Origin of the sequence: Streptomyces sp. NPDC092045 (assembly GCF_044756005.1) — a bacterium.
Taxonomy (GTDB): domain Bacteria; phylum Actinomycetota; class Actinomycetes; order Streptomycetales; family Streptomycetaceae; genus Streptomyces.
The window spans coordinates 1-56,609 of sequence record NZ_JBIVSC010000015.1; the positions used below are offsets into that span (position 1 = coordinate 1).

At 73.6% G+C, this 56,609-nt stretch carries 52 protein-coding genes; 33 read left to right on the top strand and 19 right to left on the bottom strand.

All coding sequences use genetic code 11. The features are described from left to right. On the bottom strand, positions 1–1,341 hold a 1,341-nt coding region (locus tag ACIQKA_RS26075), incomplete at its 3' end, for a KamA family radical SAM protein (protein ID WP_402542526.1). Positions 1,342–1,492: 151 nt separating this feature from the next. Continuing rightward, complete coding sequence (locus ACIQKA_RS26080; protein WP_402542528.1) at positions 1,493–2,797, bottom strand: MFS transporter; 1,305 nt, start codon at positions 2,795–2,797, stop codon at positions 1,493–1,495. 152 nt (positions 2,798–2,949) lie between these two features. On the opposite strand from ACIQKA_RS26080, the gene ACIQKA_RS26085 reads away from it, so the two are divergent. The 16 genes from ACIQKA_RS26085 to ACIQKA_RS26160 all read left to right on the top strand — a co-directional run bounded on the left by ACIQKA_RS26085 (position 2,950) and on the right by ACIQKA_RS26160 (position 20,487). Further along, positions 2,950–3,495: a CGNR zinc finger domain-containing protein gene (locus ACIQKA_RS26085; protein ID WP_383442003.1), complete on the top strand. Its 546-nt coding sequence runs from the start codon at positions 2,950–2,952 to the stop codon at positions 3,493–3,495. Between the two features lie 152 nt (positions 3,496–3,647). Continuing rightward, positions 3,648–4,382 carry an SDR family NAD(P)-dependent oxidoreductase gene (locus tag ACIQKA_RS26090; RefSeq protein ID WP_402542631.1) on the top strand — a complete coding sequence of 245 codons (735 nt, stop codon included), beginning with the start codon at positions 3,648–3,650 and terminating at the stop codon, positions 4,380–4,382. Beyond that, positions 4,379–5,683 (top strand): glutamate-5-semialdehyde dehydrogenase, encoded by a 1,305-nt coding sequence (locus ACIQKA_RS26095; RefSeq protein ID WP_391096370.1) that lies wholly within the window; start codon positions 4,379–4,381, stop codon positions 5,681–5,683. The genes ACIQKA_RS26090 and ACIQKA_RS26095 overlap by 4 nt, the downstream gene beginning before the upstream one ends. Positions 5,684–5,833: 150 nt before the next feature. Then, positions 5,834–6,118: an acyl carrier protein gene (locus tag ACIQKA_RS26100; RefSeq protein WP_383152865.1), complete on the top strand. Its 285-nt coding sequence runs from the start codon at positions 5,834–5,836 to the stop codon at positions 6,116–6,118. Further along, positions 6,115–7,497 carry a TrpB-like pyridoxal phosphate-dependent enzyme gene (locus ACIQKA_RS26105; RefSeq protein ID WP_383442007.1) on the top strand — a complete coding sequence of 461 codons (1,383 nt, stop codon included), beginning with the start codon at positions 6,115–6,117 and terminating at the stop codon, positions 7,495–7,497. The genes ACIQKA_RS26100 and ACIQKA_RS26105 overlap by 4 nt, the downstream gene beginning before the upstream one ends. Further along, positions 7,494–8,615: a phosphopantetheine-binding protein gene (locus ACIQKA_RS26110; RefSeq protein WP_402542531.1), complete on the top strand. Its 1,122-nt coding sequence runs from the start codon at positions 7,494–7,496 to the stop codon at positions 8,613–8,615. Before ACIQKA_RS26105 ends, ACIQKA_RS26110 begins: the two co-directional genes overlap by 4 nt. 61 nt (positions 8,616–8,676) lie before the next feature. Next, complete coding sequence (locus tag ACIQKA_RS26115; protein ID WP_366377409.1) at positions 8,677–8,934, top strand: phosphopantetheine-binding protein; 258 nt, start codon at positions 8,677–8,679, stop codon at positions 8,932–8,934. Further along, positions 8,931–10,178 (top strand): acyl-CoA dehydrogenase family protein, encoded by a 1,248-nt coding sequence (locus ACIQKA_RS26120; RefSeq protein WP_402542533.1) that lies wholly within the window; start codon positions 8,931–8,933, stop codon positions 10,176–10,178. The genes ACIQKA_RS26115 and ACIQKA_RS26120 overlap by 4 nt, the downstream gene beginning before the upstream one ends. Then, complete coding sequence (locus ACIQKA_RS26125; RefSeq protein ID WP_402542535.1) at positions 10,171–11,469, top strand: acyl-CoA dehydrogenase family protein; 1,299 nt, start codon at positions 10,171–10,173, stop codon at positions 11,467–11,469. Before ACIQKA_RS26120 ends, ACIQKA_RS26125 begins: the two co-directional genes overlap by 8 nt. Beyond that, positions 11,466–12,071, top strand: a complete 606-nt coding sequence (locus ACIQKA_RS26130) for a 4'-phosphopantetheinyl transferase family protein (protein WP_383152875.1) — start codon at positions 11,466–11,468, stop codon at positions 12,069–12,071. The genes ACIQKA_RS26125 and ACIQKA_RS26130 overlap by 4 nt, the downstream gene beginning before the upstream one ends. Continuing rightward, positions 12,068–13,225 carry a hypothetical protein gene (locus ACIQKA_RS26135; RefSeq protein ID WP_402542537.1) on the top strand — a complete coding sequence of 386 codons (1,158 nt, stop codon included), beginning with the start codon at positions 12,068–12,070 and terminating at the stop codon, positions 13,223–13,225. Before ACIQKA_RS26130 ends, ACIQKA_RS26135 begins: the two co-directional genes overlap by 4 nt. Then, positions 13,225–14,796, top strand: coding sequence for an amino acid adenylation domain-containing protein (locus tag ACIQKA_RS26140; RefSeq protein ID WP_383429654.1), 1,572 nt, complete (start codon positions 13,225–13,227; stop codon positions 14,794–14,796). Before ACIQKA_RS26135 ends, ACIQKA_RS26140 begins: the two co-directional genes overlap by 1 nt. 10 nt (positions 14,797–14,806) lie before the next feature. Then, a complete protein-coding gene (locus tag ACIQKA_RS26145) occupies positions 14,807–15,328 on the top strand; it encodes a flavin reductase family protein (RefSeq protein ID WP_390109055.1) in 522 nt (173 codons plus the stop codon). Between the two features lie 118 nt (positions 15,329–15,446). After that, on the top strand, positions 15,447–17,045 hold the full coding sequence (locus ACIQKA_RS26150; RefSeq protein WP_402542540.1) for an AMP-binding protein: 1,599 nt from the start codon (positions 15,447–15,449) through the stop codon (positions 17,043–17,045). Between the two features lie 22 nt (positions 17,046–17,067). Next, positions 17,068–17,481 carry a nuclear transport factor 2 family protein gene (locus tag ACIQKA_RS26155; RefSeq protein WP_391096377.1) on the top strand — a complete coding sequence of 138 codons (414 nt, stop codon included), beginning with the start codon at positions 17,068–17,070 and terminating at the stop codon, positions 17,479–17,481. Positions 17,482–17,544: 63 nt separating this feature from the next. Next, positions 17,545–20,487 carry an AfsR/SARP family transcriptional regulator gene (locus ACIQKA_RS26160; RefSeq protein ID WP_402542542.1) on the top strand — a complete coding sequence of 981 codons (2,943 nt, stop codon included), beginning with the start codon at positions 17,545–17,547 and terminating at the stop codon, positions 20,485–20,487. Here the strand turns inward: ACIQKA_RS26160 and ACIQKA_RS26165 are convergent. Next, on the bottom strand, positions 20,481–20,690 hold the full coding sequence (locus ACIQKA_RS26165) for a hypothetical protein (protein WP_383152888.1): 210 nt from the start codon (positions 20,688–20,690) through the stop codon (positions 20,481–20,483). The genes ACIQKA_RS26160 and ACIQKA_RS26165 overlap by 7 nt on opposite strands. A 213-nt stretch (positions 20,691–20,903) precedes the next feature. Between ACIQKA_RS26165 and ACIQKA_RS26170 the strand changes: the two genes are divergently transcribed. The 7 genes from ACIQKA_RS26170 to ACIQKA_RS26200 all read left to right on the top strand — a co-directional run bounded on the left by ACIQKA_RS26170 (position 20,904) and on the right by ACIQKA_RS26200 (position 29,274). Then, positions 20,904–21,824 (top strand): LysR family transcriptional regulator, encoded by a 921-nt coding sequence (locus tag ACIQKA_RS26170; protein WP_383152890.1) that lies wholly within the window; start codon positions 20,904–20,906, stop codon positions 21,822–21,824. A gap of 146 nt (positions 21,825–21,970) precedes the next feature. Then, positions 21,971–22,240, top strand: a complete 270-nt coding sequence (locus tag ACIQKA_RS26175; protein ID WP_383152892.1) for an acyl carrier protein — start codon at positions 21,971–21,973, stop codon at positions 22,238–22,240. Positions 22,241–22,252: 12 nt separating this feature from the next. Then, positions 22,253–25,414 (top strand): amino acid adenylation domain-containing protein, encoded by a 3,162-nt coding sequence (locus ACIQKA_RS26180; protein WP_383429651.1) that lies wholly within the window; start codon positions 22,253–22,255, stop codon positions 25,412–25,414. Then, complete coding sequence (locus ACIQKA_RS26185; protein WP_402542546.1) at positions 25,411–27,024, top strand: amino acid adenylation domain-containing protein; 1,614 nt, start codon at positions 25,411–25,413, stop codon at positions 27,022–27,024. Before ACIQKA_RS26180 ends, ACIQKA_RS26185 begins: the two co-directional genes overlap by 4 nt. A gap of 47 nt (positions 27,025–27,071) precedes the next feature. Beyond that, positions 27,072–27,677 carry a 4'-phosphopantetheinyl transferase family protein gene (locus ACIQKA_RS26190; protein WP_402542548.1) on the top strand — a complete coding sequence of 202 codons (606 nt, stop codon included), beginning with the start codon at positions 27,072–27,074 and terminating at the stop codon, positions 27,675–27,677. Continuing rightward, positions 27,674–28,447, top strand: coding sequence for a thioesterase II family protein (locus ACIQKA_RS26195; RefSeq protein ID WP_383152900.1), 774 nt, complete (start codon positions 27,674–27,676; stop codon positions 28,445–28,447). The genes ACIQKA_RS26190 and ACIQKA_RS26195 overlap by 4 nt, the downstream gene beginning before the upstream one ends. A gap of 2 nt (positions 28,448–28,449) precedes the next feature. After that, the gene (locus tag ACIQKA_RS26200) at positions 28,450–29,274 is read left to right on the top strand and encodes a thioesterase II family protein (protein ID WP_402542550.1); all 825 of its coding nucleotides are present in this window, start codon (positions 28,450–28,452) and stop codon (positions 29,272–29,274) included. Positions 29,275–29,330: 56 nt separating this feature from the next. On the opposite strand, the gene ACIQKA_RS26205 is transcribed toward ACIQKA_RS26200, so the two are convergent. Next, a complete protein-coding gene (locus ACIQKA_RS26205) occupies positions 29,331–29,927 on the bottom strand; it encodes a short chain dehydrogenase (RefSeq protein ID WP_383152904.1) in 597 nt (198 codons plus the stop codon). A gap of 69 nt (positions 29,928–29,996) precedes the next feature. Between ACIQKA_RS26205 and ACIQKA_RS26210 the strand changes: the two genes are divergently transcribed. Together ACIQKA_RS26210 and ACIQKA_RS26215 are read left to right on the top strand one after the other, a co-directional pair. Next, positions 29,997–30,863, top strand: a complete 867-nt coding sequence (locus tag ACIQKA_RS26210) for a LysR family transcriptional regulator (protein ID WP_383152906.1) — start codon at positions 29,997–29,999, stop codon at positions 30,861–30,863. Positions 30,864–30,903: 40 nt separating this feature from the next. Then, entirely contained in the window at positions 30,904–31,566 is a 663-nt protein-coding gene (locus ACIQKA_RS26215; RefSeq protein ID WP_383152908.1) for a DUF5701 family protein, read from the top strand. A gap of 37 nt (positions 31,567–31,603) precedes the next feature. Here the strand turns inward: ACIQKA_RS26215 and ACIQKA_RS26220 are convergent, their stop codons facing one another. The 8 genes from ACIQKA_RS26220 to ACIQKA_RS26255 form a co-directional block, all read right to left on the bottom strand. Next, complete coding sequence (locus tag ACIQKA_RS26220) at positions 31,604–32,179, bottom strand: cupin domain-containing protein (RefSeq protein WP_391096384.1); 576 nt, start codon at positions 32,177–32,179, stop codon at positions 31,604–31,606. A 112-nt stretch (positions 32,180–32,291) separates the two neighbouring features. Next, complete coding sequence (locus ACIQKA_RS26225; protein WP_383152912.1) at positions 32,292–33,167, bottom strand: YihY/virulence factor BrkB family protein; 876 nt, start codon at positions 33,165–33,167, stop codon at positions 32,292–32,294. Positions 33,168–33,380: 213 nt separating this feature from the next. Next, complete coding sequence (locus tag ACIQKA_RS26230) at positions 33,381–35,264, bottom strand: anthranilate synthase family protein (RefSeq protein WP_383152914.1); 1,884 nt, start codon at positions 35,262–35,264, stop codon at positions 33,381–33,383. 28 nt (positions 35,265–35,292) lie between these two features. Then, the gene (locus tag ACIQKA_RS26235; RefSeq protein WP_383429641.1) at positions 35,293–35,949 is read right to left on the bottom strand and encodes an isochorismatase family protein; all 657 of its coding nucleotides are present in this window, start codon (positions 35,947–35,949) and stop codon (positions 35,293–35,295) included. A 124-nt stretch (positions 35,950–36,073) separates the two neighbouring features. Further along, on the bottom strand, positions 36,074–37,246 hold the full coding sequence (locus ACIQKA_RS26240) for a 3-deoxy-7-phosphoheptulonate synthase (RefSeq protein ID WP_383152918.1): 1,173 nt from the start codon (positions 37,244–37,246) through the stop codon (positions 36,074–36,076). Positions 37,247–37,538: 292 nt separating this feature from the next. After that, complete coding sequence (locus ACIQKA_RS26245) at positions 37,539–38,240, bottom strand: 4'-phosphopantetheinyl transferase (protein WP_402542554.1); 702 nt, start codon at positions 38,238–38,240, stop codon at positions 37,539–37,541. A 107-nt stretch (positions 38,241–38,347) separates the two neighbouring features. Continuing rightward, complete coding sequence (gene car / locus ACIQKA_RS26250) at positions 38,348–41,749, bottom strand: carboxylic acid reductase (RefSeq protein WP_402542556.1); 3,402 nt, start codon at positions 41,747–41,749, stop codon at positions 38,348–38,350. Between the two features lie 375 nt (positions 41,750–42,124). Then, positions 42,125–42,991, bottom strand: coding sequence for a helix-turn-helix domain-containing protein (locus ACIQKA_RS26255; RefSeq protein ID WP_383429634.1), 867 nt, complete (start codon positions 42,989–42,991; stop codon positions 42,125–42,127). A 103-nt stretch (positions 42,992–43,094) separates the two neighbouring features. Here ACIQKA_RS26255 and ACIQKA_RS26260 point away from each other — a divergent pair, with 103 nt between their 5' ends. Both ACIQKA_RS26260 and ACIQKA_RS26265 read left to right on the top strand, forming a co-directional pair. Further along, entirely contained in the window at positions 43,095–44,621 is a 1,527-nt protein-coding gene (locus ACIQKA_RS26260; RefSeq protein ID WP_402542559.1) for an MFS transporter, read from the top strand. Positions 44,622–45,157: 536 nt separating this feature from the next. Next, the gene (locus ACIQKA_RS26265; protein WP_383429629.1) at positions 45,158–45,574 is read left to right on the top strand and encodes a hypothetical protein; all 417 of its coding nucleotides are present in this window, start codon (positions 45,158–45,160) and stop codon (positions 45,572–45,574) included. 557 nt (positions 45,575–46,131) lie between these two features. Here ACIQKA_RS26265 and ACIQKA_RS26270 read toward each other — a convergent pair. Then, the gene (locus ACIQKA_RS26270; protein ID WP_383152930.1) at positions 46,132–47,388 is read right to left on the bottom strand and encodes an MFS transporter; all 1,257 of its coding nucleotides are present in this window, start codon (positions 47,386–47,388) and stop codon (positions 46,132–46,134) included. Positions 47,389–47,525: 137 nt separating this feature from the next. Here ACIQKA_RS26270 and ACIQKA_RS26275 point away from each other — a divergent pair, with 137 nt between their 5' ends. Further along, on the top strand, positions 47,526–48,407 hold the full coding sequence (locus ACIQKA_RS26275; RefSeq protein WP_402542561.1) for a winged helix-turn-helix transcriptional regulator: 882 nt from the start codon (positions 47,526–47,528) through the stop codon (positions 48,405–48,407). 64 nt (positions 48,408–48,471) lie between these two features. Here the strand turns inward: ACIQKA_RS26275 and ACIQKA_RS26280 are convergent, their stop codons facing one another. Further along, positions 48,472–49,137 (bottom strand): MSMEG_1061 family FMN-dependent PPOX-type flavoprotein, encoded by a 666-nt coding sequence (locus ACIQKA_RS26280; RefSeq protein ID WP_383150359.1) that lies wholly within the window; start codon positions 49,135–49,137, stop codon positions 48,472–48,474. 249 nt (positions 49,138–49,386) lie between these two features. Next, on the bottom strand, positions 49,387–49,806 hold the full coding sequence (locus ACIQKA_RS26285; protein WP_383429623.1) for a winged helix-turn-helix transcriptional regulator: 420 nt from the start codon (positions 49,804–49,806) through the stop codon (positions 49,387–49,389). An 87-nt stretch (positions 49,807–49,893) separates the two neighbouring features. Between ACIQKA_RS26285 and ACIQKA_RS26290 the strand changes: the two genes are divergently transcribed. Beyond that, positions 49,894–50,739, top strand: coding sequence for an NAD(P)H-binding protein (locus tag ACIQKA_RS26290; protein WP_383150591.1), 846 nt, complete (start codon positions 49,894–49,896; stop codon positions 50,737–50,739). A 248-nt stretch (positions 50,740–50,987) separates the two neighbouring features. Next, complete coding sequence (locus ACIQKA_RS26295; protein ID WP_383150362.1) at positions 50,988–51,461, top strand: ATP-binding protein; 474 nt, start codon at positions 50,988–50,990, stop codon at positions 51,459–51,461. Positions 51,462–51,517: 56 nt separating this feature from the next. Here ACIQKA_RS26295 and ACIQKA_RS26300 read toward each other — a convergent pair whose 3' ends face one another. Next, positions 51,518–52,597, bottom strand: coding sequence for an alpha/beta hydrolase family protein (locus ACIQKA_RS26300; RefSeq protein WP_383150364.1), 1,080 nt, complete (start codon positions 52,595–52,597; stop codon positions 51,518–51,520). A 170-nt stretch (positions 52,598–52,767) separates the two neighbouring features. On the opposite strand from ACIQKA_RS26300, the gene ACIQKA_RS26305 reads away from it, so the two are divergent. After that, the gene (locus tag ACIQKA_RS26305; protein WP_402542565.1) at positions 52,768–53,373 is read left to right on the top strand and encodes a GNAT family N-acetyltransferase; all 606 of its coding nucleotides are present in this window, start codon (positions 52,768–52,770) and stop codon (positions 53,371–53,373) included. Further along, positions 53,370–54,263, top strand: coding sequence for a PaaX family transcriptional regulator C-terminal domain-containing protein (locus tag ACIQKA_RS26310; protein ID WP_391096392.1), 894 nt, complete (start codon positions 53,370–53,372; stop codon positions 54,261–54,263). Before ACIQKA_RS26305 ends, ACIQKA_RS26310 begins: the two co-directional genes overlap by 4 nt. Here the strand turns inward: ACIQKA_RS26310 and ACIQKA_RS26315 are convergent. After that, positions 54,227–54,781 carry a DUF6194 family protein gene (locus ACIQKA_RS26315; protein WP_402542567.1) on the bottom strand — a complete coding sequence of 185 codons (555 nt, stop codon included), beginning with the start codon at positions 54,779–54,781 and terminating at the stop codon, positions 54,227–54,229. The genes ACIQKA_RS26310 and ACIQKA_RS26315 overlap by 37 nt on opposite strands. 87 nt (positions 54,782–54,868) lie before the next feature. Here ACIQKA_RS26315 and ACIQKA_RS26320 point away from each other — a divergent pair, with 87 nt between their 5' ends. After that, a complete protein-coding gene (locus ACIQKA_RS26320; RefSeq protein ID WP_391096394.1) occupies positions 54,869–55,570 on the top strand; it encodes a MerR family transcriptional regulator in 702 nt (233 codons plus the stop codon). A 93-nt stretch (positions 55,571–55,663) separates the two neighbouring features. Here ACIQKA_RS26320 and ACIQKA_RS26325 read toward each other — a convergent pair whose 3' ends face one another. Both ACIQKA_RS26325 and ACIQKA_RS26330 read right to left on the bottom strand, forming a co-directional pair. After that, positions 55,664–55,813, bottom strand: a complete 150-nt coding sequence (locus ACIQKA_RS26325; RefSeq protein ID WP_383442056.1) for a hypothetical protein — start codon at positions 55,811–55,813, stop codon at positions 55,664–55,666. Positions 55,814–56,119: 306 nt separating this feature from the next. Then, positions 56,120–56,398, bottom strand: a complete 279-nt coding sequence (locus ACIQKA_RS26330; RefSeq protein WP_383150374.1) for a GlsB/YeaQ/YmgE family stress response membrane protein — start codon at positions 56,396–56,398, stop codon at positions 56,120–56,122. Positions 56,399–56,609: the final 211 nt, after the last annotated feature.

Genomic DNA, 56,609 nt, shown 5'->3' on the forward strand with positions numbered 1-56,609 from the left:
GCCGCGCCCCGCGGCCCGGGGCGGGGCGCCGCTGGGCGGGGCGGCGTTGGGGGGGGGGGTGGGGGCGGGGGGCCGCTGGGCGCCCCGCCCGGCGGGGGGCGCGGGGGGGGGCGCCCGCCCGGGGCCCCCGACCAGCCGAGGATCGCGGGCCTGGAGCATGCGGAGCTGGAAGAAGCGGCCCTCCGGGCCCTCGGTGACGCCGTCGACGACCACCTTGCCGGGCGTGGCCGACATGACCGGCCCCCGCACGGTCCGGGCCAGCCCCGGCAGGGTCCGGTAGGCGGACCGGAAGATCTCGTGGGCGCGGGCGAGCGGCACCTTGAAGTACTCGTACGGACCGGTGTCCCGCTCGACGAACATGTAGTACGGCACGGCTCCGGCCGCCAGTTCGGCGCGCCACAGCGCGCTCCAGGTCTCCGCGTCGTCGTTGACGTGCGCGACCAGGGGGGCCTGGCAGTAGGCGAGGGCGCCGGTGGAGCGGATGCGGGCGACGGCCCGGCGGGCCAGGTCGGACTCCAGCTCGCGGGGGTGCGTGAAGTGCATCATCACCGCGAGGTTGCGCCCGGAGGCCACGACCTCCTCGAAGAGCCGCAGCACGTCGTCGGCGTCGGGATCGGTGACGAACCGCTGCGGCCAGTAGGCGACCGACTTGGTGCCGATGCGGATCGTGCGGACCGTGGGCACGCCCATGATCGGTTCGAGGTGGCCGCGCAGCCGGTCGGTCGACATGATCATCGGGTCGCCGCCGGTGACGAGCACGTCGTCGACCTCGGGGTGGTGGCCCAGGTACTCCACCAGCCGGCTGGGCTCCGGCACGGCGAAGCGCAGGTCGGCGTCGCCCACGAACTGGGCCCAGCGGAAGCAGTAGGTGCAGTACGAGTGGCAGGTCTGGCCCTGGCCCGGGAAGTACAGCACGGTCTCGCGGTACTTGTGCTGGACGCCGGGCACCTCCTCGCCCTCCACGGTGGGGACGTTGAGCTGCTTCTGACCGGAGGGGTGGGGGTTGAGGCTGCCCCGGATCTGCTGGACGGCCAGGCGGAGCTCCTTCTTCGCCCCGGGGTCGTCCACGAGGGCGGCGAGCCGGCGCTCGTCCTCGGCCCGGAGCATCCCGGTCTGCGGGAAGACCATCTGGAAGACCGGATCGTTCGGGACGTCGTTCCAGTCGACGAGGTTCGCGAGGACGTATTCGTTCACGCGGAACGGGAGCACCGCGGCGAGGGATTTTATGGACCGCGTGAGGTGGTCCGGTATTCCGAACCTTTTACCCAGCTCGTCCACGTGACGGGCGCCGTAGGCCCGGAACCTTTCCGTTTCCAGGGCGGCAGGAGAAAGAGGGGGCATGCGTTTTCCTCCGGTTCAAGGAAGCTGACCCGAGCAATTTCCTTGATCGTAGGCCGACCGGCCCTGCCGGAACCAGAAAGTTCGGCGGCCGGTCGATAGTCCCTTCGTATGCCTGGATAAGCGGATTCGGTTCCCGGCGGAGGAAACCGGGTCAGTCGCGGGCGGGGCCCGCGTCGGCCTCGCCGAGCGCCTGCGGCGTCACGGTCCGCAGGAACGGGACGATGATCACGAGGGTGGCGACGGTGAACGCGGCGAAGGCGGCGCGGATGCCGAACCACTCGGCGAGGACGCCGACCAGACCGGCGCCGAGCGGCATCGCGCCCCAGCTGAAGAGCCGCGCCGCGGCGTTGTAGCGGCCGAACATGGCGTCGGGGACCAGCCGCTGGCTCAGGGTGCGGGAGTTGACCGTCCACAGGATGCCGCCCATGCCGCCGAGGAACGCGCCGGACGCCACGACCCAGAGGTTCGTGGAGAGGACCGGGGTGGCGACCATGGCGGCGGTGCCGACGAGGTCGGCGAACATGGCCCAGCGGCGCCCGAGGAGGCGGTTGACCGTGGTGACGCCGAGCGCGCCGACGAGCCCGCCGGCGCCGAGGGCGCTGAGCAGGATGCCGTACTCGCGGGCGTCGAGCCCCATCAGCGAGGTGGCGACCAGCGGCATCAGGGCCAGCCAGGCGCCCCAGCAGGCGGAGAGCACGGTCAGCGCGAGGGCCATGAGGCGCAGCAGCCGCTGCTGCCACAGGAAGCGGACCCCTTCGGCGATGCGCTGGTTGACGGTGCCGGTCGGACGGGTGTCGTCCGCCTTCGGCCGGAACCGGCCCACCAGCAGGACCAGGATCAGGGTGCCCACCAGGTAGCCCGCGCCGGTCCAGCCCAGCGCCACGCTCGCGCCGGCGGCCACCAGGAGCCCGCCGACGAACGGCCCGCAGAACTCGTTGCAGACCGTCTCGGCGCCGGCCACCCAGGCGTTCGCCCGTTCCTGGCCCGCGGGGGCCACCGCGGAGGGGACCAGGGTAGCGGCGGAGGTCAGCGCGACCACCTCGGCGACGCCCAGCACGAAGCCGCCGGCGTACAGGGCGGGCAGGGTCACCGCGTCGCGCACGGCGAGGAACAGCAGGGACGCCACGACGAGCATGCGCGCGACGTCGGCGATCCACAGCAGCACGCGCCGGTCGAAGCGGTCCACGAGGACGCCGACGTGGAGGGCGACGAGCAGCCAGGGGAGCGTGAGGGTGAGGCCCACGCCGGCCACCTGGGCCGGCGAGTCCGTCAGCCCCGTGGCCATCAGCGGCAGGACGACCTTGGTGACCCCGTCGGCCAGGTTCGTGATCGCGGTGAAGCTCACCAGGACCGCGGTGTTGCGGGTGCTGGGGTCGCCCGGACCCGTCCGCTTCTCCGCCGGGATCGGGGGTCCGGCCTCCGCCGTCGGGGTCCGCCGGTCCGTCGCGTTCTCCATGACTAACCTCCTAAAGCTCTTTGGTGGTCAGTATGGCAGCGGTATCGTGGGCGTGCAGCTGATCTCGGCCACCGGCCATCGGGCCGTGCCATGGCCCCATAGCGCGCTCACATGGGAGAGCCGCGCACCCGCACCGGAAAGGCGGCGCACCCGTGCTCGACCCGTCCCCGGCCGCCGAACTGATCGAGGCCTTCACCAACACCGTCGACCTGGAGAGCGGCGACGACGACGTCGCCACCCCCGCCGAACTGGCGAGCTGGCTCGCCGGGCGGGGCCTGGCGCCGTCCCCGCCGCGGCTGACCGAAGCCGAGCACGGGGCCTTCCTCGCCCTGCGGGCCGGCATCCGCGAGGCCCTCGACACCGACGACCCCGTGGCGCCCGCGCACCTCGCCCTCGCCGACGCGGTCCTGGCCGACGTGCCGCTCCTGGTCACCCTCGCCACCCCGGGCGCGCCGCTCGTCCCGGCCCCCGGCGGCCCGCCCGCCCGCACCGCCCTCGCCCGGATCGCGGCCGCCTGGGCGGAGATCGTGCTGAGCGGCCGCGTCCACCGGCTCAAGCGGTGCGCCGAGCACACCTGCGGCTGGGTGTTCTGGGACGCCTCCAAGAACCACAGCCGCCGCTGGTGCTCGATGCGGGTGTGCGGCAACCGCACCAAGTCGCGGCGGTACGCGACCCGGCGCCGCGACCTCGCGGGCTGAGCCCCGGCCCGGCCGGCGCGCACCTCGCCGGAGGCGTCCGGGCGCGGCGCGCGACCCGTGGCGCCCCGCACGCGGCGCGCGCACTGTAACGTCCCGGGGGCGCCCCGGTCCGGGAGTGCGGAAAACGGCCGCGCGAAAATTCGCATGAGGTCATTCGGCAACCCGATGGCCACGGCGGGACCAGGGGAATCGGACTGGCGCTCAGCCGCCGCCTGATCCGCATGGGCCACCACGTCGTCGCCTTCTACGGGTCCGACCGCGAGGCGGCGGCGAAGGCGGAGCAGGACAACGCCGGATCCCTCACCGCGATCCGGGCCGACCTCTCCGACGCCCGCCAGGTGGCCGACGCCGCCGCCACGGTCCTCCGCGAGCACGGCGCCCCCGCCGTCCTCGTGAACAACGCCGGCCTCAACCGCGACCGCCCGTTCCTCGAACTCACCGACGAGGACTGGCGCAAGGTCCTCGACACCAACCTGTCCGGGCCCTTCTGGCTCGTCCGGGCCCTGGCCCCCGCGATGATCGCCGCAGGCGGCGGCTCCATCGTCAACGTCGGCGCGACCACCGGCATCCGGCCCCGCGTCGACGGCGCCAACTACTGCGCCAGCAAGGCGGGCCTGCTCCAGCTCACCAAGTGCCTCGCCCTGGAACTGGCCCCGGCCGTCCGGGTCAACTGCCTCATCCCCGGCATGATCGACACCGAGGAACTGCGCACCCGCTGGCGCCTCGACGACCCGGAGCGGATGGCGCAGACCCTGGACGAGATCCCGGTCCGCCGCATCGGCACCACCGAGGACGTCGCCGACGCCCTGGAGTTCATGGTCGGCCCCGCCGCCACCTACCTCAACGGCCAGAAGGTCATCGTCGACGGAGGGCAGTTCATGTGGTGACCGCGACAGCGACCGCGAAGCCGACCGCGAACGAGACGGCCGACGCCCTCCTGCGCCGCGCCCGGGCCGCCTTCGACGCCGCCCCGCCCCTCGGAGACGCCGCCTACACCCGCTACTGCCGGGAACTGGCCGCCCTGCTCCAGGAGCGCCGGCCCGACATCCAGGCCGCCAACCGGACCGACGTCCGGCGCGCCGAGGCGCGGGGCCTGCCGCCCACGCTCGTCGACCGCCTCCGCCTCACCGACGAGCACTTCGACCGCATGGTCGAACTGACCGACGCCGTCGTACGGGAGCTGGACGCGGTCCTCGCCGACACCCGGGGCGTCCCGGCCGGCGACTGGGGCGTCCTGCGCGGCGTCCCCAAGCCGCTCGGCGTGGCCCTCATGATCTACGAGGCCCGCCCCACCGTGACCGTCGACGGCGCCCTGCTGCCCGTCGCCGTGGGCAACGCCGTCCTGCTGCGCGGCGGCAAGGAGAGCGCGGCCACCGACGCCGCGCTGGCCGCCACCGTCGAGGCCGCCCTCGTCTCCGCGGGCCTCCCCGCCGGCCTCGTCACCGTCCTGGAGGACCCCGACCGCTCGCTGATGAAGGCCGTCCTCGCCCGCCCCGACCAAGTGGACGTCCTGATCCCGCGCGGCAGCCCCTCCCTGATCGAGTACTGCCGCACGGCGAGCTCGATCCCGCTCATCGCCAGCGGCGGCGGGGTCAACCACCTGTACGTGCACCGGTCGGCCGACCTGGCGCTGGCCGCCCGCGTCACCCTGAACAGCAAGATCCCGGAGCCGGCCGGCTGCACCTCGGTCGAGATGGTCCTCGTCGACCGGGAGATCGCGCCCGACTACCTGGCCGCCGTCCTCGCCGAGTGCGAGCGGCAGGACGCCCGGCTGACCATCCGCCTGGACTCCTCCATGGCCGGACCGGCCGCCCGGGACGACATGCCCTGGCGCACCGAACCGCTGGAACCGCACGACCTGGGACGGGAGTTCCTCGACCCGGTCATCGGCCTCCGGCCGGTCTCCGGCCTCGAAGAGGCGGCCGAGCACATCCGGGCCTACGGATCCCGCCACACGGAGGGCGTCCTCGCCGAGGACCCCGGGACGGCGCGGAGGTTCACCCGGCTCGTGGACGCCGCGATGATCGTCGTCAACGGATCGCTGCGCCTCCACGACGGCCCCAAGCTCGGCCTGGGCTCGGAGATCTCCATCGCCACCGGACGGCTGCACGTCCGCGGCCCGGTGACCCTCGGCGCGCTGGTGACCACCACCTGGGTCGTCGAGGCCAACGGCGAACTGCGCGACTGACCGCCCGCGCCCCTCCTCCCAGGGGCGCCCGCCCCGCGCTCCGCCGCGCCACGGCCCGTCACCCCCACCCCGGACGCCGCCGCCCGCACCCCCACGTCCTCGGAGCCTCCCGAGCTCCCCGAGTCTTCTACGTCTTCGTGAGAGGCAGCAATGACCACCGTCCCGCACATCGACCGGACCGCCGTCGGCGACACCGTCAAGCGCGTCGTCGTCGCCGAGTCCCGGCTGTCCGTCGACCCCACCACGATCTCCGACGCCGAACCGCTCGTCGGCGAGCTGCTGCGCGTCAACTCGCTCGGCTTCGTCGGCATGCTGGTCCGCATCGAGGACGAACTCGGCACCACGCTCCCCGACGACCTGTTCGTCGGCCGCAGCTTCCAGACCGTCGGCGACCTCATCGACGTCGTCCTGTCCGGCACGGAGAACGCCCGATGACCGTCGCGCTCCCGACCCGCTGGCGCAGCGCCCTGCCCCACCTCTCCGCGCCGATGCCCCCGGACCTGACCCCCGAGACGGCGGCGTCCGGCACCGGGGTCGGCGTCAACCTGCCCATGGAACTGGTCCGCCAGAGCGTCCTGGAACGCGAGTACTGGCAGATACCCGACGAGGTCCTCGCCGCCTACCGCCAGTTCCGGCCCACCCCGCTGTGGCGGGCCACCGGCTTCGAGCGGGCCATCGGCTCCCGGGTGCCGATCTACCTGAAGTACGAGGGCGGCAACATCTCCGGCAGCCACAAGCTGAACACCGCCCTCGCCCAGGCCCACTACTACAAACAGGCCGGCGTGAAGGAACTGGTCACCGGCACCGGAGCGGGCCAGTGGGGCACCGCGATGGCCGCCGCCTGCGCGCTGTTCGGACTGCGCTGCCGGGTCTTCATGGTCGACTCCAGCCTGCGCCGCAAACCGTACCGCGGGGTGCTGATGCGCATGCTCGGCGCCGAGATCCACTCCAGCCCCAGCGGTCTGACCGGGGTCGCCGACCGGCGCGGCGAAGGCATCGGCAACAGCCTCGCGCTCGCGATCGGCGAGGCCGTCGAGTACGCCTCCACCCACGAGGGCGTCGCCTTCTGCATCGGCAGCGGCGAGACCTACAGCATCCTGCACCAGTCGGTCATCGGGATCGAGGCGCAGGACCAGCTCGCGGAGCTGGACGGAACGGTGGACATGGTCGTCGGCGCCGTCGGCGCGGGCTCCAACTTCGGCGGCATCGCCCTGCCCTTCCACGCCGAGGCGCGGACCACCGGCACGGAGGCGCCCACCCTGGTCGCGGCCGAGTCGTCGACGGCGCCCAAACTCACCCGCGGGGTCTACGCGTACGACAAGACCGACGCCACCGGCACCGGCCCGATGGAGGCGATGTACACCATCGGCAGCGACTACCCGATCCCGGACGCCCACTCCGCCGGCCTGCGCTTCCACGGCGCCGCGAAGATCATCTCCGCGATGCGGCACACCGGTGACATCGCCGCCACCGCCGTCACCCAGCAGGAGGCGCTCGACGCCGGCCGCCTGTTGACCCGCAACGAATGCGTGCTGCCCGCCCCCGAGTCGGGCCACGCGCTCGCCGCGGCCGCCAAGCTCGCCACCTCCGGCGCGGACGGCATGCGCGCCCGGAACGGCGTCCTCGTCTGCGTCAGCGGCCACGGCTACCTCGACCTCGCCGCGTACGAGCAGCTCCTCAACGACGAGCTCGGCGACGAGGCGCCCAGCGAGCAGGCCCTGCTGCGCGCCGTCTCCGGCCTCACCCCGGCCGCCCCGGACGGCGCCGCTCCCCGCCTCGCCGGGGGCCCGCTGCTCGCCGGAGGCCCGCGATGACGTCCACCACCGACACGGCGCCGGCGCCCGAGCGGACGCCGGCGGTCCCCTCCGTCCGCGCCGAACTGCTCGACTGCGTGCAGTCCAACCTGGCCGTGCTCGCCGACCGGTTCCACGGGCCGGACACCCACCTGGCCCTCGGCGCCGCCCTCCGGTTCGCCCCCCGGCCCGGCCCGCACGGACTGCCCACCCTGGAGCCGGAGGCGGCCCACCAACTGGCCGCCGTCGCGGACGTCGGCCTCGTCGAGCACACGCGCCGGTACGACGTCCCGGCCGGGGAGCTCGCCGCACTGGCCGCCGCGCACGGCCCGCTGTACGTCATGGCCGACAGCCACGACATGCCCTGGCTGCCCTACCACCGGCAGCGGCACATGCAGCACAGCTACCTGGTGGCCGCCGAGGGCGACCGCGCCCTGGTCGTCGACGCCTACCACAGCCACACCCCGTGGGGCCTCGCCGCACCGGGGGAGTGGACCCTGGACTGGTCCGAACTGCCCCCGTCCTCCCTGGTGGTGGTGTTCGGACCGGCCGCGGCCGGAGCCCCGGAGACCGCCCCGGGCGGCGAGTACGGCGACGTCGACGGCTACACCGCCGCGTACGCCGGCCACCCCGACCGGTTCGCCGCCCTCGACCGGCTGACCACCGAGACCTGGCTGCTCGCCCGCTCCCGGAGGCTGCACGCCGCCTTCCTGGAGCACACCGGCCGGCCCCCCGGACCCGGGACCGCCGAGCACCTGCGGCGCCTCGACCGGCTCGCCGAACAGGCGTTCCTCGCGATGCGCCGGGTGCAGCGCGGCCGACCCGAACCGGCCCGGCTGATGACCGACCTGGCCGACGCCCTGCACGCCGACCGGGCGCTCTTCGCGGCGCCCCCGGACCCGTCGCGCGACACGGTGACGGAGACCGTCGCCGAGGTGCTCGGCGTCGACACCGCCACGCTGCTCGCCGCGCCCGCCCTCACCGCCGTGCCCGGCTTCAACTCCTTCCAGGTCGTCGAGATCGTCGAGGCCCTGGAGGAGCGGCTCGGCATCGAGTTCGCCGCCGAGGACCTGCTGCCGGAGAACCTCCACCGTGTCGAGGACCTGCGACGGCTCGTGGCGGGCGCCCGCGCCCGCTGACGACCGGCGCCCGGCGCCCGGCCCTCCCCGCACCCCTTCCCACCACGACAGGAGCACCACGATGGACCCCCGCTTCACCGAACTGCTCGCCCCCTTCCTCAAGTACCTCGGCGACCAGGAGCTCGTCGAAAGCTCCGACCTGCGCAAACTCGGCCTGGACTCGATGCAGTCCATCGAACTGCTCTTCGCCATCGAGGACACCTTCGGGCTCTCGCTGCCCGACGAGGACCTCAACGACGCGACCTTCGCCACCGCCGGCGCGCTGTGGAAGGCGATCACGGCGGCCGAGGGCGCCCAGGGTCTGGCGGACGTGGCGTGAGCGCCGACACGGCCCTCGCGCCCGAGGCGCCCGAGACCCCTGAGACCCTTGGGACCCCGGAGGCTTCCGGGGCCCCGGCGGACGCGTTCACCGGACGCACCCCCGTGGAGCGCGCCCGCCACGTGGCGCGGATCGCCGCCGAACACGCCCGCCGCCACGACCGCGACGCCGACTTCCCCGTCGAGGCGCTGGCCGCGCTGCGGGAGTCCGGACTGCTCGGCCTGACCGTCCCGGCCGGCCACGGCGGACTCGGCGGCTCCCTGACCGACCTGCTCGACGTGTGCGTCGAACTCGGCCGCGCCGACATGTCCGTCGCGATGATCCTCGGCATGCACTGCCAGCAGGTCGCCGCCGTCACCGGACACGCGGCACCGCGGCTGCGCGACGCGCTGCTGCCCCGGATCGCCGCCGGCGAGCTCTACCTGGCCTCCGTCACCACCGAGGCGGGCAAGGGCGGACACCTGCTCACCGCCGAGTCCGAGGCCCGCGGCGACGCGTCCGGCCTGGCCATCGACCGGTTCGCGCCGATCGTGACCGGCGGCGCCCACGCCGACGGCTTCCTGATCACGGTGCGGGCCCCCGACGCGGCCTCCCCGACCGAGGTCTCCCTCGTCTACGCCGACCGCGACCAGCTCTCCGTCGAACCGAGCGGGGAGTGGAACCCGATGGGCATGCGGGCCAGCCACAGCGGCGCCCTCCGCCTCACCGGGCACGTCCCGGCCCACCAGGTGGTCGGCGCGCACGGCGCCTTCTCCGCCATCGCGAGCGGGGTGTTCGGACCGCTGGCCCACCTCGCCTGGTCCGCCGCCTGGCTCGGCACCGCCGCCGGCGCCCTCTCCCGGGTCGTCCACATGCTGCGGAGCCCGGCCGGACGCCGCCGCTTCGACCTCGGCTCCGAGCTGCTGCTCTCCCGGCTCTCCGCCGCCCGCCAGCGGATCGACACCGTGCACGCCCTGCTCCGCCACACCGCCGGGGTCGTCGACGACACCGCCGACCTGTCCCAGCCCAGGATCCAGCTCCTCCTCAACGCCCTGAAGATCACCGCCTCGGAGCAGTGCCACGCGGCGGTGGACGACCTGGTCCTCGCCGTGGGACTGCGGGACGGCTACCTCAAGGACTCGGACACCCGGCTCGAAGCGGCCCTGCGCGACCTGCGCTCGGCCCCGCTCAACTACAGCAACGACCGCCTGCACCAGGCGGACGGCCGGCTCACCCTGCTCGACCCGGAGGTACGCCTTGTCTGACCAGGCCGCTCTGCGGCTCGCGCCGAGGGGCGCGGCCGGATCGGCACCACCACCGCCCACCGGAACCGACCACCCGATCCCCGTGCCCGGCCGGCCCGTTCCCGCGGAGTCCGTTCCCGCCCAGCCCGTTCCCGCCGGGTCCGTGCCCGCACGGCCTGTTCCCGCCCAGCCCGTTCCCGCCGGGCCCGTCTCCTCCGGGCCCGTTCCCGCCCCCGGCGCCACCGCGCTCGACGCGCTGCCGCCGGAGGCGGACGGGCGCCGGATCTGGGCCGCGCTCGGCGACTCCGGCCGACTGGCCGCCGTCTACCGCGACGGCGACCCGGCCTCCGGCGTCGTCCCCGACGCGCTCGGCCGGCTCATGACCGACGTCGACGCCCGCTTCGGCATCGGCGCCACGCTCTCGGTGTGCATTCAGCTCGCCACCTCCGTCCCCCTGCTCGCCCTCGGCGGCGACCCGGCCGCGCGCGCCCTGCGGGACGCCCTCGCCGGCCGCGCCGTCGTCGCGCTCGCCGCCACCGACGAGGGCTCCGGCGCCGACCTCGCGGGCCTCGGCACCACCGTGGCCGTCGAGGACGACGGGGTGACGGTGACCGGCACCAAACGCTGGATCACCGGCGCCCTGTACGCCGACCACCTGCTCGTCCTGGCCCGCCACCGCGAGGGCCGCCACTTCACCAGCTTCACCTGGGTCCTGGTCCCGGCCGACGCGCCCGGGGTGAGCGTCGAACCGGCCGACACCGCGCTCTTCGACGGCTCCGGCACCGGACACGTCCGCCTGGACGGGGTCCGGCTGCCCCGGGACCACGTCGTCGGCCGGGTCGGACGCGGCATGACCTCCTTCGCGGCGCACATCGCGGTGGAACGCCTGACCGGCACCCTCTGGGGCGTGGCCCTGTGCGCGCGGACGCTGCGCGGGACGAAACGGCGCCTCCAGGAACGCGCCCACGGCGACGGCACCCTGTGGCAGCTGGAGAGCGTGCGGCAGCGCTTCGCCGCCTGTCTGCTCCGCACGCACGAGCTCGCCGCGCTCGCCCACCGGCTCGGCGACCGCGTCGCCGAGCGCCACGACACCGCAGCGGCGGCCCTGCTCAAGGCGAGCGCGGCGAAGACGGTCGACGCCGTCCTGGCCGAGTGCGCCCAGCTCCAGGGCGCCGAGGGCTTCGCGACCTCCGGCGCCCAGTGGACCCGGGCCCAGGCGGCCCTGTGGGGCATCGGCGGCGGCACCACGGAGATCGTGCTCGCGGCCGTGGCCGGAGCCGCCGACCCCCTCCTCGCGGAGCTGCCCTCATGAACGTCGTCGAGATCGTCCCCGACGTGTGGACCGCGTCGGGACGCGTCACCGCGCCGCCGCGCGGCCACCCGGACGACCTCGCGGCCGCCGCCGGCATGGTGGCCTGGCGGGCGGAGGAGTTCCTCTCCGGCCGGACCCTGCTGCGCGCGCTCCTCGCGGAGGTCGCGCCCGGGGCCGAACGCCTGCGGGTGGCCCCGGGCCCCCACGGGAAGCCCCATCTGCCCGACCGGCCCGACCTCGGCATCAGCGTCGCCCACGACGAGGGACACTTCGCGACCGCCGTCGCCGTGGGCCGCGCCGTCGGCGTCGACGTCCAGCAGCCCGCGCCGCACCTCGCCCCCGGCGTCGTGCGCCGCTGCGTCCGCGCCGGGCACGAGGCCGTCAACGCCCTGCCGCCCGCCGAGCGCTCCCTGGCGTTCGCCTGGATCTGGACCGCCCAGGAGGCCTGTGTGAAGGCCGAGGGCAGCGGCCTGGCCGGCGGCCCCTGGACCGTCGACGTGGGCCTCGGCCAGACGGAGGGCACCTGGAAGAACTTCACCTGGCGCAGTCTGCGCGACACATCGGAGACACCCCTGAGCTGCGCATGGGAGGCTGCCGGATGAACGGAGTGCCGAACGGCCTCGTGAACGACACGGAGAAGGACCTCCCGAACGATCCCGCGGGGGACCTCGCGAACGACCGCAGGAACGACCTCCCGGACAACCCCGGGAAGAACCTCGCGAACGGCCGCGCGCACCACTCCGCGCCCGGCCCCGCGAACGACCCCCCGGCCGTCACGGAGAACCCCCCGGCGCCCGTACCCGCGTCCGCGCCGGAGGCCGCCGCCCGGCCCGACCCGCCGGAGCTGAGCTGCTACACCGCCGCCCTGGTCGCCTACCTTGAGCCGGAACTGCCCGACGCCGCCGACCGGCTCGCCGGGGCCGTCCGGCTCGCGGTCCGCACCGACCACCCCAGCGGCCGCCTCGCGTTCTCCCACCACCACCGGATCGACCTCACGGCCGGCTCCGGCGGGCTGGTCCACCGGGGCGCCGCCCACTGGCCCGAGGCACTGGCCGCCCTGCGCGCGGAGGCCGGCCGGAACGGCCGCGTCCTCGCCGTCGCCAACACCCGCACCGTCCCCTGGTCCCCGGCCTGCGGGACGTCCACGGCGGCCCACTGGATCCTGCTGGAACCGGTGCCCGGCGGCCCCGGCGCCTGGCGGGTCACGGACCGGTTCGCCGCCCTCCTCCCGGAGGGCGAGCAGCACCCCCACACCGGTGTCGTCGACGACACCGCCCTGCGGTCCCTGCTCACCCCGCTGGGCGCCCTGGCACCGCAGTACGCCCTGCGCGACGTCCACGCCCTCGGCGAGGCCTCGGAGACGCCCGCCCCGGACCACTACGGCTGGCTGGCACGCCGCTCCGCCCCGGCCGCCACCGCCCCGCCCGAGGGCCGCTGGCTGCACGAGCCGTCGGAGACCCTCGGGTTCCTCGCCGACCGGCTGGGCGCGGACCCCGTCCTGCTGGCCGCCCACGCCGACGACCTGTGGGCCGCCGCCCGGCACCAGCGCCACCGCCTGGACCTGCTGGCGCGCACCGGAGCGGTCTCCCGGACGGCCGCGGAAACCGCCGCGGACGCCTGGGGCGAGCTGCCCCGCTCGCTCCGCTTCGCCGTCACCTCGGCCGAACGCGGCCGCCCCCGGCCCGGCGTGGTCGCACGGGCCTTCGCCGGCCTCGTCGCCGCCACCACCCGCGTACAGAAGGAGGAACAGCGCTGATGTCCGTACGTCCCGAGGCACCGCAACCCCGGCTCCACGACTGGTTCGCCCGGTCCGCGCACCGCCACGGGGACGGCCGCACCGCCCTGGAGGTCGACGGCCACCACCTGGGCTACGCGACCCTCTCCGCCCTCGCCGACACCGTCGCCGGGACGATCCTCGCCCGGCACACCGGCCGGCCGGCCCGGGTGGGGCTGCTGGCCTCGCGCTCGGTCCTCGCCTACGCCGGCTACCTGGGGATCCTCCGGCTCGGCGCCACGGTGGTGCCGCTGAACCCGGCCTTCCCCCTCGCCCGCAGCGGCGACGTCGCCAAGGAGGCCGGACTCGACCTGGTGCTCGCCGACGCGGCCCTGCCCGACCTGGACGCCCTGCCCGTCCCGGTGCTCCGGCTCACCGACCGGGACCTGCTCGACCGGCCCGCCGCGCCCGCCCCGCCGCCCGCGCCCGCCGTCTCCGGCGACGACCTCGCGTACGTCCTGTTCACCTCCGGGTCCACCGGCCGCCCCAAGGGCGTCCCCGTCACCCACGACAACGTCGCCGCCTACCTCGGCCACGTCGTACCCCGGTACGGGCTCGGCCCCGGCGCCCGGGTGTCGCAGACCTTCGACCTCACCTTCGACCCGTCGGTGTACGACATGTTCGCGGCCTGGGGGTCGGGCGCCACCCTGGTCGTGCCGACCCGCGACGACCTCCTCTCCCCGGTGCGCTACGTCAACGAGCGGCGGATCACCCACTGGAACTCGGTGCCCTCCGTCGCGGCCATCGCGATGCGGCTGCGCGCCCTGAAACCCGGCTCCATGCCCACCCTGCGGTGGAGCCTGTTCTGCGGCGAGGCCCTGAAGACGGCGCACGCCGCGGCCTGGGCCGCCGCCGCCCCGAACAGCACGCTGGAGAACATCTACGGGCCCACCGAGATGACCGTCACCTGGACCGAGTACCGGCTCCCGGCCGACCCCGCCGACTGGCCGGACACCGGCAACGGAACCGTGCCCATCGGCACCCCGTACCCCGGCCAGGAACACCTGGTCCTGGACGACGACGGCCGCCCCGCCGACGAGGGCGAGCTGTGCGTGCGCGGCAGCCAGCGCTTCCCCGGCTACCTCGACCCGGCGGACGACACCGGCCGCTTCCACGCCTTCGACGGCCGGCGCGCCACCGCGTACGACGGCTCCGCGCCCCTCACCCCGGAGCACTGGTACCGCACCGGCGACCGGGTGCGGCGGCAGCACGACGGCGTGCTGGTGCACCTGGGCCGGATCGACCACCAGCTCAAGATCCACGGCTACCGGGTGGAGCTGGGCGAGATCGAACTCCTGCTGACGCGGCGGCCCGGAGTGACCGACGCCGTGGTCGTGGCCGTGCCCGGCCGCAAGGGCGAGCCCGTGCTGCGCGCGGTCTGCACCGGCGGTCCGGCGGACCCGGCCGCGCTCCTCGACGCCCTGCGCGAGAAGCTGCCCGCCTACATGGTGCCGGCCACCGTCGAGTTCACCGAGGCCCTGCCGCTGAACACCAACGGAAAGGTCGACCGGGCCGCCCTGGTCGCCTCCCTGTCCCGACCGGAAGCGGCCTGAGAGGCGAACCATGACCATCGACACCACCCTTCCCGGTGCGCCCCCGCTCGACCGGGGCACCTTCCGCCGCACCATGGGGCGCTTCCCGAGCTTCGTCACGGTGATCACCACCGGGACGGGCGCGGGCCCCGCCGGGTGCACGGCCACCGCCGTGCTCTCGCTCTCGCTGTCGCCGGCGAGCGTCCTCGTGTCGCTGCGCAGCGAGAGCCGCACCCTCCGGGAGATCCGCGCCTCCGGCGCCTTCGCGGTCAACGCCCTGGCCTGGGAACAGCGGGCGCTCGCGCAGCGGTTCGCCACCGGAGACCCGGAACGCCGGTTCGACGGCGTCCCCCACTCCTGGACGGACGGCGTCCCCGTACTGGACGACTGCTCGGCCACCGTCGTCTGCCGGCTGCACGACGCCGTCGAGGCCCTGGACCACACCCTGCTCATCGGCACCGCCGAACGGGCCGAGCACGCCCCGGACGCCCCCATGGTGCTCCTCGACGGACGGGCGCACCGGCTCGCACCGGCGGACTTCCCCGCCCTCTGACCCCTCCGGCCCCTCGTACCGGCCGCTCGTACCGACGTCTGCCGTCCCCGCCTCCTCCCCTCCGCCTCCTCCCCTCCGACCCCTCCGACCTCTCAGACAGACCCAGGAGACCCCTCCCGTGACACCGTCCATCCAGACCGCCGCAGGTCCCCTCGACACCCGTCACGAACTGTTGCACTCCTTCCTGCTCTCCGCCGCGCCCACCGCCCCGGACAGCCCGGCCGTCGTCGAGTTCGTCGCGAACGGTTCCGTACGGACCACCCGCTACGGCGAACTGGCCGACCTCGTCCGGACGTACGCCGCCGACCTCGACGCCCTCGGCCTCGACATCGGGGACAGGGTGATCCTGGAGTCCGACACCTCGGCCCACGCGATCGCGCTGCTCCTCGCCTGCTCGGCGGCGGGCCTGCCGTTCGTCCCGGTCAGCCCGGAGACCCCCGACCGGCGGCTGCGGACGATCATGGAGACCACCGGTGCCGCCCTGCACCTCCAGACCGAGGAGGGGAAACGGGAGGACGTGCCGGTGACGGCGGGCACGGCCCGCTTCGGCTCCGGCCGGCTGCGCCCGGAGCGGCCCCCGCAGCCGCGGACCCGCCGCAGGTCCGAGCTGTGCCCGACCGACACCGCCTACATGATCTTCACCTCCGGCAGCACCGGACGCCCCAAGGGCGTCGTGATGAGCCACCGGGCGGTCACCTCCTTCTACCGCGGCATGCTGGACCAGGGCATCGTGGGCCCGGGGGACCGGGTCGCGACCACCTCGCCCCTCCAGTTCGACTTCTCGCTCCTCGACATCGGCCTCGCCCTCGGCAGCGGCGCCGCGGTGGTGCCGGTGCCGCGCGGCCTGCTGCGCTGGCCCAGTCGTTTCCTGCGGGTCCTCGCCGACACGGGCGCCACCCAGGTCAACGGCGTGCCGTCGATCTGGCGGCAGAGCCTGCGCCACCTGCCCGACCGGCTGGCCGAGCTCACCGGGGTGCGCGGCGTGCTCTTCTGCGGCGAGGACTTCCCGCTGCCCGAACTCCGTGCGCTCCAGGGGCTGCTGCCGCAGGCCCGGCTGATCAACTGCTACGGCGCGACCGAGTCGATGGCCTGCTCCTTCACCGACGTCCCCCGCCCGATCCCCGCCGACCTGGAGAAGCTGTCCATCGGGTACGCCCACCGGGGCGCCGAGATGCTCCTGGCCGACGAGACCGGCCGGCTGATCGAGGAGTCCGGCGTCCCGGGCGAGATCCACCTGCGCACCCCGGCCCTGTTCACCGGCTACTGGGACGATCCCGTGGCGTCGGCCGCCGCACGGGTGCCCGATCCGGCCGAGCCGCGCTCGGGCCAACTGGTGCTGCGGACGGGCGACCTGGCCTACCGGGGGCCGCACGGCGAGTTCTACTTCTGCGGACGTGCCGACTCCCAGGTGCAGATCCGGGGCAACCGCGTGGAGCTCGGCGAGATCGAGCGCCGGCTGCGCGAACACCCCGAGGTCGCCGAGGCCGTGGTCCTCCTGGTCGAGCGGGAGGGGGACGAGCCCCGGCTCGCGGCCTGCGTGGTGGCGCGGGACGGCGCGGACTCCCTCGACGACGGCCGGCTGACCGACTTCTGCGCCGCATCGCTCCAGCGGTACATGGTCCCCGACACGGTGCACGTCCTCGCCGCGATGCCGGTCTCGACGAACGGCAAGGCGGACCGCAGGGCGCTGGCGACGCTGCTCGCCGGGGCCCGCTGAGCCGGCGGGGGAGGGGGACACGGTGGACCGGACCGAACGGTGGCCGAAAACAGCGCCCGCGGACCACGTATACCTCAGTTACGCGTATCTCAACGCCCGCGACTACGACGCCCTCGCTTCGCTCCTCGACGCGGGTGTCGTCTTCCGGGGACCGGAAGGCGTGGTGGCGTCGGGACGTGAGGAGGTGATAGCGACGGAAAAGCGCAGACGGTTCGTCTATACGCTCGACGAGATCTGGAGCGCGTCGGGAAGAATGGTGGTCACGGGCATTCTTCGTCAACCGGAACCAGGATGTCCGGAAGTGGATTTCGCGGCCATCTTCGTCATGTCGGAATGTGGCCTGATCGTTTCCCGGCGGACGTATGTTTCGGGGATCATCCCTGATGAGGTCGGTACCGGGACGGGAAGTGGCCGAATCGTGCCCATGGAGGCATAGGCCCTCACCGGACTGCCGGAGGCATGTTAGTTTGGCAAGCCCGCGAAAGGGAGCCGCACCGATATGCCGACGACGTCCGACGAACCCATTTACCGCGTCCTCGGGCCGCTACAGGTAACGGGAGCGTCGGGCGAGGCCTGTCGCATTCCCCGGGGGCGCCAGCAAGTCGTGCTCGGCGCGCTTCTTCTGGAAGTTAACCGGGTGGTCAGTACGGAAAGTCTCATCGACGCCATCTGGGGCGAGGCGCCACCGGCCACCGCCCGCACCCAGGTGCAGATGTGCGTGTCCGCGCTGCGCGCCAACCTCTCGGTGATCGGCCAGGGTTCCCGGCTGCTCACCCGGGAGCCGGGATACGTCCTGGAGGCCGCCGGGGACCTGCTGGACGCGGCGCTCTTCTCCCGGTACCGCAGGGAGGCGCACGAAGCGGCGGAGGCCGGCCGGGCGGAGGAGGCCGCCGCGCTCACCCGGCGGGCGGCCGACCTGTGGCGCGGCCCCGCGCTCAGCGGGTGCCGCAGCGAACGGCTCCAGTCCATGGCGGCCCGGCTCGACGAGTACCGGCTCATCAATCTGGAGACCTACGCCGACCTGGAACTGCGGCTCGGCCGGCACGCCCGGCTCATCCCCGAACTCTCCGCCCTGGTGGCCGCGTACCCGCTGCGCGAACCGCTGCGCGGCCGGCTGATGCTGGCCCTGTACCGCTCGGGCCGGCAGGCCGAGGCCCTGGAGGCGTTCCGGGAGGGGCGGGCCATCCTCGTCGAGCAGCTGGGCATCGAACCGGGCGACGAGCTGCGGGAGCTGGAGTCCGCGATCCTGGCCGCCGACCCGGAACTGCGCCCGCCCCACCCCCGGCCGGCCGCCGACCGTCCCGCGCCGGCCTCGCCGCCCCGCGCCGGGACGCCCGCCCGGACCCCGGACCCTCCCGGCAGAATCGTTCCCTTCCAGTTGCCGGCCGACAACGCCGACTTCACCGGCCGCACCCAGATCGTGCAGGCCGCCGAGGAACTGCTCCTCGCGGGCGGCGACGGACGGCCGACCCCGATCGCGGTCCTCGCCGGACCGTCCGGCGTCGGCAAGAGCACCATCGCCGTCCACCTCGGACACCGCCTGGCTCGCGCCTTTCCCGACGGACAGCTCTACTGTGACCTCGCCGACGCCGACCCCTCGTCGGCCACCGCCCTCGACGCCCTGGGCCGGTTCCTGCGCGCGCTCGGCATACCCGGCGCGCAGATCCCCGGCCCGATCGAGGAACGCGCCGAGATGTACCGCGGCCTGCTGGCCGACAAGCGGATGCTGATCGTGCTCGACAACGCCTCCGGCCCCCAGCAGGTCCGGCCCCTGCTGCCCGGCAACGGCACCTCCTCCGTCATCGTCACCGGACAGGCCGGCATCACCGGACTGCCCGGCGCCCGGTTCCTGCACGTGGACGTGTGCAGCCCCGAGGAGTCGATCGACATGCTGGCCGCGGTCATCGGCGCGGAACGCGTCGCGGCGGAGCCCGAGGTGGCCGCGGACCTGGTACGGCTGGTGGGACGGCTGCCGCTGGCCCTGCGGATCATCGCCGCCCGCCTGGCCGCCCGCCCCAACTGGTCCCTCGCGTGGATGCGCGACCGGCTCTCCGACGAGAGGCACCGGCTGGACGAACTGTCCCACGGCGAACTGGCCATCCGCTCCAGCCTCGCCCTCACCTACGACGGGCTGACCGAGGAGGGCCGCCGGCTGCTGCGGCTGCTCGGCCTCCAGGACGGCGGCTCCGTACCCACCTGGGTCGCGGCCGCCCTCCTGGACGCCGACCCGTTCCGCGCCGGGGACCTGCTGGAATCGCTGGTGGACGCCCAGATGCTGGAGGTCGACGGCACCGCGTCCCCCACCGAGCCGCACTACCGGCTGCACGCCCTGGTCCGCCTGTTCGCCCGCGAGGAGCTGGAACGGCACGCCGACCGCGACCGGGCCGACCTCGCCCTCACCCGGCTCGTCGGCGGCTGGCTCGCCCTGGCCGACGAGGCCCACCGGCGCCTGTACGGAGGGGACTTCACCATCCTGCACGGGGACGCGCCGCGCTGGCACCTGCCCGGGGCGCGGACGGACCGGCTCCTGCGGGAGCCGCTGTCCTGGCTGGAGACCGAACGCGCCAACCTCTGCCACGTCGTGGACCTGGCCGCGGCGACCGGACAGGCGGAGGCGTGCTGGGACCTGGCCGTCACCCTGGTCACGATGTTCGAGTCCCGCTGCTACTTCGACGACTGGCAGCGCACGCACGAGAAGGCCCTCGAAGCGACCACGAGGGCGGGACTGACCCGGGGCCGGGCGGCCGTCATGTGCTCGCTGGGCTCGCTCCACCTCACCCGCTCCCGGCCGACCAAGGCGCGCGCGGCCCTCGAACCGGCCCGGGAGGCGTTCTCGGAGCTGGGCGACGTCCGGGGCCTCGCGCTGGTCCGGCGCAACCTGGCCATGCTGGCGCAGCGCCAGGGCGACCAGCGGGCGGCCCTGGCGCTGCACCGGCAGGCGGTGGCCGACTTCCAGGCGGTCGACGACCACGTCGGCCAGACCAACACCCTCGCCCACCTCGCCCGCCTCGCCCTCGACCAGGACCGCCTGGACGACGCCGAGCAACTGCTCGACGGGGCGCTGGACATCTGCCGGCGGGCCGGCAACGAGCGGATGGAGGCGCAGGTGCGGTTCGTGATGAGCGACCTCATGCAGCGCCGCGCGTGCTACCCGGAGGCCGAGCGGCTGCTGCGCAACGTCCTGGACCTGGTGCGTTCACGCGGGGACATCGCGGGCGAGTCCCGCATCCTGCACCGGCTGGGATCGGTCAACGCCCGGCTGGGACGGTTCACCACGGCGCAACGCCTGCTGCGCGAGGTGGCGTCCATCCGCGAGCGGACGATGGACCTGGTCGGCGCGGCCGAGGTCCGCCTCGAACTGGCCCAGCTGGAAGCCGACCAGAGCGGACCGCCGGCCCACGCCGGGCCCGGACGCGAGGACTCGGACGCCGTGCGTCACTGACCCCCGCCGCCGGGCCACGGGGTGTCGCCGGCCGGGGCGGGCGAGGGGGTCGGCTGGGGCCACGGGGTGTCACCGGCGACGGTCCGCACCTGCTCGGCCGTGGCGCTCCCGCCGGTGGACGGCGCGCCGAGGGCCGTGACCGCGGCGGTGACCGCGGCGGTGATCAGGAGGGCGGCGTTGAGGACCGCGAGGCGGATGCGCACTGGAATCTCCCCGTGTGTGGTGGTGGTCGGGCCGGGGTGCCGGCTGTTCAGAAAGGTACGGACCGCCGCCACTCATCGGCTATCGATCCGGCCCCGCGCCGCTCCTCGTCGCGACGGAACGACCAGTACCGGATCAGTAGGGCACCGATAGGGCGCCTGCGAAGCATGGGGATCCGCACAGCAGTCCTGTTCTGTACAGAGAGGATTCGGACTGTGGACACTCCTCAACTCCACGCCTTCGTGGCCGTGGTGGACATCGGAAGCTTCACCAGGGCGGCCGCCCGGCTGAACCTGTCGCAGCCGACGGTCACCACGCGTGTGAAGTCCCTGGAGCAGGGACTCGGGGTCACCCTCCTCGAGCGCCTGCCGAGCGGGGTGAGACCCACCGCCGCCGGCCGTCAGCTCCTGCCCTACGCACGGGAGATCATCTCGCTCACCGGCCGCGCCCGGCAGGCCATCGTCGCCGGGGGCCAGCCGCACGGACGGGTCGACGTCGGAACGGTGGAGAGCCTGACCAGCTACCGCCTGCTGCCGATGGTCGAGTACCTCTACCGCCGCTATCCCAACGTACAGGTCGCCCTGCACGCCGGCGCCGGCCCGGACGCCGTCGCGGCCGTCCGGGAGGGGCGCCTGGACTGCGCCTTCGTCGTCGGCTCCCCGGAGGAGCACGAGGGCCTGGAGACCCAGGTCCTGTGCCCCGAGCCCATGGTCCTCGTGAGCAGTCCCGGCCACCCGGTGACCGGCCGCGGCCCGGTCGGCGGGGACGTGCTGCGGACCACGCCGATCATCCGGGCCGACACCCGGGCCGGCTACCAGCTCCAGTTCGAGCAGGCGCTCGGGCTGCTCGACGGACCGGACCGCCCCCGCGTCTTCGACCTGGACTCGATCGACGCGGCCAAGCGCAGCGTCGCCCTGGGTATCGGCCTGGCGTTCATCCCCCTGGTCTCGGTCGAACGGGAGCTCGCCGACGGCACCCTGGCCGTCGTCGACTGGGTGCCGCCGTTCGACACGTGCACCCAGGTCGTACGGCGCCGGACCCGGACCCCCAACAGCGCGCTCGACGCCCTGGTGGCCACCGCCCTGGACGTCGCCGCGGAACACCTCGACGACGACCGCGTCCTCGCCGCGGGCTGACCGACCGGCCCCGCACCACGCCCCGGAAGAGGCACCCGGACCCAGGAAACAGCAGCAACCGGACCCCGCACCCCGGACTCCGGACCCAGGAACCGGAAGCGGAACCACCGCTCCCTCCTCCTCTCGTACCGAGAAAGGCCCGCCCCATGACCGTCTCCGCCACGGAGCAGTCCCTCCCCGACCCCGCCGGCCCCGCCTCCACCGCCGACCGGGTCCACGCCGCCGTCACCCGGCGCCTCGGCGAGCAGCCGCTGACCCCCGACACCGAACTCACCGCGCTCGGCGTCGACTCCCTCATGCTGCTGCGCGTCCTCGGCGACCTCGCCGCCGACCCCACGCAGGAGATCGACCCCTATCTGCTCGCCGACGTCGTCACGGTCGCGGACCTCGTGGCCTTCGTCGACTCCTGGAACTGAGGGGAGCGGGACATGAGCGGCATCCCCGTCACGGCCTCCCAGCGCAGCCTGCTGTTCATCCAGGAGGCCATGGAGCGCAAGGACCTCTACAACATCAGCTTCCGCATCGCCTTCGACGGCGAGGCGGACCCCGACGCCCTGCGCTCCGCCCTGCGCCGGCTCCTCGACCTCCAGCCGACCCTGCGCACCGAGTTCACCCTCGACGGCGGCGAGGCCGGGGCCCGCATCACCCCGACCGGCGCCGTCCCCCTCGACGTGGCCGGCAGCACGGCCGAGGGCGACGACTGGCAGCGGCACCTGGACGAGGAGAGCGCCGCCTTCGCCCGCCTCGCCGTGGACCTGCGGACGGCACCGCTGTGCCGCTTCAAGCTGCTCACCGCACCGGGCCGCAGCGCCCTGCTGTGCAACGTCCACCACTCCGTCAGCGACGGCGTCTCCATGACCGCCCTGCTCGACGAACTGACCGAGGGCTACCGGCTCGCCGTCGAGGCGCCCGGCCCGGCCGCCCCCGCCGCCCCGACCGCCGCGGAGCGCGAACGGCACCTCGCCGCCGAACTCGCCGCGCAGGTACGGGCGACCGAGGCCGCCGTCGAGGCAGGCGAGGTCAAGCGGCTCGCCGCCGAACTGGAGGGCGTCCCGCCGACCACCCTCTACGCGACGCCCACCCGCCCCGCGAACACCTCCTTCGCCGGAGCGGACCTGAACCTGCTGCTCGGCACCGACGAGCGCGAGCGCGTCGAGCGCACCGCCCGCGAGCTGTCCACCACCCCCTTCGCCGTGCTGCTCGCCTGCTACGCGGCCCTGCTCGGCGAGTACTCCGGCCAGGACCGGGTGGTCGTGGGCAGCCCGTTCTCCACCCGCCGCACCATCGCCTCGCACGACCTCGCCGGGTTCTTCGTCAACACCCTGCCGCTGGTCCTGCCGGCCGGCGACCTGCCGTTCGCCGCGCACGTCGCGGCCGTGACCGAGGTGGTGCGCGAGGCGAAGCGCTACCAGGCGGTGCCCTTCGACGCGCTGGTGGCCGAGGTCGCGCCCGAACGCACCACCAACCGCAACCCGCTGTTCCAGTCGATGTTCGCGATGCAGGACGAGCTGCGCACCCGGCTGGAGTTCGCCGGCGGACTGCGCGGCACGCTCCGCTTCGTCTCGCAGGAGGCGGCCCGCTTCGACCTCTGGCTGGGCGCCACCCCGGTCGAGGACGGGCTCCTGATCGAGGTCGAGTACGACAAGGACCTCTTCCCCGCCTCCTACGCCGAGCGGTTCCTCGACGAGTACCGGCAGGTGCTGCTCGGGGCCGCCGCGGACCCGAGCACCCCGCTGCACCGCCTGACGGCCGGCCTGGGGACCCGTGCCGTCCCCGGCTTCAGGCGCGCCGCCGAGGCCGTCACCGACAGCCCGGGCGGACTGGTCGGCCTGGTCCGGGAGGCCGCGCGCCGGCACCCCGAACGGCTCGCCGTCACCGACCCGCGCGGCCCCGGCCTCACCTACGCGGAGCTGCTGCGGCGCACGGCCCGCGCCGCCGCCGCCCTGCACGCCCGCGGGGTGCGGCGCGGGGACGTCGTCGCCGTCGTCCCGGAGAGCCTCGCGGACACCGTCGTGGCCATGCTGGCGGTCCTCTGGTGCGGCGCCGCCTACCTGCCCGTCGACACCACCCTGCCCGAGGACCGGCTGAGCTACATGATCGGCCACTCCGGCTGCTCCCTGGTCATCGGCTCCCGCCGCGTGACGCCCGACGAGCCGGAGCGCACCACCGTCGCCGCCCTCCAGGAGGCGGGCTCCGCCGACGCCGCGCCGGAGCCCCCGGACGGCACCGCCCCCGTCTACGTCATGTTCACCTCCGGCTCCACGGGCCGTCCCAAGGGCGTCCTCATGGGCCAGCCCGCCCTGGTCAACCTGCTGCACTGGCAGATCGACACCCTCCAGATGGGCCCCCTCACCCGCTTCCTGCAGTTCGCGCCGCTCGGGTTCGACGTCTCCTACCAGGAGATCTTCCCGACCCTCGCGGCCGGCGGCACGGTCCAGGGCCTCGGCGACACCGACCGGCGCGACCTCGCGCGGGTCGCCGCCCTGGTCGAGGAGGAGCGCCTCACCCACGTCTACCTGCCGGTCGCCGTCCTCGGCGCGTTCGCCGACGCCGTCCACGACGGCGGCCACCCGCTCGCGGACGTGCGGCACCTCTGCGTCTCCGGCGAGCAGCTCCACCTGGACAGCCGTTCCCGGCGGCTCCTGGACCGCCACGAGGACCTCACCCTGGTCAACCTCTACGGGCCCACCGAGACCCACGCCGTCACCGGCCACGTCCTGACCGGCGGCCCCGGCCGCGACCGGCCCTCCCACGTGCCGATCGGACACACCCTGCCCGGCGTCGACACCCACCTCCTCGACCCGCACGGCAGGCCCGTGCCGCCCGGCGCGGTCGGCGAGCTGTACTTCGGCGGCGTCTGCCCGGCCGAGGGCTACCTCAACGACCCCGAACGGACCGGGGCGGCGTTCCTGCCCGCCCCGGACGGCACGGGCCGCGTCTACCGCACCGGCGACCTGGCGATCCTCTCCGAGGACGGCACCCTGGCCTTCCTCGGCCGCCGGGACTCCCAGGTCAAACTCCGCGGCCACCGCGTCGAACTGGGCGAACTGGAGCTCGCCGCCGAGAAGCTGCCGGCCCTCCGCGCCGCCGCGGCCGCGGTGCACGGCACCGGCGAACGGGCCGCCCTCTGCCTGTTCGCCCTCCCGGCGCCCGGCGAGGCCGTGGACGCGCGGGAGCTGCGCGACGCCCTCCGGGCCGAACTGCCGCCGTACATGATCCCGCGTCACGTCCTGACCATCGACGCCATGCCGCTCACCGACAACGGCAAGATCGACCGCAAGACGCTGCTGCGCCGCTTCGAGCGCGGCGAGTTCACCGAGGCCACCGCCGCGAAGCCGGCCGGGACCTGGACGCCGGGCCCGGCCGAGGCCCTGGTCCGGGACGTCTGGACCCAGCTGCTCGGCAGCGAACCGACCGGCGCCGACGAGTCGTTCTTCCTGCTCGGCGGCAACTCCTTCGACGTCCTGCGGCTGCTGAACACCGTCGCGGAACGCACCGGAGTGCGCGTCCCGGTGGTCGAGTTCTTCCGGACCCCCACCATCCGGGCCCTTGCCGACCACCTCACCACCGACCGCGGAGCGACCACATGACCACCACCCTGCCGTCCACGGCCTCCCCGGCCACCTCCTCCCCGCTCCCCGCCGGCCACACCGTCCTCGACCTGATCGAGGGCCACGTCCGCCGCGCACCGGACCGCACGGCCGTGCTGTGCGGCCCGGACCGGATCTCGTACCGCCGGCTGTGGGACGCGGCGCACGGGGTCGCCGAACGCCTCCTCGCGCACGGCTGCTCCCGGGGGGAGACGGTCGCCCTCGTGGGCCCCGGGAACACCGCGTTCATGACGGCCGCCCTGGGCGCCTGGCTGGCCGGCGCCGCCTGGGTGCCGATCGACCCGCGCCTGCCCGAGGAGCGCGTGCGGTACGTCCTCGACGACACCGGCGCCCGGATCGTCCTCACCACCGCCGAGAGCGGCACCGGACCCGGCACCGGTCTGCGCACCGAACGGGTCGTCCTCGACGGGACGGACACCGCCGAGGACGCGGATCCGGACGCGCTCGCCGCCAGGGAGGAGCGGATCCGCCCGCACCGGGCGACCGCCGGCGACCGCGCCTACCTCATCTACACCTCCGGCTCCACCGGGCGCCCCAAGGGCGTCGCGGTCGGCCACCACGCGCTCGCCGTGCACCTCCTCGGAGCCCTGGAGGCCTACGGCCTCACCCCCGAGGACGTCCTGCTGTCCTTCGCGTCGCCCAGCTTCGACGCGGCGGTCGAGGAGATGTGGGCCCCGATGGCCGGCGGCGGGACGGTCCTGCTGCGCGGCGCCGCCCTGTGGACCGGACGCCAGCTCTTCGAGCGGGTCCGCGCCCACCGCGTCACGTACGTCTCCTGCACCACCGCCTACTTCGAGGCCTTCTTCGGCGAGGAGCTGTCCGAGGACGACATCGCCTGCCTCGCCACCCTGCGCGGCGTCGTCTTCGGCGGCGAGGCGGTCAACCCGGCGGTGGTCCGCCGCTGGTCCAACGGACCGCTCGGATCGATCCCCGTCTGCAACACCTACGGCCCGACCGAGACCGTCGTCACCGCCACCCTGTACTGGATCGGCGAGGGCTGGCAGGGCGACCGGGTCCCGATCGGACACTGCCTGCCCGGCCACCTCTCCGTCGTCCTGGACGCGGCGGGCGAGGAGGTCGGCGACGGCGGCACGGGCGAACTCCACCTGGGCGGCCCGTGCGTGGCCGAGGGCTACCTCGGCCGGCCCGACCTGACCGACCAGCGGTTCGTCACCCTGCCCGGACGCGACGGCACGTACTACCGGACCGGCGACCTGGTCGCCGTCCGCGGACAGGAACTCCTCTTCCTCGGCCGCGCCGACCGGCAGGTCAAGATCCGCGGCTTCCGCATCGAACTGGAGGAGATCGAGGCCGCGCTCCGGGCCGCCGACGGCGTCCGCACCGCCGTCGTCGTCGTCGAGCAGCGGGCCGACGGAGGCGACCGGCTCGTCGCGGACGTGGTGCCGGCCGACCCGGCCGACCGCGAGGACCCCGTCGTCTTCCGCTCCGCGCTGCGCGGCACCCTGATGCGGACCCTGCCGGACTACATGGTGCCCTCCGAGTTCAGGCTCCACGCCGACCTCCCGCTGGGCGTCACCGGCAAGGTCGACCGCGCCGGGGTGCGCGCCGGGGCGGGCGACACCCCGTGACACCGGCCCCCGCCGGGCCCCCGCCCTCCGTCGAGGTGGGGCCCGGCGTGTGGGTCGCCCTGGCCCGCGCCCACCGGGACGCCCCACCGGCCCGGTGGGCGACCGCCGCCGACCACGACGACGCCCGGCGGCTGCCGCCCCGGCGGCGGACGGACCGGCTGCGGGCGCGCGGTCTGCTGCGCGCCCTGCTCCAGGACCGCTTCCCCGCCGCGGCCGGCGCCGGCATCGCCTACACGCCGGCCGGCCGCCCGACCCTCCTCGGCCACCCCGGCCTGGGCATCAGCGTCAGCCACGTGGCCGAGGCCTGCGCCGTCGGCGTCGCCCGGGGCCGCGCCGTCGGCGTCGACGTCCAGGACCCGCCCCCGGACGTGACCGACCCGATGGTCCACTGGTGCGCCCCCGCCCACCACGAGGCGCTCGCCGCGCTGCCCCCGGCCGACCGGGCCCGCGAGTTCACCTGGATGTGGACCGTGAAGGAGGCCTGCGGAAAAGCCCTCGGAACCGGCCTCGCGGGCCCCGCCCTCACCCTCGACGTCCCCCCCGGCGCCTGCGCCGGAACCTGGGGCGCGTACCGCTGGATCAGCCTGCGACAGCACTCACCGATACCCCTGAGCTGCGCCTTCAGCAGCACGGAGAGAGGAACACCCCCGTGACCGAGCAGCACTGGCTGCACCCGCTCCGGCCCGCCGACCGGGACGGGCGGACACCGCTCGCCCGGCTCGTGTGCCTGCCGCACGCCGGCGGCTCGCCGTCCTTCTTCCGCGACTGGCCCCGCCACCTGGACCCCGCCGTCGAGGCCCACGCGATCTGCTACCCCGCCCGCCACCACCGCTTCACGGACCCCGCCGTCACCGCCATGCCGGACATGGCCCGGCAGGTCGCCGGGGCCCTCGCCCCCCTCGCGGACCGGCCCCTGTGGCTCTTCGGGCACAGCATGGGCGCCGCCGTCGCCTACGAGACGGCCCGCGTCCTGACCGACGCGCACGGGGTGCGGCCGGCCGGCCTCGTCGTCAGCGGCTTCCCGCCGCCGCACCGCCTCCCGCCCGCCGGCACGATCCACCTCCGGGGCGACGACGCGATCGTCGCCGACGTCCTGGACATGGGCGCGGCCGACAGCGCGCTCCTCGCCGAACCGGAACTGAGGGAACTCCTCCTGCCGGCCCTCCGCGCCGACTACACCCTCATCGAGACCTACCGGCCGGCCCCGGCCGAACCCCTCGACGTGCCGCTCGTCGTGGCCTACGGCACCGACGACGAGGACGCGGCGGTCCCGGCCGCCGAATGGGCCCGCCACTCGTCGCGGAGCACCGAGGAACTGCCCCTGCCCGGCGGGCACTTCTACCTCCAGGACCGGGCCCCGGAACTCCTCGCCCGCCTCTCGGAGCGCATCCTGACCGCGTCCGCCGCCCGGGACGGGGGCTGAGGGTGAGCGGCGCGACGGGAACGGCGGGGGGCACGGGAACGGCGGGGGCCACGGGGACGGCGGAGGACCGGGCCCGCGACAGGCCGTGGCTGCTGTCCGGCCCGCACCGGCCCGGCGCGCCACGCCTGTACTGCTTCCCGCACGCCGGCGGGAACCCGGTCGAGTACCTCCGCTGGGCCGAACTGCTGCCGGCCGTCGAGATCCACGTGCTCCAGCTGCCCGGACGCGGCGCCCGCCACGACGAGCCGGACCCCGGCTCCGTGGAGGACCTGGTCGCCGCCCTGACCGACGGACTGCTCGCCGACCCCGGATTCGCCGACCCGCGACCGTACGCCTTCCTCGGCCACAGCTTCGGGGCCCTCATCGCGTACGAGACGACCAGGGCGCTCCGGGACGGGGGCCGGAGGCTCCCGGCGGAGCTCGTCGTGTCCGCCTTCCCGGCACCCCACACGCCGGTCTCCGCCCCCGACCCGGACGGGCTCTCCGACGCCGCACTGCTGCGCGCGGTGGCGGACCGGCACGGCGGCATCCCGCCGGAGGTCCTCGACTCCCGGCTGCTGCGCGTGCTGGTCGCCCGACCGCTCCGCGCCGACCTGCGCCTGGTCGCCGCGTACCGGCACCGCCCGGCCGTCCCCCTGCCGGTCCCGCTGACCGTCCTCGGCGGCACCGACGACCGGGTGACGGAAGAGGCCCTGAACGCCTGGCGGGAACACACCGCGGAACCCGTCACCGTCCACATGTCACCGGGCGGCCACTTCTACCTGCGGGACCACGAGGAGCCCTTCCTGGACCGCCTCCTCGACCTCCTGACCCCGCTCGCCCGGTGAACCCGCGCCCGCCCCGTCCCGTCCCGCCCCGTCCCGGAGGACGCCGCCGACCGGGGTCAGAGCGCGTAGACGCGCCCCGTCTGCGCGCCCTCGACCGAGCGGACGTACGCCTCGGTGACGTCCTCGAGGTCCACCGAGCCCAGGCCCGGGAAGAAGGAACCGAAGTCGGGCAGGGACTCGGTGAAGACGTTGGGGCTGACGGCGTTGATCCGCCGGGGCGCGATCTCGACGGCGGCGGTGCGGACGAACGCCTCCACCGCGCCGTTGGCCAGCGCGGCGGCGGACCCGGTACGGACGGGTTCGCGGACCGGGATGCCGCTGATCAGGGTGAAGGAGCCGCGCTCGGCGACGTGGTCGAGGCCCTGGCGGACCAGCTCGATCTGCGGGAGGACCTTGCCGGTGAAGGCGGAGTGCCAGTCGTCCGGGGTCATCTCCGGCAGCGGCTTGTAGGGGACGTGGCCCGCGGCGCCGACCACGGCGTCCACCGGGCCCGCCGCCCGGTACAGGGCCGCGATCCGTTCGGGGTCGCTCACGTCGTACCGCAGTTCGCCGGAGGTGCGGCCGACGGTCACGACGTGGTGCCCGCGCTCGCGCAGGACGCCGTCCAGGGCCCGGCCCAGCGTGCCGGAGGCGCCGATCAGGAGAATGTTCATGCCCTCGACGGTGGCACGCGCGCCGCCGTGAGGGAAATGCCCACTCTTCAGGACTTATGCTCGGTGGTCATGAATGTGGACGTGCGGCACCTGCGGGCTCTCGCGGCGATCGGGGACGAGGGATCGGTGACCGGGGCGGCCCGCGTCCTGCACATCACCCAGCCGGCCCTGTCGCGCACCCTGGAACAACTGGAGAGCCGGCTCGGGGTCCGGCTGGTCGAGCGCACCACCCGCCGCCTGGAGCTGACGGAGGCGGGCACGCGCCTGTGGGAGCACGCCCACCGCATCCTGCGCCAGCTCGACGACGCCCTCGCCGAAGCGGCGGCGCCCGCCCCGGAACCCCGGCCCCTCAGGCTGGCGTTCGCCTGGGCCGCCCTCGGCCGCCACACCGTCCCGCTGCTGCGCGCCTGGCGGGAGGAGCACCCGGGCGTACGGGTGGAGATCCACCGCCTGGACGACCCCGAGGCCGCCGTACGGCGCGGCCGGGCCGACCTCGCCCTCCTGCGCGTCCGCCCCCGCCGCGGCGCCCCGCTCGCGCTGGCCGAACTCGCCAGCGAACGGCGCCTGGCCGTCCTGCCCGACCACCACCCCCTGGCCGACCGCCCCGAACTGCTCCTGGAGGACCTGGCCGATCAGACGGTGGCCCTGTGCTCCACGGCGGCCACCACCGGACCGGAACTGTGGCCGCGGGGACGGCGCCCGGCCACGATCGACGTGCCGGGGGTGGACGAGTGGCTGACGACCATCGCCACGGGAGAGGCGGTCGGGGTCACCGCCGAGGGCACCAGCCACCACCACTCCCACCCCGGCGTGCGCTACGTCCCCCTGGCCGACGCCGCGCCGGTCCCGGTCTACCTCGCCTGGCCGACCGACCCGGCGCATCCCGCCACCGCGGACTTCGTCCGCCTGACGCGCCACCACCTCGCCCACGCGTGACCCGTCCCTCCCCGCCCTCCGACCGCGAAACGGACCCGCCGTGCCCCACACCACCCCGCCTCCGCTCCCGGAGCTCCCGGACCTCGGCGCCCAGGCCGACCGGCTGATCGGCCTGGGCGTGCCCGAACTCGCCGGACTGACCGCCGAAGAGGTGCGGTCCTTCGCCGCGGAGGCCGGCGGCGGGAACGAGGGCTCCCTGCTCGCCGTCCACCCCCGAGCCCTTCCCGCCTCGGCGCTCGCCCCGCTGCTGCGCCACGCCGGACGGCCCGGCTTCGTCGTCACCGACATGTCCGACGTCGACCTCTTCGCCCCGACGGCCGTCGAACTGCCCGACGGCCCCCTCTACCTCGTCGACGGCGTCGACCGGGGCGACCACCTGTCCAACCGGAGCCCCGACGAGGCCCTGCCCGCCCTCACCGCCGAGGGCCGCACCCCCCTGCTGCTCACCGAGGGCATGCACTGGGTGCTCCAGACGCCGGACGTCCTCGTCCGCAACCACTGCTTCATGACGATCGGCTCGCGCCTGCACAAGGCCAACGGCTCCTGGGACGCCCGCACCCCGGCGATCTGGATCAGCAACGGCACCGGACGGGACGGCCGGGAACGGCGCGACGCCCCCAAGGTCGGCTGGTGCTGGTGGAACAACCGCCACACCTGGCTGGGCTTCGCCTCCACCACCGGCCGCCGCCGTCCCGCCGGGTGACCGCCGCGACGGCGCGGGGGCCCGCGACGGCGCCGGACTACCCCTCCGCGCCCTCGGAACCCGCGCCCCCGGAGCGCGCACCCCCGAAGCCCTCGTCCTCGGGGCCCTCGCCCTTGGAACTCCCGTCCTCGAAGTCCTCCACGAAGTAGCTGTCGTGCCGGACGCGGAACCTCCTCAGCTCCTCGCCACCCCGCCGCGACATCTCCGAGAGCCGCTCGAAGTACTCCTCGCGCGGGGCGCCCGGAGAGAAGAGCGCCAGCATGGACACGGGCTCGTCGGTCACGTTCTTGAAGGCGTGCAGGCCGCCGACCGGCACGTACAGGAAGTCGCCCGTGCGGCCCGTGACCCACTTGTCGCCGTTGTACAGCTCCAGCTCGCCGGAGAGGATGTAGAAGGACTCCGACACCGTCCTGTGGAAGTGGGCCCTGGCCCCGGCGGACCGCGGTCCCAGTTCCATTCTGTACAGGCCGAACTCGCCACCGGTGGACTCGTGGGTGGCGAGGTAGTGGGTGGAGGCACCGGGCGAGGAGATGTCCGGCGGGCCGCCGGCCGGACGGAAGACGGCGTTCACCTCGCCCTCGTCACCGTGGTAGCGGGCTTCCGGGTACGACATGGCGCGTTCCTCTCTTCGGGAGACCACCCGCATGGTGACTCCCGCGCCCGGAGGGGCGCATCGGACCTGCGGATGATCGTGGGCCGCCCGCACCGCGCCGATGCCGGCCCGCTCACTTCCCGGACCGCGCGAGCACCGCGTTGAACTGCGCGCCGGCCAGCAGGGCCAGGTTGGTGAACCACAGCCACACCAGGAAGACGACGATCCCCGCCAGCGACCCGTAGAGGCGGCTGTAGGTCCCGAACTGCGTGTAGAGGGTGAAGGCGGCCGAAGCGCCGAGCCAGAGCAGCGCGGCCAGGACGCCGCCCGAGAAACCCCGGCGCTTCTCACGGGCCTGGGCGGGTCCGGACCGGTAGAGGATGAGGACGAGGCCCGTGACGATCGTCAGGAGCACCGGCCACCGCAGGACGGCCACGACGTCCGTGCCCGGGTGGCCGGCGGCCGCCGCGAGCCGGCGGGCCAGGGGGCCGGTCGCGACGAGGCTCGCGGCGCCCGTGACGAGCAGGGCCAGCAGCGCGCCGGCGGTGAGGACGAGGACGTGCGCCGCGCGCAGCGGCGGCCGGGTGTCGGGCAGCCGGTACATGGTGTGCAGGGCGCGCCGGAAGACCGCCAGATAGCTGGAGGCGGACCACAGCGCGCTCAGGACGCCGCTGATGAGCAGGGCCCACAGGGAGGACGGCGTCGAGGTGAGGCCCTCCAGCGCCTCGCGGAGGACCTGGGCCGACTGGGGAGGGGCGTAGGAGGTGAGGTCGAGGATCAGCCGCTCGCGGGTGCCGGCCCCGGCCAGCCCCACCAGGGAGACCGAGACGAGCAGGGCGGGCACCAGCGCCAGCACCGCGTAGTACGTGAGGGCCGCCGCGTAGTCGGCGATGTTGTCGTTCCAGAGGCGCACGGCGGTGCCGCGCAGGGCCGAGGGCACCAGCCGCAGTGACTCGGCGGTGCGGTTGCCCGGAGTGCTCCGGCGCGTCCGGAGGATGTTCGCTGCCACGACGTCCTCCTGCCCCGCGTCGCCGCTCTCACCCCGGGGCCCGGAAGCCGGACCGCGACGGGCGGGTTCCGCCGCGACCGCGCGGGTGCGCGGCGGCCCGGGGGAGAGGACGCCGTACGCCCCGTATGCTCCGCACACCCCGCACACCCCGTACGCCCCGAGCGCCCCGACGGCCGTCCCGTGCGGCCGGGGGGCGCCGGGCCCGCCCGGAGGTCAGCCGCTCGCCACCTCCGTGAGGAGCGAGCCGATGATCCGGGGCCCGTCGACGGTCAGCACGGACTCGGCGTGGAACTGCATGGACACGAAGCCGGCCGCCCGCAGACCGTGCACCTCGCCCGTCCGCGGGTCGCGGCTGACCTCGACGCGCCCGTGCGACGGGTGCTCGAAGGAGTCGCCCGCGGAGTGCGCGGCGAAGGTGTTGTAGAACCCCACCCGCTCCCGCGCGCCGAAGAGGTCGATCTCGTGCTGGGCGCCCTGGTTGGGCGTCGGCCGGCGGACCAGGTCGAGCCCGATCAGGGTGCTGAGCACCTGGTGGCTCAGGCAGACCGCCATGAACGGCCGGCGCTCCTCCAGGAGCTGGGCCACCGCGGACCGCAGGTGCGCGATCTTCGGGTCGTCCGTCTCGCGCGGGTCGCCGGGCCCCGGCCCCATCACGACCAGGTCGTGCGCGTCGAAGCAGTAGCGCTCGTCGAAGCGCCGCACGCTCACCTCGCCGCCCAGCGACCGGATCTGCTGCGCGATCATCTCCGTGAAGGTGTCCTCGGCGTCGATCACCAGCACCTGCCGGCCGGACAGCGGCCCGTCCGTGTCCTCCCGCGCGTCCCGGTCCTTCAGCCAGAAGTCGGCGATGTGCTCGTTGCGCTCGTCGAGGGCCTCGCGGACCGCGGGGTGCGCACCGAACCGGATGGGCTCGGGGTCGCCGAGCGCGGCGAGCAGCCCGGCCGCCTTGGCCCGGGTCTCGTGCACCTCGGACTCGGGGTCGGAGTGGCGCACCAGGGTCGCGCCGACCCCGATCCGCATGACGCCCCCGTCGTCGATGTCGGCGGTACGGATGAGGATCGACGAGTCCAGGGTGCGGCGGCCCGCTGCGTCGCGGCCGATCAGGGCGGCCACACCGCTGTAGTAGCCCCGGCCCTGCGGCTCGTACCGGCTGATGACGCGCGCGGCGCTCTCCAGCGGGGAGCCGGTCACGGTCGGCGCGAACAGCGTCTCGCGCAGGATGTCCCGCACGTCGCGGTCGGTCCGCCCCTCGATGAAGTACTCGGTGTGCGCCAGCCGCGCCATCTCCTTGAGGTAGGGGCCCGTCACCCGGCCGCCCTGCGGGCAGATCCGGGCCATCATCTTCAGTTCCTCGTCGACGACCATGTACAGCTCGTCGGCCTCCTTGGAGTCGGCGAGGAACCTCATGACGCCGTCGAGCTCCGGGCCGCCCGCCGGATAGCGGTAGGTGCCGCTGATCGGGTTCATCACGGCCGTGCCGTCGTGGACGCTGATGTGCCGCTCGGGCGTGGCGCCGACGAACGTCCGCTCGCCGGTGTGCACCAGGAACGTCCAGTACGCCCCCGCCTCCCGCTGCACCAGGCGGCGGAAGAACGACAGCGCCGCAGACGGGCCGAAGTCGGGCAGCTGCGCCGTGAAGGTGCGCCGCAGGACGAAGTTGGCGCCCGCTCCGGTGCCGATCTCGTCCGTGACGACCCGCCGCACGACCTCCGCGTAGGCCTCGTCGTCCAGGTCGAAGTGGCCGGCGGTCACCTTCACCTGCTCGTCCGGCAGCAGCGGGAGCGTCGCGCGCAGCGGCACCGAGGCCTGCTCGCGCACCGACATCGCCAGCAGCGGCGCCCCGTCGTCGGGAGCGGCGAAGCCCCGCTCGGCGAGCTGGCGGTAGGGGACCAGCGCGAGCAGTTCCGTACGGGCGCCCGCGCCGTCCTCCGGGGGCAGGTCGAGGTCGGCGAGCGACGCGATCTCCGTCACGTCGCCGGCCAGCAGTTCCAGGGTGTCCGGGTTCACCGTCTCGGGCCGGTGGATCAGTGCGAACGCGCCGGCCGTGCCGTCGAGGATGCGCGCCAGGAGGTCGTGCGCGCTGTCCTGCCTTGCCATGGGGATTCCTTTCGGCGGTGGGGCGCGGTCAGGACGCGGCGCCGCCTGCGTCGAGTTCGCTCAGCACGGTCTTGGCGGACACGACGCGGGCCGCGCGCTGTGCCGCGTAGTCGAGGGCGAGCCGGTGGTGCCGGGCGGAGAAGTCGGCCACGGCGTCGGCCACCAGGAAGGGCTGGATGTCGTTGGTGAACGCCTCGACCGCCGTCATCAGGACGCCCACGTGCGCGTACACGCCGCAGACGATCAGCTGGTCGCGCCGGTGGAAACGCATCCGCTCCAGCAGGTCGGACTTGAAGAAGGCGCTGTAGCGCCACTTTGTGAACGTCCAGTCGCCGGGGCCCGGTTCGAGGGGCTCGACCACCTTGCGGTGCTCGGGCGTGGGGTCCATCCCCGGCCCCCAGAAGTCCTTCAGCAGGCCGCGCTGCTCGGGCGTCATGCCGCCGGGCTGCGCCGTGTACGCCACGGGGACGCCGAGCTCGACGCACCGCTCGCGCAGCAGCGCGGTGTTGCCGACCAGGGCGTCGCCGGGCGCCTCGGAGCGGGGGAACGGCTTGAGGAAGTACTCCTGCATGTCGTGCAGCAGCAGCACGGCCCGGCGGGGGTCCACGGGCCAGCCGACGGTGTTCTCCGGCAGCTCGCCCTCCTGGGGCATCGGGTAGGGCTCGATCGGGGGGATACCGGACATGGGCCGGTCGGTCCTCTCTTCACGGGGGGGGATCCGCTCACGGGGGAGATCCGCTCGCCGGGGACGGGTGCTCCACGGCTGCGGGTGGTGCGTGCGGCAGGCGCGCCGGTGCACGGCGCCGGGTTCAGCCCTGCCAGGCCGAGACGACCTCGACGGCCTGCTGGGGGTTGAGGCGGGGGTCGCAGAAGCTGAGGTACTTGTCGCCCAGGCGGGCGAGGCCGGACTCGTCCGCCACGCACTCGGTGACGGTGTCCGGGGTCGTCTCCAGGTGCAGACCGGCCGCGACGCCGCCGTTCTGGCCCACCGCTGCCTGGAAGTTCTTGACCTCGCGGACGACCGTGTGTACCAGGCGGGTCTTGAGCCCCTCGGGACTGGAGACCGTGTTGCCGTGCATCGGGTCCGACAGCCACAGCACCGGGTGACCGGCCTTGGCGACCGCCTCGACCAGCGCGGGCAGCCGCTCGCCGGCGTTGTCGGCGCCCATGCGGGAGATCAGCGTCAGCCGGCCGGGCCGCCGCTGGGCGTCCAGGCGCTCGCACAGGGCCAGCAACTGATCCGGCGTCATGGTCGGACCCACCTTGACGGCGACCGGGTTGGAGACCGCGGCCAGCAGTCCGATGTGGGCGCCGTCCAGCTGCCGGGTCCGCTCGCCCACCCACGGCCAGTGCGTGGACGTCAGCAGCAGCGAGCCGTCCGGTTCGCGCCGCAGCAGCGGCAGTTCGTAGTCCAGCAACAGCGCCTCGTGGCTGGTCCACACCGGCACTTCGAGGTCGGACCGGCTGGCGGTGCCGCGCCAGCCGAGGTAGTGCATGGTGTCGCTCGCGGCCCGGTAGCCGCTCAGCAGGTGCCGGGGATCCGGCCGCCGCAGCACCGGGTCCGGCTCCGGACGGTTGACCATGTGCCCCCGGTACACCGGCAGTTGGGCGCCGTTGACCGTTTCGGTCGGGGAGGACCGGGGCTTGCCGTACTGCCCGGCTATCCTTCCCGCTCTGATGATGGGCTTGCCCGAGGCCAGCTTCATCGTTCCGGCCAGCACGTCGAGCAGCGCGGTCTTGCGCGTGACGTCCTCGGGGGTGGCCTCGGCGGGGTCCTCGGCGCAGTCGCCGGTCTGGATCACCTGCAGACGGCCCGCGGCGGCCTCCATCAGCAGCGCGCGCAGACGGCGCACGGCCTCGGCGTCCACGAGCGCCGGCATCCGCCCGAGGTCGGTGCGGACCTCCTCCAGGGAGGAGTGCCCCTCCCAGTCGGGCTGCTGCGACGCGGGCATGGACCGGAGATAGGACTGAATGTCGATCATCGTTTTCCTCAGCGAGCACGCCGGAGGGGATCCGGGCGGGGCGGACGTGGTCGACTTGCGGTGGGGCGCGGACGGGGGCGTGCCGACCGGATCGGTCCGGGCGACGCGGTGTCCAGCGGTTCACGGAAGGTTTCGGCGGGCCGTGAACGATTTCGGAGAGCGGCGCACGCCGCCGGATTATTCTCCTCGGCGGCCGGGCGTCCGGGTGCTTCGTTTCCGTGCGTGTGTCGATCCGGTGCACTCAACTCTCGGCCGACGGAATGGCCTGTGCAATGACGGCGCAAAGAATACGTCAAGTGCACTCGAAATCTTCGTCCGGACAGGCGGAACGGGCTGTCGCCATAAGGGAGACGGCCGTGAGGAGAAGCCCCCGGAACTGTTTCCATTCGCCCGTGAATCCGCGAATCCTTCGGGCCCCGACCTTCGGGCCCGGTATGAGCAGACGGGCGGAGAACATGCCGTCGTCGGGGGAGACGGTGATCAGCACCTGATCGAAATCCAGTGGTCGGCCGGTCAACGGATACCAGGCCTTGTAGACGCTCTCCTTCGCGCTGAAGACCAACCGGTCCCAGCTGACGCCGGGCCGGCGCGCCCCCAGCTCCGCGATGTGGGCGCGCTCCTCGGCCGCGGTGACGCGGGCACGGACGCCCCCGGTGGGGATCGGCGCGTCGGGTTCGGCGTCGATGCCGACCGCCACGACGTCGCGCGCGCGGGCCACGACAGCGGCCCGATAGCCCGCGCAGTGGGTCATGGACCCGACGACACCGGCCGGCCACCGGGGGGCGCCCGCGGCGTCGGGGAGGATCGGCGCCGGCGGGACGCCGAGCCGCGCGAGCGCCGCGCGCGCGCAGGCCCGTACGGTGGTGAATTCCTGGCGCCGGGCGATGCCCGCCTCGGCGACCACCTGTCGCTCCGAAGGAAAGAGGGAATCGTCCGGAACGTTTCCCGATCGTTCCGCGAAAAGAATGGGAGAGGGCAGGAGGGTTTCGATCAAAGCAACCTCGGTCCCTTGAAGAGGGGGCGCGCGGCCCGGTGGGAACGCGATCGTTTCCGCCGAATGGACGGGCGCGCCGGACGTCGGACCCGTCCGCTCGGCCGATTTCAGGCGGACATGAGCGACGTCAGGTCCCTGGCGTACTTCTCGATGAGCGCGGGGGAGATGTGCGGGACGTCCTCGTCGGCTCCGATCCTCGCGGCCCGGACGGCCGCGCGGAATCGATCGGAGGGAATGCCGGATCCGCGTACGGCGGTCTCCGGCTCCTTGAGTCCGTGAAGGAGCGGCAGGGACGAATGCCGTCGCTGTTCCTCGGGAAGCGCCCGCATGGCCGTCTCGAACCGGTCGAGCCAGTCCGCGTAGTCGTCGATCCGCTCGATGCGGTGGCCCGCGTCGCCCAGCCAGTCGACGAAGGTGTCGAGCGAGATTCCGTCGTCGTGCGGGTTCACCAGGCTGAACGTCCGGTACCCGTCCGCGAGTTGTCCGCCCAGCGACACGACGGCCGCGGCGGTGAAGTCCACGGGCAGACCGTCGTAGTGGGCCCTCGGCCGCCGCTCTTCGCCCTCGCCGCGGTAGAAGGACGCGGGCGCGAGGCCGGTCGCGAGCACGCTGAAGAGGAGCCGGGAGAACATGTCGGGGACGTTGAGCTGCCCGCCGTAGCTGCTGTGGGCGAGGATCATGTTCGACCGGAACACGGTGACCGGGAGGCCGCACAGGTCGTGCGCCTCGCGCAGCAGCACCTCTCCCGCCCACTTGCTCGTCGCGTAGCCGCCGGCGTACCCGGCGTCGACCGGCTGCACGGGGAGCGCCCGGCGGACGTCGGGATCCTCGCCGAGGGCGGGCGTCCGGGAGGTGGCCACGGCCACGCTGGACAGGTACGTGAACGGCTTCATCCGCCCGGTGAGCGCCAGCCGGATCAGCTCGGCGCTGCCGAGCACGTTGGCCTCGAACAGGTGGTTGTACGGCAGCACGTGGTTGACGAGGGCGCCGGCGTGGACGATCACGTCCACCTCCTCGGACAGCCTCTGCCAGGTGTGGTCGCCCAGCCCCAGCCGGGGTTCGGCCATGTCGCCCGCCACGACCTCCAGGTGGTCGGCGGCCAGGGCCTCGAACCGCTGCGCCAGTCGCCCGTCGCCGCCGGCGAACGACTCCTCCAGACGGCTCCTCGCGGCCGCCACGTCCCGCCCGCGCACGAGGCAGACCAGCCGGCCGTCGGACTGCGCCAGCCGCTCCAGCCACTCCATGGTGAGGAACCGCCCGAGGTATCCGCTCGCCCCCGTCAGCAGGACCGTCCCGGCCGACACGGGAAGGGGCAGCCGCTTGGCCCCGGCGAGCGTCTCCGCGTCGATGAACTTCTCCAGGGTGAGGTCGGCGGCCCGGACCTCGGCGCTCTCGCGTCCGTGCACCGACGCGAAGTCGGGCCGGTCCAGCCCGTCCTTGAGCCTGGTCTCGACGTGCTCGGCCAGCTGCCGGAGGTCGGTGGCCGAACTGATGATCATGTCCACCGGGACCCGGACCCCGAAGACGTCGTCGAGCAGGTCGGAGAACGCGACCGCCGTGAGCGAGTCGCCGCCCAGGTCCCTGAAGTGCGCCGAGGGGCCCACCGCGACCCCCGAACCGGCGAGCAGCGCCTGTGCCGCACGCTGGACCGTCTCCAGCACGGGGCGGTCCGCGGCGCCCTGCCGCACGTCGAGGAGGTCCCTGTCCTCCCGCGCGGCGATGTCCGCGTACAGCTCCTCCAGCCGCTCCCGGTAGCGTTCGAGCAGACGGGGGCGCAGCAGCTTCCGGTGGTCCGACAGCAGCCCGTTGTCCTGGCTGAAGGGCTCGGTCTCGATCAGGAATTCACGCGGTATCTCGTAGGAATTGAGTCCTTCCTCCTTCGCCACCTGGACGAAGGATTCGCCGAGTTCCTGCCGCAGCTCCTCCGTACGGCCCTCGAAGCGGGCGAGCGCCTCTGCGGAAGGGACGACGACGGCTAGCAGATGGGACCGTTCGCTGTTTCCGTACACGAACACCTGACGGACCAGCGGGCTGTAGGCGAAGACGGCCTCAAGACGCGCGGTCGCCACGAATTCACCCTGCGAAAGTTTCAGCACGCTTTTACGGCGGTCTATTATTTTGTGCCGCCCGGGACCGATTTCGGCGACGATGTCCCCCGTCCTGTAGAAGCCGTCCTCGTCGAGGAATTCGGCCGTCAGCTCGGGATGGTTGTAATAGCCCGGCACGAGGGCGTCGGTCTTGAGCAGCAGTTCTCCGCGGGGGTACGGGGAATCGGTGCGGTAGTAGCCGAGTTCGGGGACGTCGATGATTTTGTGGTCGATGACCGGAGGGCTCAGCATCTCCCCGTCGACCGAGACGGCCGCGGCCTCGGTCGAGCCGTAGATGATGTGCAGGTCGAGGCCGAGGAGGGACTCCATGAAGGCCGTCAGCTCGGCCGACAGGGGAGCGGACGCGCAGCCGGCCCAGGCGACGTGGCCGCCGAGCAGGTCCACCCGTATCTCCTCCTTGACCAGGGCCTCCAGGGCGGCGCGGTCCGTGGTGTCCGCCGTGGTCCGCCGGTCGAGTTCGCTCTGGTACTTCTGGAAGATCAACTCGCATATGCGCGGGATCAGCGAGAGCTCCGTCGGGCGCGCCAGCGCGATGTCCTCGAAGAAGGTCGACAGGTCGCTCCTGGCCGTGAAGTACGTGATGCCGCCCCGCGCCAGCGTGTTCTTCAGCGAGGAGTGGCCGGCGACATGGCTCATCGGCATGTAGCTGAAGGTGACCGTCTCGTCCTCGGAGAAGAGCTTCGACCACGCGCCGCCCCACATCGCGCTGGTCAGGCGGTCGGTGTACATCGCGCCCTTGGGCGTTCCCGTGCTCCCCGAGGTGTAGATGAGCATCGCCAGCGGGTCGTCCCCTTCGGCCGGGACGAACAGCGGTGCCTCGGGGAGGCCGGCCCCCCGGCGGAGGACCTCGGGAAGGGTGTCGACGCGCACCGGACGCCCGGCGCCCGCGAGGCGGTCGCGCGCCCCGTCCAGCGCGTCGGCGTGGTCGCTGACCTGCGGGTGGAAGTCGAAGACCAGGACCCGCTCGACCGACGGACTGCCGAGGGCGAGCTCCACCGCCCTGTCCAGGCGCTCCACGCTCGCGGCGATCACGCGGGACGCCGTCTCGTCGACGACGGCCCTCTGCTGGGACGCGGGCGAACTCGTCTGGAGCGGAACGCTCACCACCCCGAGGTAGGTGCAGGCGAGATCGACGACGGTGTAGTCGCCGCTCGCGAAACCGAGCACGGAGACCCGGTCGCCCGGCTCCAGCCGGTGCTCCGCGCCCCCGTGCCATTCGCTCGCCACCGCGCGGACCCGCGCCCATAATTCGCGGAATCCGGTCTTCTCGTACCGCGGTAGCAGCCGGTAGGACACACGGCCCGTCTCCGGGTCCCGCACGAATTCCTTGGCGCGTTCTCCGATGGCCGGCCGATCGGCATGGCGCACCATTACGCTTTCCATCACTTGCGCAAGTCGCATTCTGGTCTCCGCGTCGTGTACGGACCTGATCTCGGCTGACAGTGGTGCTGGCAGTGAAAGGGAGGGCGGCCGGTGTTCCCCCGGCGGCGCCGCACCTTTTCGGACAGGAAAGGGATCGTCGCATTCGGACACGATGCACTGGCCCGTGGGCAGGGAAAGCCCAGGGCGTGCCACTCTTGCTTGCGCTACAACGCTACCTACTCAGGCCCCTCGTGGATAAATATGAAGAACGTATATGTCAGGTTGCCCGGCGAAAGTGACTGCCCGGTTTTCACATACCTGTAAGGAGAATCGAGAGCGGGCGCGCGGGAATACGCCGACACCGTACGCGCGGGGCCCGTACGGTGTCGGCGAGAGGAAAAGCGAGGGCGTCGCTCAGTCGTCGCGCGGGGAATCGGTGGCGCGGTGGCTCTGATGGGTCAGGACCTGCAGGGCGTCGGCGGAAGCCGGGTCGTTCGGGGTGTAGACCTCGAGCCGGTGGTCGGGGCTGTCGGGCTGAAGCCAGACCTGGTAGTCGACGCTCACCGCGCCCACGGTGGTGTGGCGCATGCGCATCGTGCCCGTCGTACAGTCCGCGACGTCCCGATTCGCCCACAGGGCCGAGAAGTCGTCGCTGCGCATGGTGAGTTCACCGATCAGCCCCGCCAGCCGCGCGTCGGTGGGGTAGCGGCCGGCGGTCAGCCGGAGGTACGCCACGTGGGCACGCGCGAGCGCGTGCCAGTTGGTGTACAGGTCCCGCGTCACCGGATCCAGGAAGAACATCCGGGGGATCGACAGGCGGCGCTCCGGATCGTCCGGGGTCTCGAAGGCGACGTGCTCGGCGAGCAGGGCGTGCCCGCTGCGGTTCCACGCGAGCACGTCCCCGCGGCGACCCAGGACGATCGCCGGCGTCGCCTCGCCGAGGGACTCCAGGAGCGCGAGGACGCGCTTGTGGGGCTCCTCCACCGGGGGTTCGGCGAGCCGGGGCGTCGGCGAGTGCCTGGCGAGGTTGTGCAGGTGCATGGTCTCGGTCGGGTCGAGCCGCAACGCCCGTGCGAGCGCGTCGAGCACCTGCTCCGACGCCGTCTCCGCCTGCCCCTGCTCCAACCGGGTGTAGTAGCCGGCGCTCACTCCGGCGAGCTGGGCGAGCTCTTCCCGCCGCAGCCCGGGGACGCGGCGCCCGTTCCCGTGGGTGCGCAGCCCGATCTCGTCCGGGGTGACCCGGTCACGGCGGCTCTTCAAGAACGTTCCGAGGCTCTCCACGACCGCAAGCGTAAGCCGATCGTCCCCGCCGGTGGGTATACCTGTCAGGTATACCCCCAGCAGAGGGCTGGCTGTCCGACGGGCCGTGGCCGACGGTCGAGACATGTCGGAACAGCACACACACAACTCCCCGGGCCTGCGCGCGTGGCTGGGACTCCTCGTCGTCCTCGGCCCGGTCCTGCTGGTCTCCATGGACGGGTCGATCCTGTACCTGGCGATGCCCCGGGTCAGCCAGGACCTCACCCCCACGGCCGACCAGGCCCTGTGGACCCTGGACATCTACGGCTTCGCGGTCGGCTCGCTGCTGATCGCGTTCGGCAACATCGGAGACCGGTACGGCCGCCTGAAGCTGCTGATGATCGGCGCGACCGTCTTCGGCCTCGCGTCCGCCGCGTCCGCCTTCGCGCCCGGTCCGGAGCTCCTCATCGCGTCCCGCGCGCTGATGGGCGTGGCCGGCGCGACCCTCCTGCCGTCGGCGCTGGCCGTGCTGAGCGAGCTGTTCACCGACCCGCGGCGCCGGGCGCAGGCCATCGGCATCTTCGCCGCCGCCTTCGCGGCGGGGTTCGCCATCGGCCCGGTGGCCGGCGGCTTCCTGCTCGAACGCTTCTGGTGGGGTTCGGTCTTCCTGATCAACCTGCCCGTCATCGCCCTGTTCCTCGTCTTCGCGCCCATCCTGCTGCGCGAGGTCAGCACGACCCGCACCGGCCGCGTGGACGTCTTCAGCGTCGTGGCCTCCGCCGCCGGCCTCCTGGGCTTCGTGTACGGCCTCAAGCACGCCGCCGCCGAAGGGTTCTCGCTGCTCTCCGTCCTCGTCGGACTGGGCGGCCTGGCGCTCCTCGTCCTGTTCGTGCGCCGGCAACGGCACCTCGAACACCCGCTGATGGACTTCTCGCTCTTCCGCGACCGGGTCTTCACCGTCGCCATCATCACGGGCCTGCTGCCACTGGCGGCCTGGTCGGCGGCCGCCTACCTGTCCGGCGTCTACCTCCAGTCCGTCCTGGACCTGCCCGTCCTGCGGGCGGCGCTCCTGGCCCTGCCCGGCGCGGTGGTCCTCATCGTGACCTGCGTCGTCACGCCCATGGTCGTCGACCGCATCGGCAAGCGGACGGTCCTCATCGTCTGCCACTTCTCCATCGCGGCGGGACTGCTGTTCCTGCTCCCCACCACGATCACCGGCGGGGTCGGCTGGTACATCGCCTCCACGTCCATCGCGGGCCTCGGCTACGGCATCTCCTTCAGCGTCGTCGCCGACACCGCGGTCGGCGCCGTCCCGGCCGAGCGGGCCGGTTCTGCCGGTGCGATCGCCGAGACCAGCAACGAGATCGGCAACGCCCTCGGCATCGCGCTCATCGGCTCTCTCGCCGCCCTGCTCTTCCGGCTCCAGGGACCCGACCTCGCCCCCACGCTCGACGAGACCCTGCACCTGCCCGGCCTCGCGCCCGCGGTGGTCGCGGACGCGAAGTCGGCCTTCGTCACCGGCCTGCACGCGGCCGTGGCGGTGGCCAGCCTCCTGCACGCCGCGCTCGGGATCCTGGCCCTCCGCTGGCTGCCCCGGAGCACGGAGCAGGAGCAGGCCGAGGACGCCTCCGCCGAGGAGAAGCGGGAGCACGCGGAGAGCACGCCTCGATGACGGCGGTACGGGCACCGAAGGTTCCGGCTTCCTCCCTCTGACCGGCGGAACCGACAGGACCGGCAGCCGCCCTCCACCAACGGCCGTGCCCCGGCCCGCAGCCTCCCCCTGCGGACCGGGGCACGGCCGTGCCCGCACGGCGACGCCACGGACCGCCCGACGGCCCCCGCCCCCTCGCCGAGGGCGACGCACAGGCGCTGCGCGGGCGGCGCTCCCGGCGGAGGCGGCCGGGGCCGGACCACGAGCGAACCGGCGGGCAGGGCGGGCCCCGGCCCGCCGACGGACCGTCACCACGTGACCGTCCTGCGGGAGGCCGGGCTCCTCACCGGCCGGCGGATCGGCCGCGCCGTCCCGCACGGCGTGACCCGCCTCGGCGCAGACCTCCTGGAACACGGCACGACCAGCGGTATTCGGCCGTGCTCGAAACCCGTGGCGCCGACCGGGAACCGACCGGGACCATGGGTATGCGGGAGCAGCGGATCCGCTGACCCGGCCCGCTCCCACCCGGAGCACCCCTCACAGGGAGATCACGCATCATGCCCACCAAGCGTTCTCTGCCCGGAGTCCTCGGCGCCGTCACCCTGGCACTGGCCTCCGCCTTCACCACCGGCCCCGTCCAGGCGTCCCCGGCCGCCGTCGCCCCGACGTCCTCCCCGGCCCCCGCGCGCACGGAACTGCTGCCGCCCGGCGCCGGCGTCGGCTGTGCCCCGGGGAACTTCTGCGCCTCCGTCTGGGACCCGACCGTCAACCGGTTCCGCGTCTTCTACTTCTACAACTGCACCCGGTACCACCTGTCCAACTGGGGCGACTGGGGCGAGGCCAAGAACAGCCAGAGCGGCGGCGCCGTCGCGACCCTTTACGGCTCGGGCGGCAACGTGATCCGGACCTTCCCCGCCGACAACAGCGTGTACGCCGTGAACTGGGCGCCCGTCTACTCCATCCGCAACTGCTGATCGGGGACACCGTCCCCACGGATCGGCACCGCGAAGGAGACGGCGTCCCGTCGGCCACGAGCACCGGGGCCGCGTCCGGCGGCACCCGGCCATCACCACCTTCGCGTCCGGGTCGACAGCGAGCGCGTCACGGGTCGCGACCGGCGGGTTCATCAGGCCGGTGCCGATCGCGGGGTTCCCGGCGAGGCCGGCACGGACACCCGGAACGGGATCCGCGGCGAGCCGCCCGTACACCTCCGGAGGGAGGCCGGGACGAGCGGCGAGCGCCCGGCGCGGCAGCGCCGAAGGGGGGACGGCGAAACGGGCGACGGAGGCGGCGGGGCGGCCGGGTTCTCCGGGACCGCCCGCTGGACGTCGAGCACGGTGGACTCGTGGGAGCCGTCGCACGGGGCCCCGGGCAGGAGATCGCGGTCGGAGCCCCGTCCGGGAGCCGGTCTCGCCGCACGCCTCGCCGCCGGACCGCTGGAGAACGATGTGCCCCACCGCCCGCCCGGTCGCGAGGGCGGCGAAACCGAGGCCGCGGCAGAGGCACTTCGTCGCCCTCGTGGAGCCGGGCGTCAGGCGAGGTCACGGTGGCGGCCCACTCCGGTGGAGAAGAGGTAGAGCGAGGGCAGGACGGCTGCGGCGCAGACGGTCCACAGGGCGGTGTGGACGCCGGCCCAGGTGGCGAGGAGGCCGGCGGTGAGCGCGCCGAGCGGCAACGCGCCCCAGGAGACGAAGCGGACCGTGGCCATCACGCGGGACAGCAGCTCCGGGGGCGACTGGGTCTGCCGGTAGGTGCGGGTGGTGATCGAGCCGATGACGGAGCCGAAGGCGAAGCCGGCGTTGCCCAGGGCGAACCAGTACGCGTCCCCCGCCGACGTGGTCAGCGGGGCGAGCAGGAGCAGTGCGCCGCCGGCCAGGTCGGCGACGACGACGCCCCGCGCGGTGCCGAGGCGGGTGGTCACCCGGACCGCGACGGCGGCGCCGGCGAGCGCGCCGACCCCGTCCATGGCGAGGACGAGACCGAGCTGTACGGCGTCGAGACCGGCCTCGCGGACCAGGTAGAGGGGGGTCAGGGCGAGGAGCGCCGCGTTGAGGAAGTTGGCGGCGGTCGCCCAGATCATGCAGGGCCGCATGACCGGGTGCCCGGTGACGTACCGCCAGCCCTCGCGCATCAGCCGGAGCGCGCTCTCGCCGGTGCGGGGAGCGGGGCGGCTCTCGGGGAGGGTGCGCAGGAGCACGGCGGAGGTCAGATAGCTGGCGGCGTCCACGACGAGCGCGCCGACCGGGCCGGTCGCACCGACCAGGAGGCCGCCGAGGGAGGGGCCGCCGGTGTCGGTGACGGCGTGGGTGCCGGACATGACGCTGTTGCGGGCGGCCAGTTGCCGGGCCGGGACGACGGCGGGCAGGAAGGTCGAGTTGCCGATGTCGAACAGGACCGTCGCCGCGCCGGTGACGAGCGCCGCGACCAGCAGGTGCGGATACGTGAGGCTGCCGAGCCACCAGGCGAGCGGCAGCGACCCGAGCGCCGCGAACCGTACGAGGTCGAGCGCGACCTGGAGCCGGCGCAGCGGTACGCGCTGCGCGACGACGCCCGCCGGGAGGCTGAGCAGCAACCAGGAGACCTGTCCGGCCGCGGCGAGCAGGGCGACCTCGAAGGCGGTGGAGCCGAGGACGGTGAGGGCGACGAGCGGCAGGGCGAGGGCGGTGACGGCGGTGCCCGCGCCGCTGACGGTGGCGGCGGCCCAGAAGCGCCAGAAGACACCCGTCGACGAGGCCTCCCGCTCGTCGTCGTACCGGTCCTGTTTCGGAATCGCTCGTGTTCCGCCCATGCGGTGCCCACCCCCGGGTCTCGTCAGTCTCTTTTGGGAACTCACTGCCCCGGGTAAGTTTCTATAGGGAACCCACCTCATGGCGCAAGATGGTTCCGACGAGCGGCCGCCGTGCGCGGAAGAGGGGAGACGGTGTGATGAGGTCGGTTCCCGAGCGGGACGCCGCCTGCGCGATCGCGCAGGCGGCGGCGGTGGTCGGCGACTGGTGGAGCCTGCTCCTGATCCGGGAGACCGCGCGGGGGCACCACCGGTTCGACGCGCTCCAGGAGGAGCTGGGCATCTCCCGGAAGGTGCTCACCGAGCGCCTGGCGCATCTGGTGGACACGGGGGTCCTGGAGAAGGTCCTGTACCGGGACAGGCCGGTGCGGTACGAGTACCGGCTGACGGAGAGCGGCCGGGGGCTGCTGCCCGTGCTGCTGTCGATGCAGGACTGGGCGGACCGCTGGGTCTTCGGCGACGGCTCCCTCAGCGGCACCGCCGACGAGGCGGGCGCGGAGGCGCGGCGCGTCGCGGGTCTGGTGGGCGAGCGGCTGCCGCGCCTGGAGCTCCCGGGGCACCGGGACGGCGCGCCGGTGGACCCGGTGGCCGACGGCGCGGCCACCGTCCTGTTCTGCTATCCGGCGACCGGGGCCCCCGGCCCCCTGCCGGACGGCTGGTCGGGCATCCCCGGCACCGTCGGCTGCACGCTGGAGAACCGGCTCTTCCGGGACGCGTACGAGGACTTCCGCGCGGCGGGCGCGGAGGTGTACGGCGTCAGCACCCAACGCCCGGACGAGCAGCGCGTGTTCGCGGTCGGGGAGGGCCTTCCCTTCATCCTCCTCTCGGACGTCGACCTGTACCTCGCCGCCGCCCTGCGGCTGCCCACCTTCCGCGCCGGGCAGCTGCTGCGGCTCAAGCGGGCCGTGCTGGTGGTGGACCGCGACCGCGTGGTGCGACGCGCGCGCTTTCCGGTGACGGACATCCCGGCGGCGGTGGACGAGGCGCTGACGGAGGTGCGGCGGCTGGCGGCGGAGGCCTGAGGGCGGAGGCCTCGTCGGGCGGTGGGGGACCCGGCCGCCGAGGAGGGGCGGGACCCGGTCCGGCTCACTCGTAACGCAGGCGCAGCGACTCCCGCTCGATCTCCTCGATCCGCTCGACGGTCAGGTCCGGCAGGTTCAGCTGGGCCAGTGTCACCTCGGCGCTGGTCGGCTGGGCGCCGGCGGGCACCCACTGCTCCGGCCGCCAGGCGCTGGAGCGCATCAGTGCCTTCGGGCAGTGCGGATAGACCTGCTCGACGTCCACCACGATCGCCGTGACCGGCGGTTTGCCGACGGGAGTGAGCCGGTCGAGCAGCTCCGGGCGGGCCGACACGCAGGCGCGGCCGTTGACGCGCAGCGTGGTCGGGCGGCCGGGGATGAGGAAGAGCAGTCCGACGCGTCCGGTCCGCAGCACGTTGTGCAGGGTGTCGAGCCGCTTGTTGCCGGTCGCGTCGGGGATCACCAGGGTCCGCTCGTCCAGCACCGAGACGAACCCGGGCGGACCGCCGCGCGGTGTCACGTCCGCCCGGCCCTCCGCGTCCGCACTGCCGATGAACACCAGCGAGGAACAGCCGATCAGCGCCCGGGTCTCCTCGGTCAGGTGGTCGATCTCCTTGCGGAGCGCGTGCGGGTTCGGCTGCGGGTAGAGCTCGCGCAGCTGGTCCGGGCCGGTGAGGGCGTCCGCCCGGAGGGATTCGAAGAGCGCGCCAGGGGCCCCGGTGTCGATCGTCATGCGGACGACCCTAGAAGACGGCCGGGCCGGTGCGCGGACCGGGCCGTGCTCCCGCCCGCGCCGATGCGGAGCGGAAGCGCCAGGAAGACGACGTGCGGGCGGAACCGTCTTCGAGGCCGTCTCGGTGCCCGAGGAGTGCGCGGACGCAAGCGAAGACCGTGGCCCGGAGCCGTGTCGAGGAGGGAACCTCCTCCACCTGGTCGGTGACGAGTGGATCCGTGCCGACCGGCACGCGCCCGGTGTCTCCCGTCATCGGACGTCGTGGTCGGGATGGGCCCGGTCGTACGCGTGCCGCGCTTCGGCGAGGGCGGTGCGGTGGGCGAGCGACCAGTCGGCGAGCGCCTTGACCAGGTGGGTGAGGTCGGCGCCGGTCTCGGTCAGGCGGTAGTCGACCCGGGCCGGGACGGTCGGGTACACGGTGCGCAGCACGAGGCCGTCGCGTTCGAGCCTGCGGACGGTGAGGGTGAGCATCCGCTGGGAGATGCCGTCGACGGCGCGCTGCAGTTCGCGGAATCGGCGCGGCCCGCCGGCGAGTTCGACGATCACGAGCACCGACCACTTGTCGCCGATGCGGTCCAGGACGTCGCGGATGCCGCAGTCGGGATGGTCTTCGCGGCCGCAGGGGTCGAGGGCGGCGGGGGCGGTTACTCCGGTGTGCGTGAGTGACATCAGACTGCCTTCTTGTGGCCGACGGGTGCGCGATCGAGGATCAAGCGTAGTTACCGATGAGAACCACGACGGAAGAGCGTGACTGACATGATCCTGGTGACGGGAGCGAACGGGAACCTCGGCGCGGCCACCCTGGCCGCGCTGCGCACCCTCGGTGCCACTGCGACCGGCGGCAGCCGCACACCGGGAGAGGGGATGCGGCACCTCGACCTCGACGCCCGCACGAGCCTCGACTTCTCCGGGGTGTCGACCCTGGTGCTGGTTTCCGCCGGTTACGCCGAGGACGACCAGGTCGTCGAACGGCACGCGGCGGCCCTGGACGCCGCCGTGCGCGACGGCGTCGACCACGTCGTCTACACGAGCCTGACCACGGCCGGCGACCATCTCGCTTTCGCGCCGGCGCACCGTGCCACCGAGCGCCTGGTGCGGGCGAGCGGACTGCCGTGGACGATCCTGCGCAACGGCCTGTACGCCGAACTCTTCGGCGGTCTGCTGACATGGGCCGGTGACGGCGTGGAGTCCCCGTTCGGGAACGGGGCCCTGGCCGCGGTCGCGAGGGAGGACCTCGCCGATGCCGCGGCGATCGTCGCGGCGCGTCCGGACCGGCACCGTGGACGGGTCCACGACCTCGTCGGTACGCCGATCACGGCGGGGCAGGTGGCCGACCGCCTCGGGGTCCCGCACCGCACGCTCGGGCTGGGGGAGTACCGGCGCAGGCTCCTCGACGGGACGGCGGGGCTCCTGCCGTTCCAGCCGCCCATGCTGGCTTCGATCGCCACGGGCATCCGGCACGGCTTCCTGGACGGCACCACGGCCGACCTCGCGGATCTTCTCGGCCGCCCGGCCCGCGACCCCCTGGCCGTGGCCGTTGCGACCGCGGCCGCCGCCCGACCGGAGCGAGCCCCCGGCGAGCTCGTGGGCGGCGCGCGGTGAAATGGCCGGCGCCGGCGGCGGGCGTCCGCAGTCCGATGCCGGAGCCGTTCGTGTGACCACCCTTCGTGAAGACATGGCCTTTGCCCACCGGATGAATCATTCCCTTTTCGCCCGTGGTGCCTCTCTGCCGGTCGATTGCGGTGACCGTTCGACCGGAGGGCCTCCTGTCCGGGATGCCGGAGTTGCTCAAGCCCTTCTGTGTCAGAAACGGTTGGCTGGGTAATCGTGCTGTGCTGACAGGAGAGAGGGTGAATTCGGTGGAAACCCATGTCAATGGCGAGAGCGGTGTCCGGCCCGGGTCGGGCGAGCTGCTCATGTGCGCCGGTTACGGGCTCGACAGGGACAGCAGCTGCATCGCGGACGCCCGTCACCGCGCGGCCGTCTTTCTCGAAGAGGCGCGCGCCGAGCACCGCATGCCGATCTCCGATCGCGCGAAGGACCTGACCGGCCTCGTGGTCAGCGAGCTGGTCACCAACGCCTACAAGTACGCTCCCGGAATGGTGCTGGTGGAGCTGCGCGTCACCAACGGCAGCGTCGACATCATCGTGTGGGACAGCGATCCGGCCCTTCCCACGGTGCAGACGGCCGACCCGGACCGGGTCGGGCACCACGGCGTGGAGATCATCAAGGCCATCGCCGAGGACCTTTTCGTCGAGCGAGGAGAAGGGGGCAAGTGCGTCACCGCCCGCATCGCCCTGTCCGACAGCCTTAGTCCGGTATAGGGAAAAGCCGTTCCCCGCGCCGTGAGGCCGTTTCCGGGAATTCCGCAGGGAATTCCTCAAGGCCCCCGATTCGCCGGATGCTTCGTCGCTCCGGGAGCGGGCGCGACGCTTCCCCGGTGGGGAAGCCGATCCACGAACCGTGCCTGGTCGTCGAGGAAACGGTCGGTGTACAACCGCCGGGGAGCGAACAGCGCGGTCAGCGTCAGGCGCCAGTCGGAGCGTTCCAGGTCCTCGTCCACCAGGGAGTGCGTGGCGCCGGGGTAGTGCGCGACCGTCAGGGACGCCGGCGGCAGGACGTCGCGGTAGACGGTTTCGGTGTCGGCGACGTCCACGTTGACGTCGCGCCCGGCCAGCACCAGGAGCAGCGGCGTACCGCGCATGGCGCGCAGGTCGGCGGTCGCGTCCGAGCGGTGGTTCCGGGTGATGAAGGCCCACCGCGCACCGGTCATGTCGTCCGTGTCGCCGGTGGCGGCGCGGTACTCCGCGAAGGACGCCCTTCTGTCTAGCAGTTTCAGGACGGTCTCCCGCCGGCGCAGCGCCGTCTCCCTCTCCCCGGGGGTCGCACCGTCGCGCTCCAGCTCGGCGAGGAGGTTGTGGCGACCCTGCCGCAGCCAGTTGACGGCCGGGGAGACGGCGATGACGAATTGCAGCCCCCGGTCCCGCGCGGCGACCTTGGGCAGGACCCAGCCCGCCTGGCTCGCCCCCCACAGGCCGATGCGGCGGCCGTCGATGTCCGGACGCCCGCGAGCCCACGCCACGGCGGCCAGGGTCTCCCGTGCCCGGTCGTCCATGCTCTGGTCCAGCCAGTCGCCCCCCGATCCCCCGACCCCGGGCTTGTCGAGCGACAGCGAGGCGTACCCGGCCCGGGCGAAGGCCTCCCACAGCGGCCGGTAGAACGTCTCGTGCGTCGCGTCGACCGGACCGTCGCCGTGGACGAAGACCACCAGCCCGAACGGCCCCCGTCCGTGCCGTGGCCGGGCCAGTACGCCTTCCAGCGGTTGCCCCCGGTGGTGCAGGACCACCTTCTCCTCGCGCAGCGCGTAGGTGTTCTGCCACACCACCGCCCCGCCGAGCCCGACGCCCGTCAGCACCGCCGCGACCAGCGTCCACAGGACCGTTCTCCACCTGCGCGGCATCGGCCGCCCTCGTGTCCGGAGCACGTGAACCCCCTGATATCTATCATCTCGCCAACGATCGTTCTGAGGATGAACGTACTATAGTTGATAGATCGAGGTGGACCGGCGGGAGACGGAGGAGTCGAGTGGACAGGGCAGCGGGCAAGGCCCCCGGAGGTGGACGGCCGACGGTGCGCAGGGGGATACCCGAGGGCGGTGAGGAGCGGGTGGCGGCGTTGTACTGGGAGGCCTTCGGCCGCAAGCTGGCGCCGGCGCTGAACCCGCCGGAGAGGGGACGCGCGTTCATCGCCGCCCACCTCCACCGGGACCGGGGCGTCGTCGCCCTCGTCGACGGCCGGGTGGTCGGAGTGGCCGGCTACCGCCTCGGCGGCCGCGCGCTGACCGGCGGTGGCGCGAGGGACGTCCTCTCGGCCTACGGTCCGTTCCGCGGGCTGCCCCGTCTGGCGGTCCTCGCCCTGTTCGAGCGCACCCCCGCCGCGGGCGAGCTCGTCATGGACGGCATCGCCGTCGACGCCGCGCACCGCGGCGAAGGCATCGGCACCCTCCTGCTCCAGGAGATCGCCTCCCTCGCCGCCGAGAACGGCTGCCGCCGGATCCGCCTGGACGTCATCGACACCAACCCCCGCGCCAGGGCGCTGTACGAACGGCACGGCTTCACCGCCCAGCACACCGAGCACACCCCGTACCTGCGCCGCCTGCTGGGCTTCGGCGCCGTCACCACCATGCGCCGACCGGTCACCGGGGCGGACGCGACCAGCGAGGGGAAGACACGATGAACACCACCACGCCCGCGCGTGCCGAACGGCCGGAGATCCCCACGCGGCTGGTCGTGCAGAGCCTGGTCCGCGAAGACGGAACGGTCGACGCCGACGAACTGCACTCCGTCGCAGGACTGCTCGGCATGAGCGACCAGCAGGTCAGACTGTGCGTCACGCGCCTGGTCGCCGAAGGGCGCTTCACCCGACAGGGCCGGGGCCGCAAAGCCACCCTGCGCGCCGTGGCCGACGCCACCGGATCGCTCGCGCCCGACGCCTCCCACGTCCGCCACGCCTACCGGCAGGACGCCGGACTCGCCCCCTGGGACGGCACCTGGCACCTGTACGCCTTCGCCGTTCCGGAAGCCCGGCGCGCCGCCCGCGACTCCCTGCGCGAGCACCTCCTCCACCTCGGTGCCGCGCCCGTCCAGAACGGCCTGTACGTCACCGCCAACCCCGTCGGCGAACTCGTCGACGCCCAGGCGCGGCACCTCGGCATCGACGACACCCTCACCCGGCTGACCACCACCGACCTGCGCGTCGGCGACCTCACCGGTCCGCGGGAACTGGCCGCCGCGCTGTGGCCGCTCGCCGAGATCGCCCGGCGGCACGAACGCCTCGCCGCCTTCGCCGGAACCTGTCTGCCCCTGCTCGGGGGAGAGCCGGGGCCCACCGATGTCGAACGGCTCACCACGGCCGTGGAACTCGCCGCCCGCTTCACCGAGGCGATGACCCCCGACCCCCTCCTGCCGCCCGAACTCCTGCCGCAGCCCTGGCCCGGCAGTCACGCCCGCCGGCTGGCGGCCGAATGCTGGAAGCGCCTGGACGACGCCTCGCGCACGGGCTCCGGACCCGGCATCCGCCTGTTCGCGCTCTACGCCGACGCGCTCGGCCCGGAGGTCGCCGGGTGACCGGCGGGGGCGGGTCCGCCCCCGCCGCAGGCCGCCGATCCCGCTCGTGTGGCCGATTCGGCACGCCGCACATGGCGCGCGCGTGCGAGGCGGTGGGCCGTTCGCAGCAGCTCGCGCGTCGACGCTCCGGCGCGTTCCCCCGGGTTCACCACCGCCAGCCAGCCGACACCGCCGTAGACGGGGTGCGCGATCACGACGTCGGCGGTACTGGGGTCGACCTCGCCGGAGGCCGGCTCGCGCGGTGCGTGACCGGTCCACCGGACGAACGCCTCCTTCCCCGCGGCGATGTTCACGCGGAAGGCGTCCGGCCGGTCCAGACGGGACGCCTCGTCGCCGGGGTAGTTCTTGGTCACGACGGTCGCGAAGGGCTGGCCCCCCTCCGGGGCGACGCCGTCGGGCGCGTAGAAGAAGAACGCGTCGCCCCGGCCGATCGCCGGTGTGCCGTCGCCGGGGGCGGGCCTGAGGGCCAGGATCCCGTGGAGGCCCGCCACGAAGTCGATGATCTCTTCACTCGTCATGTGCTCCAGCGTTCCATTAAGGTACTTGTGGAGACTTCGAGGCGCAGGTACGGGGATTTCAGGATGGCAAGTCTCAAATCGGGAGGCATGCGCACCGCCGACGTCGCGCGTCGCGCCGGGTGCTCGGTCCAGCACGTGCGCAACCTCGAACGCGACGGCGTACTTCCGCCCGTCGCGCGTACGGCCACGGGCTACCGGACCTACGACGAGGTGCACCTGCGGTCCGCGCTGGCCTACCGGGCCCTTGCCGCGGGTGTGGGGCCCGTCGAGGCCAAGGACATCGTCCGGGCCTTCCACCTGAGCCCCGTTTCCCAGGCCCTGGCCCTCCTCGACGCCGCGCACGCCCGCCTCGACGCGGAGCGCGAGGGTCTGAGGCGGGCCGAGGAGGCCGCTCGCGCGATCTCCGGCGAGCCGATCGGCGACGTGCGCGCCTCGGACTCGATGGGCATCTCCGAACTCGCCACCGCCCTCGGCGTGCGCCCGTCGACGCTGCGGCACTGGGACGCGGAGGCCCTCGTCACCCCCGACCGCGATCCCGGGCGGGGAACGCGGCGCTACACACCGGCGCAGGTACGGGACGCACGGATCGTCCACCAGTTGCGCAGGGCCGGATACCGCGTCACGACCCTCCGGACCCTCATGCCGCAGCTGCGGCGCACCCGCCGGTCGGAGGACGTCGACGCGGCGCTGGCCGCCAGGGACGCCGGCATCGCCGCGCGCTCCAGAGCCCTTCTCGACGCCGCCTCGGCACTCGGCGCCGTACTCTCGCTGCGCGAGCGGGCGGACTGATCCGGGACGGCCGCGAGGCCCTGTGCGGACCGGTGGCGCGCCTCGAAGCGCGGCGTACGTCCCGGCCCGTCCGCGAACGGGCCGGGCGAGGCCTCACTCCTCGTGGTCCGGCGGGTTCCCGGGATGCTCCGGCGGCGCTTCCGGAAGAGGAGCCGGAGGCGGGAACAGGAATCCTTCGAAAGCGTCCAGCACGAACATCATGCCTATGAGCAGCAGGGGGACGAGCAGAGCCAGGGCCACCATGACGCCTCCTGACAGGGGTGCCACGGGAGGTGGCGTGGAGCAGAAGGTTTCGATTCACCATGAGCCAGAAGGACGAAGATCGCATGTCCGGGCGAGGGCGCCAGGCGGGTCGTACAGGTCGTTCCCCTGCGGCCCGCTGCTTCCCCCCTCGCGCTTTCACCGCCCCCGGTGGGGGGGTGGTGGACCCCGCCGGGCGGGGAGCGTCGTCCGGCTTCCTCCCGTCCGGGAAACGCCGACGGCTCCCGCCCTGTGAACACAGGAGGGAGCCGTTCGGGAATGACTTCGACGTGCCGCGGTTCTCGCGGGTTACGCGTGGCGGTGCGAGTGGCGGTTGCCGGTGACGAGACGGTAGAGGGCCAGCAGGATGACGGACCCGACGATCGCGGCGACCCAGGTGGAGATCTCGAAGAAGCCGTCGACGGAGTCCACGCCGAAGACGACCTTGCCGAGGAAGCCGCCGAGCAGACCGCCGGCGATGCCGATGAGCATGGTGATGATGATGCCGCCGGGGTCCTTGCCCGGCATCAGGGCCTTGGCGATGGCGCCGGCGATCAGACCGATGAGGATCCACGCGATGATGCCCATCATGCTCTCCAGTTCGTCATGTAAGGAACTTGTCAGGTAGTCGTCTGGACCAATCGGGCCCGAGTAAACGTCCCCCACCGAAAAATTCCAGCCGGCTTGTTCCTGGAGGCCGGTCCCGCCCTGGAGAGCGGTGCCCTGACGCCGGCCGACCACTGACGGGCCGCCACGACGCCCACCGTGCGCGCACCTGCCCGGGTCGTGACGGCGGCGG

Excerpts from the sequence above, each read along its gene's own strand:
- ACIQKA_RS26080 (WP_402542528.1), bottom strand. The coding sequence starts at position 2,797 with ATGGAGAACGCGACGGACCGGCGGACCCCGACGGCGGAGGCCGGACCC.
- ACIQKA_RS26100 (WP_383152865.1), top strand. The coding sequence starts at position 5,834 with ATGACCACCGTCCCGCACATCGACCGGACCGCCGTCGGCGACACCGTC.
- ACIQKA_RS26105 (WP_383442007.1), top strand. The coding sequence starts at position 6,115 with ATGACCGTCGCGCTCCCGACCCGCTGGCGCAGCGCCCTGCCCCACCTC.
- ACIQKA_RS26110 (WP_402542531.1), top strand. The coding sequence starts at position 7,494 with ATGACGTCCACCACCGACACGGCGCCGGCGCCCGAGCGGACGCCGGCG.
- ACIQKA_RS26115 (WP_366377409.1), top strand. The coding sequence starts at position 8,677 with ATGGACCCCCGCTTCACCGAACTGCTCGCCCCCTTCCTCAAGTACCTC.
- ACIQKA_RS26130 (WP_383152875.1), top strand. The coding sequence starts at position 11,466 with ATGAACGTCGTCGAGATCGTCCCCGACGTGTGGACCGCGTCGGGACGC.
- ACIQKA_RS26135 (WP_402542537.1), top strand. The coding sequence starts at position 12,068 with ATGAACGGAGTGCCGAACGGCCTCGTGAACGACACGGAGAAGGACCTC.
- ACIQKA_RS26140 (WP_383429654.1), top strand. The coding sequence starts at position 13,225 with ATGTCCGTACGTCCCGAGGCACCGCAACCCCGGCTCCACGACTGGTTC.
- ACIQKA_RS26145 (WP_390109055.1), top strand. The coding sequence starts at position 14,807 with ATGACCATCGACACCACCCTTCCCGGTGCGCCCCCGCTCGACCGGGGC.
- ACIQKA_RS26160 (WP_402542542.1), top strand. The coding sequence starts at position 17,545 with ATGCCGACGACGTCCGACGAACCCATTTACCGCGTCCTCGGGCCGCTA.
- ACIQKA_RS26175 (WP_383152892.1), top strand. The coding sequence starts at position 21,971 with ATGACCGTCTCCGCCACGGAGCAGTCCCTCCCCGACCCCGCCGGCCCC.
- ACIQKA_RS26180 (WP_383429651.1), top strand. The coding sequence starts at position 22,253 with ATGAGCGGCATCCCCGTCACGGCCTCCCAGCGCAGCCTGCTGTTCATC.
- ACIQKA_RS26185 (WP_402542546.1), top strand. The coding sequence starts at position 25,411 with ATGACCACCACCCTGCCGTCCACGGCCTCCCCGGCCACCTCCTCCCCG.
- ACIQKA_RS26205 (WP_383152904.1), bottom strand. The coding sequence starts at position 29,927 with ATGAACATTCTCCTGATCGGCGCCTCCGGCACGCTGGGCCGGGCCCTG.
- ACIQKA_RS26210 (WP_383152906.1), top strand. The coding sequence starts at position 29,997 with ATGAATGTGGACGTGCGGCACCTGCGGGCTCTCGCGGCGATCGGGGAC.
- ACIQKA_RS26220 (WP_391096384.1), bottom strand. The coding sequence starts at position 32,179 with ATGTCGTACCCGGAAGCCCGCTACCACGGTGACGAGGGCGAGGTGAAC.
- ACIQKA_RS26230 (WP_383152914.1), bottom strand. The coding sequence starts at position 35,264 with ATGGCAAGGCAGGACAGCGCGCACGACCTCCTGGCGCGCATCCTCGAC.
- ACIQKA_RS26235 (WP_383429641.1), bottom strand. The coding sequence starts at position 35,949 with ATGTCCGGTATCCCCCCGATCGAGCCCTACCCGATGCCCCAGGAGGGC.
- ACIQKA_RS26240 (WP_383152918.1), bottom strand. The coding sequence starts at position 37,246 with ATGATCGACATTCAGTCCTATCTCCGGTCCATGCCCGCGTCGCAGCAG.
- car (WP_402542556.1), bottom strand. The coding sequence starts at position 41,749 with ATGCGACTTGCGCAAGTGATGGAAAGCGTAATGGTGCGCCATGCCGAT.
- ACIQKA_RS26260 (WP_402542559.1), top strand. The coding sequence starts at position 43,095 with ATGTCGGAACAGCACACACACAACTCCCCGGGCCTGCGCGCGTGGCTG.
- ACIQKA_RS26265 (WP_383429629.1), top strand. The coding sequence starts at position 45,158 with ATGCCCACCAAGCGTTCTCTGCCCGGAGTCCTCGGCGCCGTCACCCTG.
- ACIQKA_RS26270 (WP_383152930.1), bottom strand. The coding sequence starts at position 47,388 with ATGGGCGGAACACGAGCGATTCCGAAACAGGACCGGTACGACGACGAG.
- ACIQKA_RS26275 (WP_402542561.1), top strand. The coding sequence starts at position 47,526 with ATGAGGTCGGTTCCCGAGCGGGACGCCGCCTGCGCGATCGCGCAGGCG.
- ACIQKA_RS26280 (WP_383150359.1), bottom strand. The coding sequence starts at position 49,137 with ATGACGATCGACACCGGGGCCCCTGGCGCGCTCTTCGAATCCCTCCGG.
- ACIQKA_RS26285 (WP_383429623.1), bottom strand. The coding sequence starts at position 49,806 with ATGTCACTCACGCACACCGGAGTAACCGCCCCCGCCGCCCTCGACCCC.
- ACIQKA_RS26290 (WP_383150591.1), top strand. The coding sequence starts at position 49,894 with ATGATCCTGGTGACGGGAGCGAACGGGAACCTCGGCGCGGCCACCCTG.
- ACIQKA_RS26300 (WP_383150364.1), bottom strand. The coding sequence starts at position 52,597 with ATGCCGCGCAGGTGGAGAACGGTCCTGTGGACGCTGGTCGCGGCGGTG.
- ACIQKA_RS26310 (WP_391096392.1), top strand. The coding sequence starts at position 53,370 with ATGAACACCACCACGCCCGCGCGTGCCGAACGGCCGGAGATCCCCACG.
- ACIQKA_RS26315 (WP_402542567.1), bottom strand. The coding sequence starts at position 54,781 with ATGACGAGTGAAGAGATCATCGACTTCGTGGCGGGCCTCCACGGGATC.
- ACIQKA_RS26320 (WP_391096394.1), top strand. The coding sequence starts at position 54,869 with ATGCGCACCGCCGACGTCGCGCGTCGCGCCGGGTGCTCGGTCCAGCAC.
- ACIQKA_RS26325 (WP_383442056.1), bottom strand. The coding sequence starts at position 55,813 with ATGGTGGCCCTGGCTCTGCTCGTCCCCCTGCTGCTCATAGGCATGATG.
- ACIQKA_RS26330 (WP_383150374.1), bottom strand. The coding sequence starts at position 56,398 with ATGGGCATCATCGCGTGGATCCTCATCGGTCTGATCGCCGGCGCCATC.